General features: G+C 69.1%; 57 protein-coding genes (1 of these 57 cut by a window edge). 23 read left to right on the top strand and 34 right to left on the bottom strand.

Going from position 1 to position 55891, the window contains the following annotated elements; translation table 11 throughout:
- The 3 genes from KLK06_RS32055 to KLK06_RS32045 all read left to right on the top strand — a co-directional run.
- Positions 1-677: the 3' portion of an ATP-binding cassette domain-containing protein gene (locus KLK06_RS32055; RefSeq protein ID WP_214639413.1), read on the top strand. Its footprint begins 304 nt before the window's first position; only the last 677 of its 981 coding nucleotides appear in the window; the start codon falls outside the window, past its left edge; it ends in the stop codon at positions 675-677.
- A 2-nt stretch (positions 678-679) separates the two neighbouring features.
- Positions 680-1534, top strand: a complete 855-nt coding sequence (locus tag KLK06_RS32050) for an ABC transporter permease (protein ID WP_214639412.1) — start codon at positions 680-682, stop codon at positions 1532-1534.
- A gap of 113 nt (positions 1535-1647) precedes the next feature.
- Positions 1648-2157: a hypothetical protein gene (locus KLK06_RS32045; RefSeq protein WP_214639411.1), complete on the top strand. Its 510-nt coding sequence runs from the start codon at positions 1648-1650 to the stop codon at positions 2155-2157.
- Positions 2158-2220: 63 nt separating this feature from the next.
- Here KLK06_RS32045 and KLK06_RS32040 read toward each other — a convergent pair whose 3' ends face one another.
- Positions 2221-3573, bottom strand: coding sequence for a hypothetical protein (locus KLK06_RS32040; RefSeq protein WP_214639410.1), 1353 nt, complete (start codon positions 3571-3573; stop codon positions 2221-2223).
- Between the two features lie 196 nt (positions 3574-3769).
- Between KLK06_RS32040 and KLK06_RS32035 the strand changes: the two genes are divergently transcribed.
- Positions 3770-5989 (top strand): thiamine pyrophosphate-dependent enzyme, encoded by a 2220-nt coding sequence (locus KLK06_RS32035; protein WP_214639409.1) that lies wholly within the window; start codon positions 3770-3772, stop codon positions 5987-5989.
- 268 nt (positions 5990-6257) lie between these two features.
- On the opposite strand, the gene KLK06_RS32030 is transcribed toward KLK06_RS32035, so the two are convergent.
- Positions 6258-7919 (bottom strand): LLM class flavin-dependent oxidoreductase, encoded by a 1662-nt coding sequence (locus KLK06_RS32030; protein ID WP_214639408.1) that lies wholly within the window; start codon positions 7917-7919, stop codon positions 6258-6260.
- 140 nt (positions 7920-8059) lie between these two features.
- On the opposite strand from KLK06_RS32030, the gene KLK06_RS32025 reads away from it, so the two are divergent.
- Positions 8060-8809, top strand: a complete 750-nt coding sequence (locus KLK06_RS32025; RefSeq protein ID WP_214639407.1) for a GNAT family N-acetyltransferase — start codon at positions 8060-8062, stop codon at positions 8807-8809.
- 173 nt (positions 8810-8982) lie between these two features.
- Here KLK06_RS32025 and KLK06_RS32020 read toward each other — a convergent pair whose 3' ends face one another.
- Complete coding sequence (locus KLK06_RS32020; RefSeq protein WP_214639406.1) at positions 8983-10200, bottom strand: MFS transporter; 1218 nt, start codon at positions 10198-10200, stop codon at positions 8983-8985.
- 60 nt (positions 10201-10260) lie between these two features.
- On the opposite strand from KLK06_RS32020, the gene KLK06_RS32015 reads away from it, so the two are divergent.
- The 4 genes from KLK06_RS32015 to KLK06_RS32000 all read left to right on the top strand — a co-directional run bounded on the left by KLK06_RS32015 (position 10261) and on the right by KLK06_RS32000 (position 14661).
- A complete protein-coding gene (locus KLK06_RS32015; RefSeq protein WP_250906346.1) occupies positions 10261-11292 on the top strand; it encodes a DUF5937 family protein in 1032 nt (343 codons plus the stop codon).
- A gap of 52 nt (positions 11293-11344) precedes the next feature.
- Positions 11345-11962, top strand: a complete 618-nt coding sequence (locus KLK06_RS32010; protein WP_308168539.1) for an RNA polymerase sigma factor — start codon at positions 11345-11347, stop codon at positions 11960-11962.
- Complete coding sequence (locus KLK06_RS32005) at positions 11955-12833, top strand: CU044_5270 family protein (protein ID WP_214639405.1); 879 nt, start codon at positions 11955-11957, stop codon at positions 12831-12833. The genes KLK06_RS32010 and KLK06_RS32005 overlap by 8 nt, the downstream gene beginning before the upstream one ends.
- A gap of 244 nt (positions 12834-13077) precedes the next feature.
- Positions 13078-14661, top strand: coding sequence for a heparinase II/III family protein (locus KLK06_RS32000; RefSeq protein WP_214639404.1), 1584 nt, complete (start codon positions 13078-13080; stop codon positions 14659-14661).
- Here the strand turns inward: KLK06_RS32000 and KLK06_RS31995 are convergent.
- Positions 14630-15286, bottom strand: a complete 657-nt coding sequence (locus KLK06_RS31995; protein WP_214639403.1) for a TetR/AcrR family transcriptional regulator — start codon at positions 15284-15286, stop codon at positions 14630-14632. The two genes, KLK06_RS32000 and KLK06_RS31995, sit on opposite strands and share 32 nt — an antisense overlap.
- Positions 15287-15400: 114 nt before the next feature.
- Here KLK06_RS31995 and KLK06_RS31990 point away from each other — a divergent pair, with 114 nt between their 5' ends.
- Genes KLK06_RS31990 through KLK06_RS31980 form a run of 3 tightly spaced genes read left to right on the top strand, consistent with a single transcriptional unit; the run spans position 15401 to position 18685 of the window.
- Positions 15401-16765, top strand: a complete 1365-nt coding sequence (locus KLK06_RS31990; protein WP_308168538.1) for a DHA2 family efflux MFS transporter permease subunit — start codon at positions 15401-15403, stop codon at positions 16763-16765.
- Positions 16762-17541, top strand: coding sequence for an SDR family NAD(P)-dependent oxidoreductase (locus KLK06_RS31985; RefSeq protein ID WP_214639401.1), 780 nt, complete (start codon positions 16762-16764; stop codon positions 17539-17541). Before KLK06_RS31990 ends, KLK06_RS31985 begins: the two co-directional genes overlap by 4 nt.
- Before the next feature lie 4 nt (positions 17542-17545).
- Positions 17546-18685, top strand: coding sequence for a GDSL-type esterase/lipase family protein (locus KLK06_RS31980; RefSeq protein WP_214639400.1), 1140 nt, complete (start codon positions 17546-17548; stop codon positions 18683-18685).
- A gap of 14 nt (positions 18686-18699) precedes the next feature.
- Here KLK06_RS31980 and KLK06_RS31975 read toward each other — a convergent pair whose 3' ends face one another.
- From KLK06_RS31975 to KLK06_RS31965, 3 genes are read right to left on the bottom strand one after another with little or no spacing between them, the layout of a single operon-like run.
- Positions 18700-19395, bottom strand: a complete 696-nt coding sequence (locus KLK06_RS31975) for a maleylpyruvate isomerase family mycothiol-dependent enzyme (RefSeq protein WP_214639399.1) — start codon at positions 19393-19395, stop codon at positions 18700-18702.
- On the bottom strand, positions 19385-20206 hold the full coding sequence (locus KLK06_RS31970; RefSeq protein ID WP_214639398.1) for a fumarylacetoacetate hydrolase family protein: 822 nt from the start codon (positions 20204-20206) through the stop codon (positions 19385-19387). The genes KLK06_RS31975 and KLK06_RS31970 overlap by 11 nt, the downstream gene beginning before the upstream one ends.
- Positions 20207-20234: 28 nt before the next feature.
- Entirely contained in the window at positions 20235-21275 is a 1041-nt protein-coding gene (locus KLK06_RS31965; RefSeq protein ID WP_214639397.1) for a cupin domain-containing protein, read from the bottom strand.
- A 48-nt stretch (positions 21276-21323) separates the two neighbouring features.
- On the opposite strand from KLK06_RS31965, the gene KLK06_RS31960 reads away from it, so the two are divergent.
- Together KLK06_RS31960 and KLK06_RS31955 are read left to right on the top strand one after the other, a co-directional pair.
- Positions 21324-22076 (top strand): IclR family transcriptional regulator, encoded by a 753-nt coding sequence (locus tag KLK06_RS31960; RefSeq protein WP_214639396.1) that lies wholly within the window; start codon positions 21324-21326, stop codon positions 22074-22076.
- 115 nt (positions 22077-22191) lie between these two features.
- On the top strand, positions 22192-23154 hold the full coding sequence (locus tag KLK06_RS31955; protein ID WP_214639395.1) for an endonuclease/exonuclease/phosphatase family protein: 963 nt from the start codon (positions 22192-22194) through the stop codon (positions 23152-23154).
- Between the two features lie 37 nt (positions 23155-23191).
- Here the strand turns inward: KLK06_RS31955 and KLK06_RS31950 are convergent, their stop codons facing one another.
- The 8 genes from KLK06_RS31950 to KLK06_RS31915 all read right to left on the bottom strand — a co-directional run bounded on the left by KLK06_RS31950 (position 23192) and on the right by KLK06_RS31915 (position 32479).
- Positions 23192-24709 (bottom strand): carboxyl transferase domain-containing protein, encoded by a 1518-nt coding sequence (locus KLK06_RS31950; RefSeq protein WP_214639555.1) that lies wholly within the window; start codon positions 24707-24709, stop codon positions 23192-23194.
- Entirely contained in the window at positions 24709-25899 is a 1191-nt protein-coding gene (locus tag KLK06_RS31945) for a CaiB/BaiF CoA-transferase family protein (RefSeq protein WP_214639394.1), read from the bottom strand. The genes KLK06_RS31950 and KLK06_RS31945 overlap by 1 nt, the downstream gene beginning before the upstream one ends.
- Complete coding sequence (locus KLK06_RS31940; protein WP_214639393.1) at positions 25896-26774, bottom strand: fumarylacetoacetate hydrolase family protein; 879 nt, start codon at positions 26772-26774, stop codon at positions 25896-25898. Before KLK06_RS31940 ends, KLK06_RS31945 begins: the two co-directional genes overlap by 4 nt.
- Complete coding sequence (locus tag KLK06_RS31935) at positions 26771-27622, bottom strand: dioxygenase (RefSeq protein ID WP_214639392.1); 852 nt, start codon at positions 27620-27622, stop codon at positions 26771-26773. The genes KLK06_RS31940 and KLK06_RS31935 overlap by 4 nt, the downstream gene beginning before the upstream one ends.
- Positions 27619-28440 (bottom strand): alpha/beta hydrolase, encoded by an 822-nt coding sequence (locus KLK06_RS31930; RefSeq protein ID WP_214639391.1) that lies wholly within the window; start codon positions 28438-28440, stop codon positions 27619-27621. Before KLK06_RS31930 ends, KLK06_RS31935 begins: the two co-directional genes overlap by 4 nt.
- Complete coding sequence (locus KLK06_RS31925; protein WP_214639390.1) at positions 28437-30008, bottom strand: bifunctional 3-(3-hydroxy-phenyl)propionate/3-hydroxycinnamic acid hydroxylase; 1572 nt, start codon at positions 30006-30008, stop codon at positions 28437-28439. The genes KLK06_RS31930 and KLK06_RS31925 overlap by 4 nt, the downstream gene beginning before the upstream one ends.
- 138 nt (positions 30009-30146) lie before the next feature.
- Positions 30147-31100 (bottom strand): cyclase family protein, encoded by a 954-nt coding sequence (locus KLK06_RS31920; RefSeq protein WP_214639389.1) that lies wholly within the window; start codon positions 31098-31100, stop codon positions 30147-30149.
- Positions 31101-31105: 5 nt separating this feature from the next.
- Positions 31106-32479: an amidohydrolase family protein gene (locus KLK06_RS31915; protein ID WP_214639388.1), complete on the bottom strand. Its 1374-nt coding sequence runs from the start codon at positions 32477-32479 to the stop codon at positions 31106-31108.
- A gap of 136 nt (positions 32480-32615) precedes the next feature.
- Here KLK06_RS31915 and KLK06_RS31910 point away from each other — a divergent pair, with 136 nt between their 5' ends.
- A complete protein-coding gene (locus KLK06_RS31910) occupies positions 32616-33305 on the top strand; it encodes an FCD domain-containing protein (RefSeq protein ID WP_308168537.1) in 690 nt (229 codons plus the stop codon).
- A gap of 3 nt (positions 33306-33308) precedes the next feature.
- On the opposite strand, the gene KLK06_RS31905 is transcribed toward KLK06_RS31910, so the two are convergent.
- Together KLK06_RS31905 and KLK06_RS31900 are read right to left on the bottom strand one after the other, a co-directional pair.
- The gene (locus KLK06_RS31905) at positions 33309-34031 is read right to left on the bottom strand and encodes a MerR family transcriptional regulator (RefSeq protein WP_214639387.1); all 723 of its coding nucleotides are present in this window, start codon (positions 34029-34031) and stop codon (positions 33309-33311) included.
- A gap of 42 nt (positions 34032-34073) precedes the next feature.
- Positions 34074-35498 (bottom strand): serine hydrolase, encoded by a 1425-nt coding sequence (locus tag KLK06_RS31900; RefSeq protein WP_214639386.1) that lies wholly within the window; start codon positions 35496-35498, stop codon positions 34074-34076.
- A gap of 174 nt (positions 35499-35672) precedes the next feature.
- Between KLK06_RS31900 and KLK06_RS31895 the strand changes: the two genes are divergently transcribed.
- Both KLK06_RS31895 and KLK06_RS31890 read left to right on the top strand, forming a co-directional pair.
- A complete protein-coding gene (locus KLK06_RS31895) occupies positions 35673-36365 on the top strand; it encodes a hypothetical protein (protein ID WP_214639385.1) in 693 nt (230 codons plus the stop codon).
- Between the two features lie 13 nt (positions 36366-36378).
- Positions 36379-36957, top strand: a complete 579-nt coding sequence (locus KLK06_RS31890) for a hypothetical protein (protein ID WP_214639384.1) — start codon at positions 36379-36381, stop codon at positions 36955-36957.
- 286 nt (positions 36958-37243) lie between these two features.
- Here the strand turns inward: KLK06_RS31890 and KLK06_RS31885 are convergent, their stop codons facing one another.
- From KLK06_RS31885 to KLK06_RS31870, 4 genes are all read right to left on the bottom strand, one after another.
- Positions 37244-38086 carry a patatin-like phospholipase family protein gene (locus KLK06_RS31885; protein ID WP_214639383.1) on the bottom strand — a complete coding sequence of 281 codons (843 nt, stop codon included), beginning with the start codon at positions 38084-38086 and terminating at the stop codon, positions 37244-37246.
- 87 nt (positions 38087-38173) lie between these two features.
- On the bottom strand, positions 38174-38677 hold the full coding sequence (locus tag KLK06_RS31880) for a GNAT family N-acetyltransferase (protein WP_250906345.1): 504 nt from the start codon (positions 38675-38677) through the stop codon (positions 38174-38176).
- Positions 38674-39030 (bottom strand): arsenate reductase ArsC, encoded by a 357-nt coding sequence (locus KLK06_RS31875; protein ID WP_250906362.1) that lies wholly within the window; start codon positions 39028-39030, stop codon positions 38674-38676. Before KLK06_RS31875 ends, KLK06_RS31880 begins: the two co-directional genes overlap by 4 nt.
- A 107-nt stretch (positions 39031-39137) precedes the next feature.
- Entirely contained in the window at positions 39138-39521 is a 384-nt protein-coding gene (locus KLK06_RS31870) for a helix-turn-helix transcriptional regulator (RefSeq protein WP_214639382.1), read from the bottom strand.
- Between the two features lie 83 nt (positions 39522-39604).
- Between KLK06_RS31870 and KLK06_RS31865 the strand changes: the two genes are divergently transcribed.
- On the top strand, positions 39605-40111 hold the full coding sequence (locus KLK06_RS31865) for an ArsI/CadI family heavy metal resistance metalloenzyme (RefSeq protein WP_214639381.1): 507 nt from the start codon (positions 39605-39607) through the stop codon (positions 40109-40111).
- Positions 40112-40161: 50 nt separating this feature from the next.
- Here KLK06_RS31865 and KLK06_RS31860 read toward each other — a convergent pair whose 3' ends face one another.
- Both KLK06_RS31860 and KLK06_RS31855 read right to left on the bottom strand, forming a co-directional pair.
- Positions 40162-40473: a MerR family transcriptional regulator gene (locus KLK06_RS31860; RefSeq protein ID WP_308168536.1), complete on the bottom strand. Its 312-nt coding sequence runs from the start codon at positions 40471-40473 to the stop codon at positions 40162-40164.
- 20 nt (positions 40474-40493) lie between these two features.
- The gene (locus KLK06_RS31855; RefSeq protein WP_214639380.1) at positions 40494-40832 is read right to left on the bottom strand and encodes a hypothetical protein; all 339 of its coding nucleotides are present in this window, start codon (positions 40830-40832) and stop codon (positions 40494-40496) included.
- On the opposite strand from KLK06_RS31855, the gene KLK06_RS31850 reads away from it, so the two are divergent.
- Positions 40825-41229 (top strand): hypothetical protein, encoded by a 405-nt coding sequence (locus KLK06_RS31850; protein WP_214639379.1) that lies wholly within the window; start codon positions 40825-40827, stop codon positions 41227-41229. The genes KLK06_RS31855 and KLK06_RS31850 overlap by 8 nt on opposite strands.
- Before the next feature lie 89 nt (positions 41230-41318).
- A complete protein-coding gene (locus tag KLK06_RS31845; protein ID WP_214639378.1) occupies positions 41319-42434 on the top strand; it encodes a serine hydrolase in 1116 nt (371 codons plus the stop codon).
- Positions 42435-42468: 34 nt separating this feature from the next.
- On the opposite strand, the gene KLK06_RS31840 is transcribed toward KLK06_RS31845, so the two are convergent.
- Positions 42469-42999 (bottom strand): ATP-binding protein, encoded by a 531-nt coding sequence (locus tag KLK06_RS31840; protein ID WP_214639377.1) that lies wholly within the window; start codon positions 42997-42999, stop codon positions 42469-42471.
- A 425-nt stretch (positions 43000-43424) separates the two neighbouring features.
- On the opposite strand from KLK06_RS31840, the gene KLK06_RS31835 reads away from it, so the two are divergent.
- Entirely contained in the window at positions 43425-45005 is a 1581-nt protein-coding gene (locus tag KLK06_RS31835) for a hypothetical protein (protein ID WP_214639376.1), read from the top strand.
- On the opposite strand, the gene KLK06_RS31830 is transcribed toward KLK06_RS31835, so the two are convergent.
- The 6 genes from KLK06_RS31830 to KLK06_RS31805 all read right to left on the bottom strand — a co-directional run bounded on the left by KLK06_RS31830 (position 44974) and on the right by KLK06_RS31805 (position 50468).
- Positions 44974-45507, bottom strand: coding sequence for a hypothetical protein (locus tag KLK06_RS31830; protein WP_214639375.1), 534 nt, complete (start codon positions 45505-45507; stop codon positions 44974-44976). The two genes, KLK06_RS31835 and KLK06_RS31830, sit on opposite strands and share 32 nt — an antisense overlap.
- 14 nt (positions 45508-45521) lie before the next feature.
- On the bottom strand, positions 45522-47588 hold the full coding sequence (locus tag KLK06_RS31825) for a hypothetical protein (RefSeq protein WP_214639374.1): 2067 nt from the start codon (positions 47586-47588) through the stop codon (positions 45522-45524).
- On the bottom strand, positions 47585-47830 hold the full coding sequence (locus tag KLK06_RS31820) for a hypothetical protein (protein ID WP_214639373.1): 246 nt from the start codon (positions 47828-47830) through the stop codon (positions 47585-47587). The genes KLK06_RS31825 and KLK06_RS31820 overlap by 4 nt, the downstream gene beginning before the upstream one ends.
- A gap of 131 nt (positions 47831-47961) precedes the next feature.
- Positions 47962-49086, bottom strand: a complete 1125-nt coding sequence (gene corA / locus KLK06_RS31815) for a magnesium/cobalt transporter CorA (RefSeq protein ID WP_214639372.1) — start codon at positions 49084-49086, stop codon at positions 47962-47964.
- Between the two features lie 9 nt (positions 49087-49095).
- Positions 49096-49575, bottom strand: coding sequence for a nuclear transport factor 2 family protein (locus KLK06_RS31810; protein WP_308168535.1), 480 nt, complete (start codon positions 49573-49575; stop codon positions 49096-49098).
- 8 nt (positions 49576-49583) lie between these two features.
- Positions 49584-50468, bottom strand: a complete 885-nt coding sequence (locus KLK06_RS31805; RefSeq protein WP_308168534.1) for an amidohydrolase family protein — start codon at positions 50466-50468, stop codon at positions 49584-49586.
- A gap of 34 nt (positions 50469-50502) precedes the next feature.
- Between KLK06_RS31805 and KLK06_RS31800 the strand changes: the two genes are divergently transcribed.
- Together KLK06_RS31800 and KLK06_RS31795 are read left to right on the top strand one after the other, a co-directional pair.
- Positions 50503-51201 carry a M50 family metallopeptidase gene (locus KLK06_RS31800; RefSeq protein ID WP_214639371.1) on the top strand — a complete coding sequence of 233 codons (699 nt, stop codon included), beginning with the start codon at positions 50503-50505 and terminating at the stop codon, positions 51199-51201.
- A gap of 60 nt (positions 51202-51261) precedes the next feature.
- A complete protein-coding gene (locus tag KLK06_RS31795; protein WP_214639370.1) occupies positions 51262-53451 on the top strand; it encodes a protein kinase in 2190 nt (729 codons plus the stop codon).
- A 99-nt stretch (positions 53452-53550) separates the two neighbouring features.
- On the opposite strand, the gene KLK06_RS31790 is transcribed toward KLK06_RS31795, so the two are convergent.
- The 4 genes from KLK06_RS31790 to KLK06_RS31775 form a co-directional block, all read right to left on the bottom strand.
- The gene (locus tag KLK06_RS31790) at positions 53551-53910 is read right to left on the bottom strand and encodes a DUF6247 family protein (protein WP_214639369.1); all 360 of its coding nucleotides are present in this window, start codon (positions 53908-53910) and stop codon (positions 53551-53553) included.
- A 48-nt stretch (positions 53911-53958) separates the two neighbouring features.
- Positions 53959-54756, bottom strand: a complete 798-nt coding sequence (locus KLK06_RS31785; RefSeq protein ID WP_214639368.1) for a sensor histidine kinase KdpD — start codon at positions 54754-54756, stop codon at positions 53959-53961.
- Positions 54757-54913: 157 nt separating this feature from the next.
- Positions 54914-55072 carry a hypothetical protein gene (locus KLK06_RS31780; RefSeq protein WP_214639367.1) on the bottom strand — a complete coding sequence of 53 codons (159 nt, stop codon included), beginning with the start codon at positions 55070-55072 and terminating at the stop codon, positions 54914-54916.
- Positions 55069-55575, bottom strand: a complete 507-nt coding sequence (locus KLK06_RS31775; RefSeq protein ID WP_214639366.1) for a cytochrome P450 — start codon at positions 55573-55575, stop codon at positions 55069-55071. The genes KLK06_RS31780 and KLK06_RS31775 overlap by 4 nt, the downstream gene beginning before the upstream one ends.
- Positions 55576-55891 lie beyond the last annotated feature (316 nt).

Below are 55891 nucleotides of genomic sequence, written 5' to 3'. Positions count from 1 at the left end.
ACGCCGAGCTGTACGGCGTGCCGAAGAGCATCGTCGGCGACCGGATCAAGCAGGTCATGGAGATGGTCGCGCTCTGGGACCGCAAGGACGCCAAGGTCATGACGTTCTCCGGCGGCATGAAGCGGCGGCTGGAGATCGCCCGCGGGCTCCTGCACTCGCCCCGGGTGCTGTTCCTGGACGAGCCCACGGTCGGCCTCGACCCGCAGACCCGCTCGGCCATCTGGGGATACATCAACCAGCTCCGGCATCTGGAGGACATCACCATCTTCATGACCACCCACTACATGGACGAGGCCGAGTACTGCGACCGGATCGCGATCATCGACCACGGCGAGATCGTCGTCATCGACTCGCCGGAGGCGCTGAAGGCCAGCATCGGCAAGGACCGGGTGCAGATCCAGACCGGCGACGACGACGCCGCGATCAAGGCGTTACGCGAGAAGTTCGACCTGGACGCGGCCGTGCGCGAGGGCGCGGTGACGTTCGCCGTCGCGTCGGGCGAGGAGTTCGTGCCCCGGCTGTTCGCCGAGCTCGGCATGCCGATCAAGTCGGTGAGCGTCTCACGGCCCTCACTCGACGACGTGTTCATGAACTACACCGGTTCCACGATCCGCGACGCCGAGGAAGGCGCCGAGGCGGGCGGCAGGGCGTGGATGAGAGCGATGGCGAGGCGATAGTCATGGCGACAGAGGCGATCAGCGTCCGGGTACCGGTGCACAGCGCCGGGCACGACCTCCGGGCGGTCAAGGTGGTGCTGCACCGGGAGCTGCTGCGGTTCGTCAACGACCGCACCCGCATGCTGTCGATGCTGCTGCAGCCGGTGCTGTGGCTGTTCGTGATGGGCACCGGGCTGGGCTCGCTGGTGCGCGGCACCATCCCGGGCATCGACTACCGCACCTTCATGTATCCCGGCATGATCTCGATGACCGTGATCATGACCGGTATGTTCTCGGCCGGGTCCATCGTGTGGGACCGCGAGTTCGGCTTCCTGCGCGAGATGCTCGTCGCCCCGGTCTCACGCGGGGCGATCGTGGTCGGCAAGTGCCTGGGCGGGGCCCTGGTGGCCACCGGGCAGGGCGTCGTCATCCTGGCGATGGCCGGGTTGGTCGGCGTACCGTACTCGCCGGCCCTGATCGTCACGCTGCTGGCGGAGATGTTCCTCGCGGCGTTCACGATCACGGCGTTCGGGGTGATGCTGGCGGCGCGGATGCGCAACATGCAGACCTTCTTCGGGCTGATGCAGATGGCGATCATGCCGATGATGTTCCTGTCGGGGGCGATGTTCCCGCTGGCGAACCTGCCGTCGTGGCTGCACCTGCTGACGGTGATCAACCCGATGACGTACGCGGTGGACCCGATGCGGCAGGCGGTCTTCTCCCACCTCGACGTTCCCGCGCAAGTGAACGCGGTGCTCAACCCCGGAGTTCGGTGGTTCGACTTCCAGGTGCCGGTGGGGCTGGAGCTGGGGGTGGTGGCACTTCTGGGGGCTGTTCTGCTGGGGGTGGGGATCGCGCAGTTCAGGCGGGCGGAGTAGGTCGCACGGGGTTTCGCATCCGCCTGCAACGATCTCCTCACGGAGGGTAACTTTCCTGATGGGTCCGCGCCCCATCCCCCTTCGTCAAAGGAGAACCAGCGTTGGATTTGCACTTGGCAGTCATCGACTTGCAGGACAAGGTCTCTGCCCTCCAGACCGATACGGTGAGTGGCGTGCCTGGTATCTCGATCGAACAACGGTTCACCGGCCTGCACGACCGCGTGGACATCGTCGGGAAGAACGTCCTCGACAGGATCGACAAGCGGACGAAAGAGCTCGACGAGAAGATCGCGACGCGAGCGGATCAACTCGAACAGAGGATCGACGCACGAGCCGATCTGCTCTTCGAGAAGGTCTTTCTGCTCAGGAAGGACACGGAAGATGGCTTCGACCGGGTAAATCGGGATATAGCCAGCGTCGAGCTGCGAATCGGCAAGGTCAACGAAAGGATCGACGGCCTTGAGTCGACCGTTGACCAGCGGTTCGAAAAGGTCGACAAGGACATAGCCGAGCTCAAGACCGAAGTCGGTGAGCTCAAGACCGGAGTGGGTGAGCTCAAGACCGGGTTCGGCGAGCTCAAGTCGATGCTCATCAGCCTCGGCGCGAAGGCCCCCGAGTCGTAGCACCGACAGCTGAGGCCCGGGGCAACCGCGCCCCCGGGCCTCAACCATGCCGTTCCGAACCGGTTACCGCTTCACGCGGACATAGTCCCTACGGCTGCTGTCGCCGTAGAAATCGTCGTCCCCGCCGAACACGAACTTCCACGAGCCCGACTTCCACGCCTTGACCCTGGCATACAACTTGCCGCTGTCACCGGACGACGTGGTCTTCACGTACTGCCACTTGTGCGAGCCGACCGGCTTGAAGTACAGCGCGACCTTGCCCGCGTACCCCTCCCAGGCGCCGCTGTCGTCGATCTGCAGCTTGCCCCTGAACTTCAGGTACTTGCCGCGCTTGACCGGCTCCGGGTAGGCGTTGAACTTGATCACGCGGCTGGCCGACTTCTCCGCCGTCGGCGGCGGGGTGGGCTCGACGACCGTGACCTGGTCGGCGTCGCTGACCGAGCCCCTGACGCCTCTGGTGCCGTCGAACTCGGCCCGCCACCAGCCCGAGGACTCAGCGGTCGCGCCGGCCCAGAAGCGGCCGTCGCGGTTGGTCACGTCGCTGGTGACGTACTCCCACCGGCGCGACCCATCGGCCCTGAAGAAGATCGAGATCCGCTGGCCGGGCAGTGCCCGCCAGCCCTCGGCCTGCAGGGTGCCGGTGAAGTTCAGCCGGGCGCCCTTGTCGACGGGCTCGGGTGCGGCGTCGAAGCCGGCGATCCTGCTGTCGCGATCGCGCCTGACCTGGACGTCGACCCGGTCGCTGTCGCTGACCGATGCCCTGGCTTCCTTGTTCCCGCCGAACTCTGCCCGCCAATAGCCGGTGGCCCTGGCCCGCACCTTGGTGACGAACCAGCCGTCGCGGCCGGTGGTGACCGTGGTGACGCCGCGGTAGGCGTCGGCGCCCTTCTCACGGAAGGTGATCGCCACGGACTGCCCGGTGTATCCCTTGCCGTCGGCCTGGAGCCGGCCGGAGACCTTGATCAGGTCGCCGCGGTCCACCTGGCCGGGGCTGGCGCCGAAGTCCACGATCTTGGTGACGAGGGCCTTCTGGATGTCGAAGGTGCCGCTGACGGACTTCTCGCCGTCGCCGTGGGCGATGGCGAGGAAGCTCCACTTGCCGGCGTCCTTCGCCTCGAAGCTCTTCGTACCGGTCCACTTGGTCCGGAAGCCGAACGGCGCCGGCTTGAGCTCGATGGGCGTACCGACGCTCAGGCCGGGCGGCTTGAGCTGGAGCTCGGCCGTCTTCGCGTCCCCGGTGGTGAACGTGAACGTCACCGCTACCGGCTTGTCGAAGACCACGACCGGGGAGCCCGGGCTGAGGTCCACGTTGGAGATGGAGGGGGCCTTGGCCGCGGCCGACGCCGACGGCGCCAGGGCGAGAACCCCGGCGGCCGTCGCGAGCGCGACGGCGGCGACACGGATGCGTTGTAACATGCGGGTTCCTTTCTGGATCCCTGTGTTCAACGCGGCATTGAGGGTGCCACGCTTTTCGTTCCCAGTAAACATTCAGGTTGGCCAGAAAGTTGCCCAATCTGACAAGCTGTTATAGATCGGGGTCAATCGGACCGGTCCACAACATGTCACTCCCGACGGGCAGACGAACCCGGTATCGGGACGACATAATCGCCTTGTGGCGCGCGACTCTGTTGAGACCCATTTCACCCAGGCGGTAACGACGCTGAGGGCGGGCGCGGCCCGTGATCCCGGCCGGCCCGTACGCGAGGGCACGTCCCTGACCGGCGAGCAGTGCCAGACTCTCTTCCAGCGCCAGCTCGACAGCCGCCTGCTCGACATCGCGGCTCGCTGGCTGCGGGAGCAGAACGAGAGCTTCTACACGATCGGCTCGGCCGGCCACGAAGGCAACGCGGCGGTCGCCGCGGCGCTGCGGGCCGGCGACCCCGCGCTGCTGCACTACCGCTCCGGCGCCTTCTACCTGACCAGGTCCGAGCAGGCCGGACGGCTGCCCGAGCAGGGCATCCGCGACGTGCTCATGGGGCTGACCGCCTCGGCGGAGGAGCCGATCGCGGGCGGCCGGCACAAGGTGTTCGGCCATCCCGACCTGGCGATCATCCCGCAGACCTCGACGATCGCCAGCCACCTGCCGCGCGCGGTGGGCGTCGCCTTCGCGATCGAGCGGGCCCGCGCGCTGGACGTCCCCTCGCCGTGGGCGCGTGACGCGATCACCGTGTGCAGCTTCGGCGACGCCTCCGTCAACCACGCCACGGCGCTGACGGGGTTCAACACCGCCGCCTATGCCACGCATCAGGGGCAGGCGCTGCCGATCCTGTTCGTGTGCGAGGACAACGGCATCGGCATCAGCGTCCGCACGCCCAAGGGCTGGGTGGCGGCGAGCGCGCGGCGTCCCGGCATCGAATACTTCGCCGCCGACGGCTGTGACCTGGCCGACGCCTACGACGCGGCCACGCGGGCGGTCCAGCACGTACGGGCCAACCGCTCCCCCGCGTTCCTGCACCTGAGCACGGTCCGGCTCATGGGTCACGCCGGGTCCGACGTCGAGTCCGCCTACCGCACCCAGCGGGAGATCCGCGCCGACATGGAGCGCGACCCGCTCCTCACCACCGCCCGGCTGCTGGTCGAGGCGGGGCTGATGACGCCCGAGGAACTGCTCACGCACTACGAGTCGTCCCGCGAGCACGTGCTGCGGATCGCCCTGGAGACCAGCCGCGGCCCGCGCCTCGGCTCGGCCAAGGAGATCATGGAGCCGCTCGCGCCGCGCCGCGCCGAGATGATCGCCAGGATCAGCCCGGTGGCGGCCGAGGCCTCGGTCAGGGAACGGGCCTTCGCCGGCTCGCTGCCCGAGGCCGAGAAGCCGCTGACGCTCTCCCAGGCCATCAACCGCACGCTGACCGACGCGCTGGCCGTCCACCCGGAGATGATGGTCTTCGGCGAGGACGTCGCCAAGAAGGGCGGCGTCTACGGCGTCACCCGGGGGCTGCAGAAGCGGTTCGGCGCCGGGCGGGTGTTCGACACGCACCTCGACGAGCAGTCCATCCTGGGGCTCGCGCTCGGGTCGGGGGTGTCGAAGCTGCTGCCCGTCCCCGAGATCCAGTATCTGGCGTACCTGCACAACGCGCTCGACCAGCTCAGGGGCGAGGCGTCCACGCTGTCGTTCTTCTCGCGGGGCGCCTACCTCAACCCGATGGTGGTGCGGGTGGCGGGTTACGCGTACCAGAAGGGGTTCGGCGGCCACTTCCACAACGACAACGCGGTCGGCGCCCTGCGCGACATCCCCGGCCTGGTCATCGCCTCGCCGTCGCGTCCTGACGACGCGTCGGCCATGCTGCGCACCTGCCTCGCGGCCGCGCGCACGGAGGGGTCCGTGTGCGTGTTCCTGGAGCCGATCGCGCTCTATCACACGCGCGACCTGTTCGAGGAGGGTGACGGGGGCTGGCTCGCGCCGTACGCGCCGCCGTCGCGCTGGCCCGAGACGCACGTGCCGATCGGGCGGGCGCGGTCCTATGGGGATGGGCGCGATCTCACGATCGTCACGTTCGGCAACGGGCTGCGGATGAGTCTGCGGGCCGCCGTCCGTCTCACGCAGGAGGGTTATGGCTGCCGAGTGCTGGACCTGCGGTGGCTGGCGCCGCTGCCGGTGGAGGACCTGGTACGGGCGGCGGAGCTGACGGGCAAGGTGCTGATCGCCGACGAGACCCGGCACACGGGCGGGGTGTCCGAGGGGATCGTGGCCGAGCTGGTGGACGCGGGGTTCTCGGGGCAGGTGGGGCGGGTGACGTCGGCGGACAGCTTCATTCCGCTGGGAGATGCGGCCAGCCATGTGCTGATGTCCGAGGAGGAAATCGAACAGGCGGCGCGAAAGCTGCTTGGCTGATTTCTCTGTACGGTTGAGCGCAGTGAGCTCCACTGCTTTTTTCGGTTTTTTGTACGGCTAAGCACGGTGAGCCCCAATCATCGACCGGGGCTGGGGACTGTCCAGGGGCACGCTTCTCCGGTGGAGGTGGCTGGGCGCCGTGACGTGCGCATGATTGGCCGTGTTCTTCGGGCCTGGGCTGGGCGACGTTGACAGGCGCCGGATTCCGCCGTACCAGCTCTCACCGACGCGGCGCTCGGATGGCCCTCGCGGGCTTTTGGGCCCCCCGCTAGTACGGCGAAGGGCCGCCGAACATCTCCGCCACTCGGGAAGCCAGTGTCACGTCGCCCGTTATCTTCAGGCGGCCGGACATCAGCAAGGCGGCCGGGTTGGCGGTGCCCGCGAGGATGCGGAGGAGGTCTGCGGCCGGGAGGGTGAGCGAGAGGGACGGGGTGCGGGCGGGGCCGGGGAAGGCGCGGGCTCGGGGGCCTCGGATGGCGATGGTCCAGGTGGAGCGGGGTTGGAGGCGGAATTCGAGGGTGCCGTTGAAGCCGAACGCCTTGTCCGGCTGGAAGGAGCGGGCCATGAGGGTGAACAGGAGGCGCTGGCGGCCGGGAGTCAGCCAGCGGGTCAGGTCCTCCTCCGAGCGGGCCGCGACGAACCGGGACAGCAGGTGCCGGCCCGTGAGGCGGGCTCGTTTGCGGGCCGCGGCGAACAGGTCCGCCGGGGTGGGGGCCGGGCGGTGGGTGACGCGGGACAGTTCCGCGTCCTCGTCGATCACGTACGGCTGGGACAGCGTCCTGGCCGGGGACCGCCTGGAGAGGGCGGCTTCAATGGCCGGGGCGAGTCGCAAGGATTTGTCTCGCTCGCGATCATCACGACCTTCGGTGAATGCGGGAAGGACCTTTTTCCCGAACAATTCAAGGCTTTCGCAAATATGCTCGTGGCGATTCGGCCCAGCCTGGAGCACGAAGATCATTTGATCTACGCCGACCGCCTCGTACCGGGTAATGAGGTCGATGAGTTGCTGCGGGCTGCCCAAGGCACCCGCGAGCGGATCCGTCCCTTGCGGCCCCACTTTGGGGCCGTCTTTCGTGAAATTTCCCCAAATGCTGCTGTGGCCGGGAGTGTGTTTCGACGGACCGTAATAATGCGCCAAAGCATAGGCGAAGAACGCGGCCCCGAGAGCGCCCCGGCGCCGGGCCTCGGCGGGATCCTCGTGGCACATCATCGGCAGCACGATCGCCAGATTGGCGTTGACCGCGAACCCCGCCGGCACGCACTCCTCCGACTCCAGCAGCCGGTAGTAGTCCCGCGACCACTTCCCCGCGTCCTCCGGATGCACGAACGCGAACGACAGCGCCCCGATCCCGTTCCGCGCCGCCAGGTGGATCGTCTCCCGCCGCGAGCAGGCCACCCACAGCGGCGGGTGCGGCTTCTGCACGGTCTTCGGGATCACGTTGCGCGGCGGCATCCGCAGGTACGGCGAGTGCCACCCGGCGAACGGCTCCTCGACGAACATCCGGGTGATCGCGTCCAGCGAGTCCTGCCACATGGCCCGCTTACGCTCCCGGTCCACGCCGAACCCGCCCAGCTCGGCCGCCGAGCTCGCCTCCCCGGTGCCGAAGTCGACCCGGCCACCTGAGACGAGGTCGAGCGTGGCGATCCGTTCGGCGACCCTGGCAGGGTGGTTGACCGGCGGCGGCACCTGGACGATGCCGTGGCCGAGCCGGATGTTCCTGGTGCGCTGTGAGGCGGCGGCGAGGAACACCTCGGGTGCCGCCGAGTGCGAGTACTCCTCCAAGAAGTGGTGCTCGACCTCCCACACGTAGTCGAACCCCACCCGGTCGGCGATCTCGACCTGCTCCAGTGCGTCGGCGTACAGGCGCTGCTCGCTGTCCGGCTCCCAGGGGCGGGGCAGCTGATGCTCGTAGAAGATTCCGAACCGCACCTCAAGCCTCCGGTCTAGCTGGCCTTATAGATGACCGTCTCCCGAACTGGACGTAACGTCAACAGCGCCCAAACCAGTTGTCCGGCGGACCCGCCGGGACCTAGCTTGTAGTGATCATCGTTTCGCGGAGGGGGCGTTACGTGCTGGATGCCGCCGTGCATGCCTATCTCAGGTCGGTGGCCGGGACCCGGGCGCATCGGGCCGGGCCGTTCGTGATCCGGTTCGATGAGCATGACGACGCGCTCCCCTTCAACTACGCCGTACCCGACGACCACAGCGCCCCCACGGCGGATGAGGTCGCCGCGCTGGTGGCGGCGTTCCGTGCGCGGGCGCGGACACCACGGGTGGAGTACCTGCCGCAGGCGGCGCCGAAGGTGGAGGACGCGCTGCTCGTGGCCGGGTTCAGCGCGGAAGGCCGCTACCCGGTCCTGGTGTGTTCGCCGGACGAGGCGGTGGACGCGCCCGTCGACTCAGGCGTCCGGCTCGCGCTCGTGACCGATGAGCCCGGCCTCTGGCGCGTCGCTCGGGTGATGAACGAGGTGTTCGAGGCGCCGGAGGCCAACGAGCACGACGTCGCGCGGCTTCGGCGGGTCCTGAACGGTGGCGGGTTCGTGGCCGCCGCCGTGGACATCACCACCGGGGACGTGGTCGGCGCCGGGCAGATCGGCGGCCCGCATCAAGGCGTCGCCGAGGTCGCGGGTATCGCGGTGCGTCCCTCGCATCGGCGGCGGGGCATCGCGGGAGCGGTCACGGCGCTGCTGACCCGCGCGGGCATCGAAGCCGGGATCACGACACCGTTCCTCACACCCGCCGACGACGGCGCCGCGCGGGTCTACGCCCGCGTCGGCTACCGGAAGGTGGGCGAGGCCCTGCACATCTCGCTCCGCTAGAGCACCTGCCAAGCGGCTCAGCCCGCTCCGCTGGAGCGCCCGCCAAGCGGCTCAACCCGCTCCGCTGGAGCGCCCGCCAAGCGGCCAGTTCGCTCCGCAAAGCGCCTGGTCACTGGCTCAGCCAGGGCCGCATGTCTGCGTATTGGCTGGCCGCGCTCCGTACCCGGGCTGGGTCAGGTTTCGCGGCGGAGTGGGCTGAGCCAGATCGGGATCCAGCTGAGCGCCATGATCGACGCGCCCGCCCACATGGCGGTCCCGGTGCCCCAGACCTCGCCGAGGAGGCCCGCCAGCAGACCGCCGACGCCGACCGCGCCCATCAGGATCAGGCGCATGGTGGCGTTCACCCGGCCGAGCATCGGGTCGGGCGTGACCTGCTGCCTGAAGCTGACGAGCAGTACGTTGTTCACCCCTGTCCGGAAGCACAGGAGGCTCCACGCGGCCGCCGAGACCCAGACGCTCCAGCCGACGAGCGGCACCAGGCCCGCGAACGGCGCGGTGGCCAGACCGACGACGCACACGCCACGCCCACGGCCGAGCCGTCGGCCGATCAGGTGAGCGGTCGAGGAGCCGGCCAGCGAACCCAGCCCACCGACGGCGAGGTAGGCCCCGAGCACCCAGGCGGGCTGCCCGAGCTCATTCACGAGGAGCACGGGCAGCAGCGTCGAGCAGAGCGGGAACCCGAGGTTCGACAGACCGCCCTGTGCCGCGATGGCGACGAGGATCCGGTTGCCGAACAGGTACCGCACCCCCTCCCCGATCTGCCGTCCGAACCGCTCTCCGGGGACGAGGGCCGGCCGGGGTTCCGGCTTGCTGATCCGGCGCAGCCACACGGCCGACCACAGGTAGGTGAGAGCGTCGAGCAGGATCGCCACCGGCGCGCCCGCGAGGGTCACCAGCACACCGGCGGCGCTTCTGCCGCCCACGTCCATCGCCGCGTTCGTGCCCACGAGCACCGAGTTGGCGGCGGTGAGCCGGTCGCGGCCGACCAGGTGCGGGACCGTGCTCTGGGAGGCGACGTCGAAGAAGAGCGTGCCGACCCCCGTCACGATGGCGACGCCGTACAACTGGGCCATCGTGAGCGCGCCCAGCCACCACGCGACCGGCACCGACGCCAGGAGCACAGCGCGAACGAGGTCCGTCGCGATCATCACGGGGCGGCGCCTGACCCGGTCCACCCAGGCCCCGGCGGGCAGGCCCAGCACGAGCACGGTGATCGTGGTGAGGGCGCTGAGCAGGCCCACTTCGCCGGGTCCCGCGTTGAGGGCGGTCACCGCGAGCAGCGGCATCGCCACATAGCCGACCTGGGTGCCGAACTGGCTGACCGCCGACGCCAGGTAGAGGTTTCTGAAGGAGGGTTCACGCAGGAGCGGGATCTCGGCAACAGCTGTCATGCCCCATAGATGATGCGATAGTGGATCTGGCGGCCACTGATTAAGCAGAGGGTTAATCGAATGAGCCTTGAACTGACATTCACCGCGCAGGATGCGGCCAATGTCCGTTTCGCCGTTTCTCCTCTGTGGGAGGTCGTCGCCAGCGTCCGGGTGGTGAAGAACCCGGCCGCGCATGCCGTACTCAAACCCTGGGTGGAGCGGGTACGACGGCCGCTCGCCGATGTCGACTGGCGGTTGCTGTCCGACCTGGTGCCGGTGCCGACGACCTCGATCGTCTGCTTCGTCTGCCCGCCGCCCTCGACCTCCGTACCCGACCTGGAGGTGGAGCTTGCCACGATGGCGGCGCTGGCGCCCCTGGTCCAGGAGGGGCTCGACGTCTGGGACGGTCCGCGCACCAGAGCGCTCCAAGCGCTCCACGACGACCCCGTGGGCGGCCTCGAGCGGCTGGCCGGGGAGATCCGCGGCTACTGGGAAGCGGCCATCGCGCCGTACTGGCCCCGGATCAGCACCCTGCTCGAAGGCGACGTGCTCTACCGGGCCAGGGCACTGGCCGAGGGTGGACTGCGGCGCATGCTCAGCGACCTCGACGCGGCCGTGACCTGGGAGGGAGAGACGCTCCGCCTGCCGAAGACGGTCAGCGAAGGAGTGCGCCCGCTGCGCGGGCTGGGGCTGTTGCTCGTGCCGTCGGTGTTCACCTGGCCGCGTGTCTTCTCGGTCACGACCCCGCCCTGGCAGCCCACGATCCGCTACCCGCCGCGTGGCGTCGCAACGCTCTGGGAGCACCGCGAGAGCGACCCGCCGCAGGCGCTGGCCGCCGTACTCGGCCGGACCCGCGCCCGGCTGCTGGCCGAACTCGACCAGCCCGCCTCGACCAGGGAACTGGCCACCCGCCTCGACCTGTCCGAGCCAGGCGCGAACCAGCACCTCACCGCGCTCCGCAAAGCCGGACTGGCCAGTGCGCACCGTACGGGAAGATACGTGCTCTATGCCCGTACGGCTGTCGCCGAGGCACTTCTTGCCGGAGACGCGAGGTCTGCCGACAGCGTGCGTGAAAGCGATCGGGCGGTTCGGGGGATAAGAGGTATCCGCTGATCGTTCGAAGGGTGGCACATGACGGGGCAAGCATCGTGAAAGGGCGGCCGTGGTGACGGCGCTGCCCTGGATCTCCGGCCGCGCCGCTCAGGGGCCGGTCGACCGGGGCGAGGTCATTCCGGGGTCACTTGTCGACGCCGAGGTGTTCGGGGCGGTGTTCGACGCCTACTTCGGCGACATTCACGGCTATGTCGCCCAGCGGCTCGGCGTGGACCATGCCGAGGACGTCGTCTCCGACACGTTCCTCATCGCGTTCAGGAAGCGCGCGCAGTACGACCCGGCGCGCGCGACTGTGCGGTCCTGGCTGTTCGGCATCGCGACCAAACTCATCGGCAAGCATCGCCGCCTGGAGGCGCGGACGCTGCGCGCGCTGGGACGGTACGGTCCCGACGGCGACGCGCCTGGTCACGAGGACCGGGTGTCCGCGCGGGTCAGCGCCCAGAGCCTGCAGCCGAGCCTGGCGTCCGCGCTGGCGGGGCTGGAGCAGCGGGATCGCGACGTCATCCTGCTCGTCGCGCTGGCCGGGCTGAGCCATGAGGAGATCGCCACGGCGCTCGGCATCCCGTACGGCACGGTCGGCTCCCGGCTGAGCCGGGCCAGGAAGAAGCTGCGCGGCTCCCTGGGCGGTACCAATCCGATGCTCGTCCCCGAGGAGGCCGACCATGGATGAGCTGTCCTCGATCCGCGAACTGTACGGCGAGCCGCCGACCGACCCGGCGCTCAAGGCCAGGGTCCGCGAGCGGCTGGAGGCCGAGCGGCGGCGCTCCTCGCGTACCTCGTGGTTCTCCTGGCGGGCGGCCGTGGGCGGTCTCGCGGCGGCGGCGGTCGCCGTGGCGGCTGTGGTGGCGTTCGCTTCGCCTCCTACAGCGGTTGAAACCGTCTCCGGGCGGTCGATCCTGCTGGCCGCCGCGACCACGGCGGCGTCGGGCCCGGCGGGCAAGGGGACGTACTGGCACATCGAGAAGCTCCACGACGGCACGAAGGTCACCGACCTCTGGGCCACCCGCGACGGGAAGGCGTGGACGGGCGAGCGGATGGCGGGCCGGGCCGCGAAGGTCGTCGTGTTCTCGGGCAAGAGGGCGCCGTTCAGCATGGCCGGGAAGGATCTGACGTTCGAGCAGATCCAGCGGCTGCCGACCGACCCGGCCGCGCTGAAGGAATGGGTGATCGGGATGTTGCCCGCCGGGTCCGGCGACGGTGTCCTTGCGGACGCGGTCAGCGGGCTGCTGTGGAGCAAGCCGTCGCCGCCGGGCGTCCGGGCGGCGGCCTACCGGCTGCTCGGGGATCTGCCGAACGTCCGTTACCTGGGCCGGAGCACCGACCAGCGGGGCCGGACCGGTGACGCGTTCGCGTTCAAGCTGGACGGCGATCCGGCTGTCGAGCGGACGCTGATCATCGACGCGGCCAGCTCGCAGGTGCTGTCCTGCATCGACAGCGCGGGGGTGTACGGCAGGGGTACGCAGCGGTCCGAGGTGGTCCTGGGTGCCGGTTGGACCGACAAGGGCCCGGCCGTATCCGAGACCGCAGGCACACGGCCGTAACCCCATAAGTCAGGGCACGTCCATGCCCTGACCTCGCCGCCCCCGCGCGGATCCACCTGAGGGATCCGCGCCACACCCCCCGTCCAGCGCGGGCCTCCGTCCCGCACCCACCGTTCAGCGCGGACCGCCGCCCCGCACGCACCGCCGCGCGCGGAACTCGCGCGCCTTCCATCGCACGTGAACCTCGCGCCTCGCCGACTGCGCCGCGCGTGGGTTTCGCGCGCCCGAAATCAGGAGCCACCACATGTTCTGGCGTGCCCGTACGGCGCTCGGCCGGGCGATCTGCCTGGCCGACCAGTTCCCCACGATCAAGGTGCCGGAGGTGATGGCCGGCCGGGTGACCTTCGTCGGGCTCCCCCCGGTCGACCTCGGCCAGGACATCGACTGGCGGCTGAACCCGCACGGCAACCGCTCCTGGGCACTGAACCTGCACACCCTGCGCTGGATGGGCCGCCTGGTCGCCGAGTACGAGCGTTCGGGCGACCGAGCCTGCCTCGACCGGGCCGAAACGCTGGCCGACGACTGGATGCGCAAGAACCCGCGCGGCGACGCCGGCGTCAGCCCCTGGGCCTGGGCCGAGCACGCCGTCGCGCTGCGCGCCCCCGCGCTGGTGTGCCTCAGCGCCCACGTGGACAGCGCCCACCTGCTGGACAGCCTCGCCGAGCACGGCGAGATCCTGGCCGACCCGGCGCTCTACCGCCAAGGCCACAACCACGGCCTGGACCAGGACATCGCGCTACTGGTGGTGGGCTGCCGCCTGGGCCGGGACGGCTGGCGTGACCTGGCGATCCGCCGGATGCTCGCCTCGGCCGAACTCGCCATCGACGAGCAGGGCGTGCTGCACGAGCAGGCGCCGAGGTACGGGCTGTACGTGCACCGGCGGCTCGGGGTGGCCCTACGGGCGATCGAGGAGAGCGGGGCCGGGATCCCGAAACGGCTGGCGGCGCGCCGGACCGCCCTCGAAGCGTACATAGCCCATGCCACGCAGCCCGACGGCTTCCTGGCGCCGCTCGGGGACAGCCCGGCTGACACGCGGGCGGCCGGGTTCGCGCACGACGGGGTGGCGGTGCGCGTCTTCGACGGCGGGTACGTCTTCGGCAGGACCGCGTGGGGCGATCCGGAGTCGGCGTTCTACTCGATCAGGTTCGGGCCGGGGCGGCGGCTGCACGGGCACGAGGACCACCTCGGCGTCACCTACCACGGGCAGGGTCGTCCGGTGCTGGTCGAGGCCGGTTTCCACTCCTACGAGAAGACGGACTACGTGGCGTGGACCAGGTCGCCCGAGGCGCACAACGTGCCCGCCGTGGTGGGCGCCGACTTCCGAACGGGTACGGCCACGCGTCTGGACGCCGTTGACGTCGGCGGGTCGCGACAGGCGTTCCGGCTCAGCGATGACGCCTATGGCGTGCGCCGTACGCGCGAGGTCCTGGTCAGCCATGGATCAGACCTGATGGCGGTGCTGGACTCGGTGCCGGAGGGGTACGCGGTGCGCGGCCTGTGGCACTTCGACCCGTCGCTCCGGCTGGTCGATCAGCGTGACGGGGTCGTGGTGCTGGGTGACGGCGCCCGTCGCGTGACGCTCCTGCAGCTCACGACCGACGGCAGGCCGGTGGGCGGTCAGACGGTACAGCGGGGCACGATCTCACCGGGCTACCTCCGGACGGCGGAGACCGTGACGGTGTCGTCGCCGGAGGCTTCCCGGCTGCTCACCGTGATCGTCCCGGGCAGCGAGGACCCGGCGGTCTCGATGCAGGGCGACCTGATCACGGTGCGTACGCCAGGCGGACCGGTCACTTTCAGGGGGTCGACGCTGTGCCGGCTGCAGTGATCCGGTCGGCGGCGCCGTAAGCCTGGAGGAACGTGTCGACGGCGGCACGGGTCACCTCCCACAGCTCATCGTCATCGATGAGGCGGGTGCCCATACGGGAGCGGGCCTCCAAGGGGCCGACGAGCAGGGCGAGTAGCTGCTCGGCTGCCCGCTCGGGGTCGGTGGCGCGCAGGCGGCCGGAGAGGGTGAGACGGGCCAGCCGATCGGCCAGTGCCTGGGTGAGCCGGTGCGGACCGGACTCGATGACGACGTCGAGGATGTCAGGAAAGCGGGTGATCTCCGAGTAGAGGAGTCGTCGCAGCGCGCAGGAGTGCTCGTCGCAGTGGAGGCGCAGCAGTTCGTGGCCGACACCCTCGATCGTGGCGCGCAGGTCGTCACCGGGTACGGCGAGCGGCTCCAGCGCGGTCAGTCGCTGTTGTAGAGCGACCTGCGCCGCCTCCTGGACGGCGTGCTTGAACAGGGTGGCCTTGTCGGTGAGGTGGTTGTAGACCGTCGGCTTGGCCACTCCCGCCTCGTTGGCGATCTCCTGGACGCAGGCCTGGGCGTAGCCCTGCCGGGCGAACACCGCGAACGCGCCCCGCAAGATCGCCTGCCGCTTGTCGATCCGCCCGTGCGATGTGGTCATGCGTGGACTATACCAGCGGGTTCAACGGCATGAACTGGCCGGTTGCGAATGAACTTGCTAGATAACTATGTTGAACCAATGAGTTCAAAAGAATTGGATAAACGGTTGTTGGCGGTGATCGCCGTGATCCTGCTCGGCGGGCTGCTGGGCATTCTCAACAGCACGATGGCGGCCGTGGCCACCGGCACGCTGGCCACCGCGTTCGGCACCTCGCTCAGCACCGTCGGCTGGGCCTCGACCGGCTTCCTGCTGGCCGTCACCGCCACCATCCCGTTCACCACCTGGGCGGTCGACCGGTTCGGCGGCAAACGGCTCTGGCTGGCGGGCCTGATGGTGTTCGTGGCGGGCTCGCTGGCCGCCGGGCTGGCCTGGAACGTCGGCAGCCTGATCGTCTTCCGCGCCACCCAGGGGGTCGGCGCCGGGATCCTCGACCCATTGGTGCTGATCCTGCTGGCCCGCGCCGCGGGACCGCGCCATGCGGGACGGGTGATGGGGTTGATGGGAGTGGTGCTGTCGCTCGGACCCGTCCTCGGGCCGGTCGCGGGCGGCGCGGTGCTCAACGCCCTTGGCTGGCGCTGGATGTTCCTGCTCAGCGTGCCCGTCGGCGTGCTCGCCTACCTGCTCGCGCGGCGCGTGGTGCCCGCCGACCAGCCGGCGGACCAGACAAGGGCCCGGCTGGACGTCCTGGGCCTGGCCCTGCTCGCGCCCGGTTTCGCGGCTCTGGTGCTCGCGTTGTCGCAGTCGGCCGAGCAGGGCGGCCACATCGTCCTGCCGCTGGTCTCAGGCGCGGCGCTGCTCGCCGGCTATGCCGGGCACGCACTGCGGGTCCGCGACACGCCGCCCCTGATCGAACTCAGGCTGTTCGCCAGTCGCGGCTTCGTCGCCGGCGTCACCATCATGGGGCTCGGCGGCCTGGCCAACTTCGCGACGTTGTTCGCCCTGCCGCTGTACTACCAGCAGGCGCACGGGCACGACGTGCTCGCCTCCGGACTGCTGATGGCGCCCGCGGGCCTGGGTGGGGCGATCGCCATGCCGCTGGCCGGACGGTTGTCGGACCGGTTCGGCGCTCGCGGTCTGGCGGCGGCGGGCGCGATCCTGGCCGGGCTCAGCGCGCTGGCCTTCACCCGGATCGGCGCCGGCACCGCGGAGGTCTGGCCGGTGCTGGCCGCGTTCGCGATCGGGCTCGGCATGGGCTGCTTCAGCGCCCCGACCATGGGGTCGCTCTATCGCAGCCTGCCCGGCCCGCTGGTGGCGCAGGGCAGCTCCGTGCTCTACATGCTCAACCAGCTCGGCGCCGCACTGGGCGTCGCCCTGGTCACGCTCGTCCTGCAGACCGCCGCTGACCCGATCACCGGCTTCCACGGCATCTTCTGGCTCGCCCTCGCCATGATCGCGATCGTCCTGGCCGTCATCCCCCTCCTGCCTGGCCGTCCTTCAACCGCTCCCGAACCCGCTCTGACCGGAAAGGCATCCCTTTGAAGACGTTGGTGATCACAGGTGGCACCGACGGGATGGGCAAAGAGCTCGCCCGCACCTACCTCCGCCGCGGCGACACCGTCGTCATCGTCGGCCGCGACAAGGACAAAGCCCTCCCCGGCGCCCGTCTCATCGCCGCCGATTTGAGCCTGGTCAGCGAGAACTGGCGGGTCATCGACGAGATCAACGCCGCCTACCCGGCCGTTGACGCACTCGTGCTGTGCGCCAGGTACTTCCGCTCCACGCGGTTCGTCACCGCCGAGGGATTCGAGGCCACCTTCGCGCTGGAGTACCTGAGCCGCTACCTGCTCAGCCACGGGCTGACCGATCCCGGAGTCATCATCAACGTGTCCGGCCCGGGCGTCCCCATGGGCCGCGTCCACTGGGACGATCTGATGCTGGCGCGCGGCTATGACGGGGTGGCGGCCCAGATGCAGGCCGGGCGGGCCAACGACCTGCTCGGCACCGCCTTCGCCGCCGAGCGGCCGAGCGCCGTTACCCGATATGTCCTGATCAACCCCGGGCCCGTGTCCACCGCCTTCCGCGGCGAGTACGACGCCGCGACCGCCGCCCACGTCGAGTCGCTCAAGAGGTACGGCGCGCCGGTCACCGAAGGCGTCAAACCCGTCATCGCCCGCGTCGACGACCCGCCTGCCGCCCCGCTCAGCGCCTTCATGCAGAGCAAACCGATCAGCCTGGACCACCCGTCATTCTCGTCCGATGCCGCCGCGAGGCTCAGCGACGTCACCCGCCACCTACTGCGCTCCCTGGAGGGCTGAACACATGACCACCACCTGGACGGCGGCCTTCAGGTCAGCCCCGGTCAGCGCGTACGAGTCGATGACGCTCATCCACCCCTCGCGTGCCTTTCGCGACCAGACGCTGCGTCAGGTCGTGCGCGTCCGCGGGGCCGGTGATCGTCTACGGATACGCCTCAGCAACCAGTACGGCAAGCAACCCCTCACCATCGCCCGGACCAGCGTGGCCGCGCACGACACCCGATCCTCGATCACCGCGGGCACCGACACCCCGGTCACCTTCGGGGGGACAGCTCAGGTGACGATCGACGCCGGGGCCGAAGCCGTGAGCGATCCGGTCGACTTTGTCACAGCGGGCGAGAGCGACCTGGCGGTCAGCACGTATCACGCCTCAGATGCCGGGCCGGCCACCTACCATCCCTTCGCCCTGCAGACCGGTTACGTGGTAGCGGGTGACGCCGTCTCCCGGACGCACCTGGCGGGTGCCGAAGAGGTGGAATCCCGGTTTCACCTGGGTGGCATCGACATCGGGGCGCCCGAGGGACGCCAGGTGGTCGCGGCCTTCGGCGACTCACTCACCGACGGAGTGGGCACCGCCCACGGCAACCACCATCGTTATCCCGACCTGTTGGCCGGCAAACTCTCGGACACCTCCGTGCTCAACCTCGGCATCGCCGGCAACAGGCTGCTCAGTGACGTCTTCGGCGAACGCGGCATCGCCCGGTTCGAGCGTGACGTGCTCGCCGCGCCGGGGGTGACGCATGTCGTCGTGGAGCTGGGCCTCAACGACATCGGCATGCCGGGCATGCTGGGTCTGCCCGCTGTGCCGGCGGACGATCTCATCGACGGGCTCGGCTCGATCACCCGGCAAGCCGCGCGAGCGGGGCTGACGACGGTCGTCGCGACCCTGACACCCTTCGGCGGAGCGGACGGTGTCAGCCCCGGATTCGACACGCCCGAGGGGGAACGGACCCGGCAGCGCGTCAACAAGTGGATCCGGTCCCACTTCGACGTCGTCGCGGACTTGGATCGCGCGCTGCGCGACCCGGCCGCGCCGGCTGCCCTGAGGTCCGACTACGACAGCGGCGATCACATCCATCCCAACGACGCGGGAGCCGAGGCCATAGCCGACATCGTCGCCAGAGCCGTACTCGCTTCCGCCTGAAAGCGAAGGCCTTCCTAGAGCCAGCGGCCGAGCGTGGGTGCCTCATGGTCAGGGGCCGGGCCACGGCCGGTGACCCAGGCGGCCAGCTCGGCGGCCGTCCCGCTCACGTGGCGCGCGTTCGCCTCACCGGCCTCCGGCTCGGCGGTCACTCGCCAGAGCTGCTGCCTGTCGGTCGGGGCGAGCACCACGGCGGGGCCCTGCCCCCGCCGTACCCACAGCTCCGTCACGTCCGTGAGCAGGGCGTCCACGAACCCGGGCGGGAAGTCCTCGAACCGCCCGCCCGTCCCCAGGTCCACCGCGTGTATCCACATCTCGCGGGCCCGCATCCAGGGGATCTCCGAGGCGGGCACCATGCGACCCTGCGCGGTGCGTACCCTTGCGTCCCACTGCGGAGCGGACAGGTCCTCCAGCGCCGTCCGCAGCCGTGCGGCGCTCTCTTCGGACAGGACGACGAGATCGGCGGGCGAGAGCCGCGCCCGCTCCTCGATCTCGGCGTCCCGCGCCTCCGCGCTCGCGTACATCGGCGTCTCCTCGCCGGTCCGCACCCAATGGGCGAGCCGCCCGAGCGCCGACGCGTTGCAGGCGACGTGGGCCACCAGGTGCCGTCCGGTCCAACCGGGGAGGCGGCTGGGCCGGTTGAGGTCGGCTCCGTCGAGGCAGGCGGCGAAGTACGCGGTGCCGAAGTCGAGCCAGGCGAGGTCAGCCATCATGGCGCGCCACGTTGACCAGCTCGCCGATGCCCGCGATCCGGGTCACGATCTTGTCGCCGTCGGCGAGGTAGCGCGGCGGCTTGCGGGCGTGCCCCACCCCGCCGGGGGTGCCGGTCGCGATCACGTCGCCGGGGCGCAGGGTGAGGATCTGCGACAGGTACGCGATCAGCTCGGCCGGTGAGAACACCAGGTCGGCCGTGTCCGCCTGCTGCACCACCTCCCCGTCGATCTCGCACTGCATGGTCGGCGCGCCGTCGAGTTCGTCGGGCGTGACGAGATAGGGGCCGAACGGGGTGGTGGACTCGAACGTCTTGCCCTGGAGCCACTGCAGCGTGCGGTACTGGTAGTCGCGGGCCGTCACGTCGTTGAGCACCGAGTAGCCGGCGATGGCCGCCTGGGCCTGTTCGGGCGAGGCGTGCCGTACCTCTGTGCCGATGACGACGGCGAGCTCGGCCTCCCAGTCCATGGCCTCGGAGACGGCCGGGAGCACGATGTCGTCGTACGGCCCGATCAGGGCGTCGGCGAACTTGGCGAACAGCGTGGGATACGCGGGCAGCTCGCGGCCCATCTCCAGGATGTGGGTGCGGTAGTTGAGCCCGACACAAATGATCTTGCCGGGGTGCGGCACCACGGGAGCGAGGTCCGCGCCGGCGAGCGGGTGCCTCGGGCCGTCCGCGGCGGCGGCCCGCCCGTGCCAGCCGGGCTCGGCGAGCAGCGCCCCGACGTCGGATGCCCCGATCTCCACGGCGTACTCGCCGTCGACACGGGCGGCGCTGGTACGGCCGGGCAGTCGCAGGGTCGCGAGCTTCACGCGTTTTCCTCTCGGTGGAACGGGAGCTTCACAGAAGCTCCTCTCGATACTGGTGCAGGCCCTCGAAGACGGGCGTGTCGGCGAAGCGGAACAGGTCGAAGCGGCTGCCGGCCCGGAACGACCACGCGCACCAGGACGGCACCACGACGAGATCGCCCCGGGTCAGCGGACGCTCCACGCCGTCGAGCGCGACCGTACCCTCGCCGTCGAACACCTGGTAGACCGACGACCCCACCTCCCTGCGCGGAGCGGTGACGGCACCGGGACGCAGCCGGTGGAACTCGGCCCTGATCGTCGGCATGACGTCGCCGCCAGTGGTCGGGTTGGTGTAGCGGACGGCGGCGTGGCCCGGCTCGACCGGCCCGGGATGGCCCTCCTCCTCCAGCGCCAGTTGCTCGTCGAGCGCGCGGTCGGTGTGCTCCCAGCGGTAGGCGGCGATCGGCGAGCTGGGCGTGGCCCCCAGAGCCGAGAGCGGCCGCAGCCCCGGGTGCGCCCACAGCCGCTCCGAACGGGACACGTGCGGGGTGGAGGTGTCGGTGACCTGGTCGGGGCCGAACTCGAAGAACGAGGTGTCGGTGTGGTGGACGAGCGGGATGTCCAGCCCGTCGATCCACGCCATCGGCGCGTCCGTGGTGTTGTGGTGGCCGTGGAAGTGCCAGCCGGGGGTGAGGAGGAAGTCGCCGCGCCGCATCGCCACCGGGTCGCCGTTGACCACGGTCCACACGCCTTCGCCCTCGACGACGAAGCGGAAGGCGTTCTGGGTGTGCCGGTGCTCGGGGGCGACCTCGCGCGGGCCCAGGTACTGGATGGCCGCCCACAGGGTCGGCGTCGCGTACGGCAGGCCGTTCAGCCCGGGGTTGGCCAGCGCGATCGCGCGCCGCTCGCCGCCCCGGCCGACGGGCACGAGGTCGCCCGCCCGCTCGGCCAGCGGGTGCAGCGTCTTCCAGGCCCACACGTGCGGCCTGGCCTTCGGCTTGGGGTGGATCGGCATGAGATCGCCGACCTGGGTCCAGAGCGGGATCAGGTGCTCTGCCGTGAAGTCGGCGTACAGCCGCTCCTCTGGGGTCATGGGGACCACGTTAGGAGGGCGTTCTGCATAGCGCACTATGATTCTGCTGTGAAGAATCGTCCTCCGTACGCGCTCGGGTCGGTCGACAACGTGCTCCTCCTCCTGCACATGCTGCGCGACCAGGGACGGCTCAAGGTCGCCGACGTGGCGCGCGAGCTCGGCATCGCCCGGTCGACCGCGCACCGGCTGCTGGCGATGCTGGTCTATCGGGACTTCGCCGTACAGGACGAGCACCACACGTACCTGCCGGGCCCCTTCCTCGCCGCCGCGCCGGGCGCCGCGAGCGGCTCCGCGCTGCGCGAGTTGCGGGCCAGGGCCAGGCCGGCGATGGAGGCGCTGTGCGCGCGGGTGCGGGAGACCGTCAACCTCACGGTGCGGGTCGGCACGGAGGTGCGCTTCCTGCACAGCGCGGAGTCCGCGCAGATCCTGCACGTGGGCGACCGCCGGGGCACGATCCTGCCCGCCGACCGCACGTCCGGCGGCAAGGTGCTGCTGGCCGCGCTGCCTCGCGAGCGGCTGTGGGAGCTCTACCCCGACCTGCCGGACGCGGAGCGGGCCGCGTTGACGCGCGAGCTCGACGAGATCCGGGTACGCGGCTACGCGCTGAACATCGACGGCACCGAGCAAGGCGTGTCGGCCATCGGCTGCGCCGTGCGCGACGGCCGGGGATCGGCCGTGGCGGCGCTGTCGATCGCGGTGCCCTCCGCCAGGTTCGGCGGGGATCGGGTGGGGGTGTTCGTGGCGGAGCTGAGACGCGCGGTAGCCGAGGCCGAGCAGGCCCTGACCGACTTCCCCGACTGACCCGCGCGCGCCACATGATCATCACCACGTAGCCGCGTCGTTCCTCCCCGTTATCATCTGATTTTAAGAATGGCCGCCTAAGTTCGTGGCTGTGCTCTTGGACAAAGTCCCCCCTGTGACGGTGCCGGCTCGGCCACGACGACGCTGGAGAGCGTGGCTGGCCATCGGGGTCGCAGTGGTGTTCGCGCTGGGAACGACTGTGCGGCTGGGCGGCCTGGAGGCCGGAGCCGTGCTGGTGCCGCTGGTCTCCTTCACGCCCTATTTCACGGTCGCGGCGCTGGTCGTGCTGGGACTGGTGATCAGCACGCGGAGCAGGGTCGCGATCGCGATCATGCTGGCGGTGTGCCTCTGTCTTGCCTGGTGCGTGGTCCCGCGGGCGGTCAGCGGTACGGTCGCCGCCACGGGGCGGCCGTTTCGGGTGCTGACCGCGAACCTCAACGGCGGACGCGGGGACGCGGGGTCGATCGTCGACCTGGCGCGCAGGCTGAACGTGGACGTGCTCAGCCTGCAGGAGCTGACCTGGTCCGAACGTGACCGGCTGGAAGCGGCCGGGCTGGCGAAGCTGCTGCCGTACCAGGTGATCCAGCCGTCGGAGTGGGGGGCGGACGGCAGCGGCGTGTACGCCCGCCTCCCCTTGCGGGAGCAGACGGGGGTGTTCCAGCCGGTCGGGCACCACATGCCTGTGGTGGAGGTGGCGCTGCCGGGCGGGTCGGCGGTGCAGGTCGTGGTCGTACATCCGGTGGCGCCGGTGCCCTCCACGGTGCCGGAGTGGGAGGCCGGGATCGCGACGCTGCCGCCCGCTCCGGCCACTGGCATGCCACGGATCCTGGCGGGCGACTTCAACGCCACGTTGGACCATGCGGTGTTCCGGCGATTGCTGGCCACCGGCTACACGGACGCGGCGGCGGCCACCGGGCAGGGCCTGGTGCCCACCTGGGGGGGTCGCAGGTTGCCGCCGCTGGTGACCATCGACCACGTGCTGACCGACAGCCGTGCGGGGGCGGCCGGCGTACAGGTGTACGACGTTCCCGGATCGGACCACCGGGCCCTCTTCGCCGACCTGCGGGTCCAGCCGTAGGGATCTGAGGTCGCGGCCGGTTTGCCGACCTCGGCCATCAGCGGCGCTGATGAAGCCCGATGGTGCGGTAGCGGTGCCATCGCTCGTGCATGCGGGTGGCCGGATCCATGGCGCCGAGCTGCGCGAGCCCTTCTTGGATGGCTTGTGCTGCTCTGTGGCAGAAGGTCGTGGTATCGCCGTGTTCGGCGATGACGGCATCGACCAGGCCGGCCTCGATCAGGTCCGTGGCCTGGATTCGCTGGGCGTCCGCGAGGTCGGGGGCGCGGTCCGGTGTTCGGTGCACGATGGCGCTCGCGCCTTCGAGCGGTAGCGGGGACAGCCAGCCGTGTTGAGTGGCCAGGACGCGGTCGGCGGGCAGGATGGCCAGTGCGGCGCCGCCCGCGCCCTGGCCCAGCAGCAGGGACACCGTTGGTGAGGGCAGCGTGACGAGTTCGGTCAGGCATTGGGCGATCTCGTGGGCCAGGCCGCCTTCCTCTGCGGCTCTGGACAGTTCCGCGCCCGGCGTGTCGATCACGGTGACCAGGGGCAGCCGTAGGTCCGCGGCGAGCCGAATGCCCCGGCGGGCCAGGCGGATGGCGGCGGGGCCGATGGGGCGCTCGGTGCGTTCTTGGCCGAGGAACACGCAGGGTGTCGGGCCGAAGCGGGCCAGGGCAAGGATGATCTCGCCGTGGGGGCGACCGAGTTGGAGCACGTCTGTGGCGGTGTTGTGGAGGAGGTGGTGCGAACCCGGACGGTTGGGCATGCGCGTGGCCAGGACCGATTCCCAGGCGGAGGCATCGGACGCCGATCCGGTCGCTCGGTGCGGCCGGTCTTCGCCGCCGCCGTGGGAGCCGCTGTGGCAGTCGCCGTGGGAGCCGCTGCGGGAGTCATTGTGCGAGTCGCGGGGAGAGGTGAGGGCGGCGAGGGCGCGGTCGAGGGTGGCGGCCAGTGAGGTGGGTGCGGTCACCAGGTCGATGAGCCCGTGCGCGTGCAGGTTCTCGGCTGTCTGCACGCCTTGAGGGAAGGGAGTGCCGTGGAGTGCCTCGTACACGCGTGGTCCGAGGAAGCCGATCAGCGCGCCGGGCTCGGCCAGGGTGAGGTGTCCCAGGGAGCCCCAGGAGGCGAGTACACCGCCCGTTGTGGGGTGGCGCAGGTAGACGACGTAGGGCAGAGCGGCGGCCTTGTGCGCGGCCACCGCCGTGGCGATCTTGATCATCTGCAGGAAGGCGACGGTCCCTTCCTGCATACGCGTGCCGCCGGAGGCCGGGGCCGCGAGGAGCGGCAGGCGTTCCGTGGTGGCACGTTCCACGGCCGAGGCGAGGCGCTCGGCCGCGGCCACGCCAATGGACCCGCCCAGGAAGCCGAACTCCCCGGCGACGACCGCGACAGGGCGTCCGCGCAGCAGGCCGCGGCCGGTGATGACCGACTCGTCGAGGCCCGTCTTCTCCCGCGCCGCGGCCAGGTCGGCGGCGTAGGCCGGATCGGGGCGTACGTCCAGGGGCTCGGCATCCCACGATTGGTAGGTGCCGTCGTCGAGCAGGGCCGCGAGAAGTTCGCGAGCGGTCGGACGGGCCATCACGCGCCCGCCCGCGGGGCTGGCTCGTCGGCGAGCCCGGTGAGCCAGGTGCGGATCGACGCGGAGTCGGCTCCGAGGACCGGTGGCGCGGTGTGCCCGGTGAATGTTGTCTCCGCGCCGCCGGGGTCGAAGAACCGCAGCGGCGGCCCCGGCAGCGTGACCTGGCCCAAGGTGGAGTGCGGCAGATCGAGCAGCAGGCCCTGGCTGCGGGTCTGCGCCCAGTCGTAGACCTCGCGAAGGTCACGGACCTTTCCCGCTGGTATGCCCGCCTCGTCGAGCAACGCCAGCAGCGGGACGGTGTCGTGTCCGGCGAACAGCTCCTCGACGAGCTGGATGACCGCGTCCCGGTTGGTGACCCGGTCGGGGTTGGTGGCCATGCCGGGACGCTCCGCCTCGATCGCGAACGCGGCGCAGAAACGCCGCCACAGTCCCTCGCTGCCGACGGCGATCTGGACGGCGCCGTCGCGGGTGCGGAACAGCCCGTACGGGCAGATCGAGGGATGGTGGTTGCCTTGCGCCTGACCGACCTCGCCGGCCACCGTCCACTTCGTACCCTGGAAGGCATGCACGCCCACCACCGCGGCGAGCAGGGAGGTGCGCACGACCTGGCCGGTGCCGGTGCGTTCTCGCTCGATGAGGGCGGCGAGCACGCCGTGGGCGCCGTACATGCCGGCCAGCAGGTCGGCGATCGGGACCCCGACGCGCTGCGGATCCTCCGGCCCGGAGCCGGTCAGCGACATCAGCCCGGCCTCGCCCTGGGCGATCTGGTCGTAGCCGGGCCGGCCGCCCTCGGGACCGTCGTGGCCGAAGCCGCTGATGCTGAGTACCACCAGCCGCGGATTGAGTTCGGCCAGTCGCTGCTCGGAGAAGCCGAGCCGGTCGAGGACGCCGGTGCGGAAGTTCTCCACGAGCACGTCCGCTCGGCGGACGAGGGCTTCGAGGGTCTGCCTGCCGTCGTCGGACTTGAGGTCCAGTTCGATCGAGCGCTTGTTGCGATTGGCGGACAGGAAGTACGTCGACTCACCGTCGGCGAAAGGCGGTCCCCAGCCGCGGGTGTCGTCGCCGGTCTCAGGCGTCTCCACCTTGATGACGGTGGCGCCCAGATCGCCGAGCATCATCGTGGCGTGCGGGCCGGCCAGCGCCCTTGTCAGGTCGGCCACCACGATTCCGGCGAGCGGTCCGTGAGTCACGTCTTCTCCGGAGAGCCGACGGCCTCCTGCGGCGTCAGGGCGCGGCCCTGCGCGCCGACGACGGGCGTGCGCAGGGTGCCGAGCCGGTCGATCTCGACCTCGACGACGTCGCCGGGGGTGAGGAGCCACGGCGGGGTACGCACGTAACCGACGCCGTCGGGGGTGCCGGTGGCGATGACGTCGCCCGGGTTGAGGGTGAAGGTACGGCTGATCAGGGACAGCACGTCGCCGACGCCGAAGATCATGTCGCGGGTGTTGCCGTCCTGGACGACGGCGTCGTTGACCCGGGTCCGGACGCGAAGCCCGTCGCGCAGGTCCCCCACCTCGTCGGCGGTGACGATCGGGCCCATCGGGCCGCTGCGGTCGCCGTTCTTGCCGAGGGTCCACTGCGTGGTGAGCTTCTGGGCACGGCGGGCGGTCAGGTCGTTGAAGGTGGAGTAGCCGAGGACGGCCGCCCGCGCGGTGCCGGCGTCGGCGTCGCACAGAGGTTCGGCCACGTACGCGGCCACCTCGCCCTCCCAGTCCAGGCCCGCCTCCCCCACCGGAACCGGCACGGGCACGCCGCCCACGCTGAGCGAGGCCGTCCACCGGCCGAACAGCGTCGGGTGTTCGGGCACCTCGAAGGAGCCCTCGGCGGCGTGGGCGCGATAGTTCAGCCCGACACAGATCACCCGGGCCGACGGCGGCACCGGCGGCACGAACGTCACCGACCCGGCGGGCACGCCCGCGCCGGTGAGCTGCGCGGCCTTCGCCGTCCAGCCGCGGGCGTCGGCCCAGAACCGCGTCACGTCGGTCACGACCCGCACGGTGTCGCCGTCCAGCTGGGCGACGTGCACGGTGTCGTCCCCTGGGAGCCTTACTCCGGCGAGCTTCACTGTCCGTCCTTCCAGTCGAGCGGTACGAGCTTGAGATCGAATTCGATCTCCTCGTACGGGCCGCCCATGTCCCATCCGCCGGTGCGCGGCCGGGGATGGCAGACGAGTTCGTCCTTGACCGCGTAGGCGGCGTCGGAGCCGAGGTAGGGGTCGCCGGCCAGGAACACATGGGTGGTCAGCGGCCGGTGGCCGGCGGCGGCGACCCGGTAGTGCAGGTGCGCGGGCCGCATCGGATGGCGGCCGATGGCGTGCAGCAGCTTGCCGCCGGTGCCGTCGGTGGGCACCGGGTAGCTGCTGGGCCGGACGGTGCGGAACCAGTAGCGGCCGTCGCCGTCGGCGGTGAACAGGCCGCGCAGGTTGCCGGCGTCCTGGGTGTCGTCCTGGGTGTCGTACAGGCCGGTGTCGTTGGCCTGCCACAGGTCCACCAGGGCGCCGGGCAACGGGGTGCCGTCGCAGTCCAGGACCCGGCCGTGCACGACGGTCGGGACCGCCCGGTCCCGCTCGGGCCCGAAGCTGATCCAGGCGCCGAGGTCGCGCGCGGGCGCCGGGGAGTGGAAGGGGCCTTCGACCGAGGACGGCGTCATGCCTTCCGGGCCGACGTGGTTGACGTCGTCGACGGCGGTGGTCAGGCCGAGCATGTCGGACAGCAGGATGAACTCGTTGCGGTCGGGGGTGCACATCTGCCCGGTCTGGATGAGGAAGTCGAGGCCGGCGATCCACTCCCGCTCGGTCGGGCGTACTTCTTCGACGAAGGCATGCAGGTGGGTGACCAGGGCGGAGACGATCTCGTTGAGGCGCGGGTCCGGGCCGTCGACCTGGCTGAGCACCTGCCGCAGCAGCGGGGTCATGCGGCGCTCCCGAGGTGACTGAGCAGGAACGCGGCGGTCAGGCGTAGGTGGTCGGGGCGGTCGAACTCCTCGCCCTCGTGCCCGGCGCCGCCGAGCAGGATCATCGTGGACTCCGCTCCGGCGCGGACGAGGGCGTCGTGCAGGGCCAGGCTCTCGGAGGAGGGCGTGATCCGGTCCCGGTCGCCGTGGGCGATCAGGAACGGCGGCGCGTCGGCGCCGACCCAGGTGAGCGGGCTGGCGGCGCGGGCCGCGGCCGGGTTCTGGGACACGTCGGCCAGGCCGAGCAGGGGGCCCTCGAACGGCGGGTTGAGGATCTCCTTCTCCAGCCAGGTGCGGCGGGAGTTGGCGAGCAGGTCGCTCTGGCCGAACCAGTGCACCACCGCGTCCACGTGGCTGGACTGGTCCAGGTCGTCACCGACCGTCCCCTCCAGCTCGGCGTTCTTGGCGGTCAGTCCGGCCATGGTCGCCAGGTACGCCCCGGCGGACGCGCCCCAGACGCCGATCTTCTCGGTGGCCAGGCCGTACGCGGCGCCGTGAGCGCGTAGCCAGCGGACGGCGGCCTTCACGTCGTGCACCTGCGCGGGATAGGTGGCCTGGGTGGCGAAGCGGTAGTTGGCCGAGGCGACGGCGATGCCGTAGGAGGCGATGCGCTCCAGTCGCTCGGTGGCGCCGTCGCGCTTGTCGCCCACCTGCCAGCCGCCGCCGTGCAGGTAGAGCACGACGGGGACCGGGTCCCCGGTCTCCGGTAGGTAGAGGTCGAGTGCGAGCGAGGTGCCGTCCACCGTCGCGTACTCGATGTCGGGCTGGATGCGGGTCACGCGGGCTGCCTTTCGTCGGTCAGGTGGAGGCGGGCGGCCAGTTCGTCGACCAGCGCCGGGAGGCCGTCCGCCGTGGCGGTGCCGAAGACGTACCAGTCGGGCCGGGTGATATAGGCGTCGGCGTCGTGGTCCTTCAGGAAGCGGGTGTAGACGCCGTCGAGGTCGGTGACCGCGTCCGGGTCGGCCTGGTCCTCCAGGACGGCGATGGAGCAGCCGATCGCCTCCAGCGTGCCGCGCTGCGTCTCGGTGAGTCGCGGGGTGTGTCGCGTGATGAGCTGGAAACCGTGGCCGAGCAGGTCGTCGCCGCGGCCTTCCGCGCCGCCCTTGCGCAGGCGGCCCTGCGGGGACAGCGACCCGGTCACCGCGGCGACCGAGCTGTCCGCCTCGCGGTGCAGCACGCCGTGCTCCAGTTTGGGGAACGGCGGCGGTGGCGGGTTGAGGTTGTTGCGCATCGCGTGGTTGCGCTGCTCGGCCTCGTCCGGGTCGACGATGTTGACCAGCCGCGACAGGCCGTCGCTGGCGAACACGATCGCGGACACGTGCGGCTCGCGTTCGGCCTGGTAGGCGTCCAGCAGGTCCTCGCCGGCGGCGCCGGACAGGACGAGCGAGAGCTTCCAGCCGATGTTGCGGCCGTCGCGGATGGCCGAGCAGCCGCCCTGTCCCATGTACGGCGTCATGGTGTGCGCGGCGTCACCGGCGATGAAGACCCGGCCGGTGCGCCACCGCTCGGCCACCCGGGTGTAGAAGTGGTAGACCACCTGGCGGCAGATCGACATCTCCTGCTCGCCGAGACCGTGCTCGTCGCGCAGGAAGTCCCAGGCGACCTGCGGGTCGTACATCCGCTCCTCGTCCTCGTCCTCGTGCAGGCGGATCTCGAAGCGCTGGCGCATGGCGCCGAGCGGCATGTACATGTGCGGCCGCTTCGGGTCCATGATCATGATAAGCCGGTTGAACCGCTCGGGCAGGTCCGTCAGCTTGTTCATGTCGAAGTTGAGCCAGCGCTCGTGCAGCCCGTAGTCGCGCATCGTGATGCCGGCCGCCTGGCGGACGAAGCTCGCGGTGCCGTCGGCGCCGATCACGTAGCGGGCCCGGATCGTGCGTTCCTCGGCGGGGTCGGTGGAGTGCTTGGGGCGGACGGTGAGCTCGACGTGGTCGTCGTGCTGGGTCAGCCCGAAGGCCTCCGTGCCGCGGTACACCGCCACGTTCGGCAGGGCGTCGACCTTCTCCCGTACGACGGCCTCCACGTCGGGCTGGACGATGGAGGAGTGTGCGGGGAATCCGCACTGCTGCCCGCTCCAGTCCAGGCTGAGCAGCGGCTCGGCGGCGGCGTCACCGAAATGGCAGGCGGTCAGCGTCACGGCGGTGCTGAGCGCCTTGTCGACGGACGAGCCGGTGGCCTGTACGGTCCGGCAGGCCTCCCCGTCGAAAGTGACCATGCGCGGCAGCGGATAGAGCTTGTGCTGGCGTTCGAAGACCACCACTCGATGTCCGGCGGCGCCGAGGGTGGCCGCCGCCACCTCGCCCGCGGGGCCGTAACCGACGATCGCTACGTCGTAGATGTCAGGCACGTGTGTCTCCCAGAAGATGCGGCGCGCTCGGTCGCCGGACGGCTGGCCCGCCTTCAAGTCCCGCAAACTGTCTAAAGGTTCGGGGGTTTTATGTGAGTGTGCCGCCTCGTTACCAGCAGGTCAAGGCTGCATTACAGGCTATTTCAGGAATGTTGCGTTCGGTGCGGACGCGATCCCGCCCGGGGCCCGGGTGGGCACGCTGACGAGCATCCCCTCGTATACGCCGTCCCGCGCGCAGTCCTCGGCCAGGTCGCGCAGCCACCACAACTCGCCCAGCGCCATGCCGAAGCTGCCGATCAGCATCTGGTGGATGAAACCGAACGGCGCCGCCCGCGGGCTCGTGTCCGCGGGCCACGCCTCCACCGCGAAGGTGTCGGAGGCCACCGCCGCGCAGTGGGCGTTCCACAGATATCGGCAGACGTCCTCGGAATGGGCCAGCCCGGGAGCGCGCAGGTCGCGTGGCAGCCGCTTGCGCACGTCGTCGGGCTGGTCGGCGTACCAGCCGGTAAAGCCGGTGTGGAGCAGCAGGATGTCGCCCGTCTGGTAGTCGAGGCCGGCGATCTTCCTGGCCGCCTCGAGTTCGCCGGGCCCGAACTCGACCGTCGTTCCCGGATCATAGGGGCGGCCGAGGGCCCGCATCGCCGCGGGCATGTCCAGCAGGACGCCGCGGCCCGTCATGCCGTGCTCGGCCCAGCGCTCGACGGTGTTGCGGCGGCCCGACAGGATGTCGGCCGCGCTCGCCCCGTTGTAGTACACCTCGCGGCTGTAGCCGATGTGCGCCAGCGAATCCCACTGGCTGCCGGCCTGCGGGTACACGTTGTCCCACACGTCGTCGAAGCCGATGCCGCCCGGCTGGGCGATCACGTGGTGGCGCGGGTTGCCCCGGTTGCTGTTGAGCGGCGGGGAGAACATCCCCAGCGGCGCGTCCAGCGGGAAGCCGGCCCCTCTGCGTACCAGTTTCGCGGCGGCGGCCACGCGTTCGGGAGTGAGCAGGTTCACCAGGCCGAGCTGGTCCTGCTCGCCGAACAGGCCCCAGGCGCTGCGCCCGCCGTCCGGCGCCGGCGGCAGGTCATCGTAGTCAGGAAGCTGCATTTCGCCTACCAGGGCAGGTAAAGAGGAGGATCGGGGAAGAACCCGCCGTTCTTCTCCACGGTCGCGGCGACGTACTCCTTCGACTCCGCCAGCCGCTCACGCACCGGCGCCCAGTCGGCGGTCAGCACGCCGGCGCGCTTGCGCACCTGGCCGGCGATGATGACGGTGTCGATGTTGCCGGGGTGCGCCTGGGTGATCACGGTGGCGTACGGGTCGTGCATGGGCGCGGTGTTGACCGCGTCCGCGCGTACCAGGATCAGGTCGGCCTGCTTGCCGGCCCGCAGGCTGCCGATACGGGAGGACTGCCCCAGAGCTTCCGCGCCCCAGAGGGTGGCGGCCTTGAGCATCGTCTCGCACGACGGCGGCACCGACTCCGGCGCTCGTCCCGCGGCCATGCCCTCATCCGCGGCCAGCAGCCGTCCCACCTGCATGGCTGTACGGGCCTGCTGCAGCAGGCTGCCGGAGACGGAGGTGGTGACGTCGCAGCCGAACGTGCAGTGACCGCCGGCCGCCAGCACCCGCTCGGTGGCCGGGCGCCCCATGCCCATGGCCATCTCGGCCTCCGTGCACGTCGCCACGGAGCCGCCCGAGTCGGCCACCATGCGCAGTTGGCCGGCGGTGGCGTAGTTGAGGTGCACCCACACCAGGTCGGGGCCGAGCAGCCCGGCCTCCTCGAACACGGCCAGGTCGTCCACCGGCTCGTGGAACAGGATCGCCAGCCCGTTGGTGGTGCTGCGCAGTCCCAGTCGCCGCGCGCCCGCCAGTTCCGTACGGATGCGGTCGATGCCGACCTCGGGCAGGTCCGACAGCGCGATCCCGAGCGTGACGAGCGCGTCGTCGGAGGCCAGGCGCCCCTCCCGCAGCCTGGTCGCGAGCGCGAGCCGGCCTTCCGCGGTCGCCAGCGACTCGTCCTGACCGGGCACATCGCTGAACCCCAGCGCGAACTGCGTGCGGATCCCGGACTCGGCGCTGCCCTCGATCGCGGCATCGGCGTGGTCCGGCGTGCTGACGGCGTGGCAGAAGTCGAGCACGGTGGTGACGCCGGCGTCGATCGCCTCCAGCATGCCCGCCAGGTTGCCCACCCGGATGTCCTCCGGCCGGTACACCGCCGAGGCCTGGAACCGGATGCTGCGGAAATAGTCCTTCAGCACCGAGTCGCCGGTGAGCCCGCGCAGGCCCGCCTGCCAGACGTGCCGGTGCGTGTCCACGAGCCCGGGCAGCACGATGGTCCCGGTCGCGTCGATCACTTCGGCGTCCGCCGCGAGCCCCGGGCCGATCGCGGCGATCACGTCGTCCTCTATCAGTACGTCGGCCGCGAGCGGCCGTTCGCCCGGCTCCATGGTGAGTACGGTCCCACCCTTGACAAGCACACGATTCATGGCAACCCTCCTAGATACCCGCTGGCCAGCAGGCTAGTCGATGAACATAACCACCCGGATGTTTAGGGTGTTATGTTCTCGCCGGAGCGTACCCTCCGGCCGGTGGATTGACTAGGAATCTGGTAGAATCGTTCGGGTGGTTAACGCTGAATCCCTGACACGCGCGGAGGCGCTGGCCGCGGACATCGAGTCGATGATCCACGATCGCGAGCTCGGCCCCGGCGACCTGATCGGCACGATGGACGAGTTCCGCGACCAGTCGGGTTACGGGCGGGCGACGATCAGCGAAGCCGCGCGCCTGCTCAACGACCGCGGCACCGTCGAGATCCGTCCCGGCCGTGGCGGCGGCCTGTTCGTGGCCCGGCCGAACGTGATCGTGCGCCTACGGCACACCCTGCTGACCGTCCGCAAGATGCCCGCCACCGTGGCCGACGCCATCGCGGTGCGCGAGGCACTGGAGCCGCTGATCGCCGTCGACGCGGCCCAGCACCGTACCAAGCAGGACATCTCCGACCTGCGCAAGCTCATGACGGCCCTCAAGCGCGCCACGACCAGCACCGACCGGTTCATGCGAGCCAACTGGGCGCTGCACGAGCGCATCGCGGAGATCACCCACAACCATCTGGCCAAGGCCGTCTACCTCAGCATGACCCGGTGCATCACCGACCTGTCCGAGCACGCCGACCCCGACGACGACAGCCGCACCGAGGACTACCTGCGTTTCCGGGTGGAGGTGCACGCCGAGCTGGTGGAGGCCATCATCGCGGGCGACGTCGCACGGACCGCCGCGGCCGTCGACCGCCACCACGCCCCCGCACAGATCTGAGGGTCACTGGCCTTTGAGGAGTTGGGTCAGGCGGTCCCAAGCTGGGGATGAGGCTCCGGGCTGGGATTGCGCCGCCAACCGGGCGATGGCCGGGTTGTGGACGGGACGGGTCTCGGACCGGCTGTCGTGATGGGCGAACCAGTTCCGGGTACGGTCCGCGAGGGCGGGGAGGCGGGGATCGCTCGGCGACCACTCGTAGGCGGCGTCATGTTCGAGGTAGAGGACGCGAAACTCCGGATCGGCCATCAGCTCGCGTTTTTCGGCGAGCCACAGGGAGGCGTCCTCGGGTGAAGCTGTCTGCATGAGGATCCAGCCGTCGCGTTCCAGGCACCGCTGGCGCTCGCTGACGCCGAGTTCGCGCAGATCGTCGAGATAGTCGGCGACCTCCGGGGAAACGAAGAGCCGCTCACCGCCGCGCAACTGGGCGAGCTGATCGCGGATCCGCCCCAGTTGCGCCATACGGTCTTGGAGGTTGTGGTCGATCTCGGCGATGGCCGCCGTGAGCGCGTCCGAGTCGGCGTCAAGGAGGTCTTTGATGCGGGCCAGTGGTACGCCCGCATTGGCCAGAGTCCTGATCTTGACGAGGTCGACGGCATCTTTGGCGGTGTAGCGCCGGTAGCCGGACGAGTCGCGGCCGGGCTCGGGGAGCAGACCGCGCTCGTGGTAGTGGCGGATGGCTTTGCTGGTCACTCCGGCGTAGTCCGCGAGCTGGCCAATCGTGAGCATGCTGGACATCCTTCCACTCGGCGTTCAGGTCGTTCGCAACGGTCAGACTCGTCGAGTCAGGCGGCCGCCGCCGTTGCGGAAGCGCGCTTGGCCGTCGCGGACGTCGTGGTAGGAGACGAGCAGCAGTCGCAGGTATCCGTCAAACGTCTCCAGCGGGTATCCGGCGGGCGCGAAAAGGCCGGGCCGGATCGGCACGTAGCGCTGCGGCGGAGCGGAGGTCATACCGCCGGCGAACTCAGTGAAGATCTGCTTTTGCGATTCGTCCGTCGGTTCGTAGGTCATCCGCTCCTCGAGCTGGCCTTCGACGATGCTGACGTCGATGCGGAGCTGGTTGGAGCGGTAGGTGCCGACGTAGGGGGTGAGGTCGACGTCGTGCGCCATTTCGGTGACCAGAGTGGGGATCTGGACGCCGAGATGTTCGCTCAGGAGCCGCTGCAGGATCTGGTCCTGCAGCATGATCGCCCCCGAGGCATTGCCGAAGGCGGTGAAGACCAGGTCGTGTTCGGGAACGACGCACAGGATGGACACGCCGCCGGGCGACGCGCCCGACATGGCCAGGACGGTCGTGTCGCCGAACGGGTACAGCACCCAGCCCATACCCATCGGCGGGACGTTCGGGGTCGCCATGTCGTGCGAGACCTGCCGCATCAACGCGGTGGACTCGGCCGACAGGACGCGCGTACCGGACGGGGACACACCGCCCGCGAGGTGGGTGCGTCCGAAGGCGAGCAGGTCGGCGATGGTGCCGATCGGCGTGCCACCGGCCGGCCCCCAGGTGTCGGGCAGCATGAACATGCCGGTGGGCTTGGCCGCCATGGTCTCGGGGTCCAGGAAGTGGCCGACAGCCGTGCTCCGCAGGATGGCCTGCTCGGCTGAGGTGCTGGAGCCCGCCATGCCGACGGGTGCGTAGATATCGCGCTCGAGCAGGTCGGGGAAGGGCACGCCGGTCACCACTTCCAGCAGGCGGCCTGCGACGATCATGCCGCCGTTGGAGTAGCTGAGCTGCTCGCCCGGTTCGAACAGGGTGCCGCAGTTGCTCGCGAGGCCGTTGACGTAGGCCTTCAGGGCGTCGCGGCCCTTGGCATCGGGGAAGAACAGGTCCGCGTCGATGCCGTTGGTGTGGGAGATCAGGTGCCGGACCAGGATCTTGTCCGCCGCACCCGGCGCGGTCAGGGCGAATTCGGGAAGGTACTTCACCACCGGCGTGTCGAGGTCCAACAGGCCACGGTCGACCTGCCTCAGGACCAGCGTGGTGGTCAGGACCTTGGTGACGGAGCCGAAGAGGAATCCGGTGTCTTCGAGCATCGGTGCGCCGGTGGCGACGTTCGCGGTGCCGTGGGCGACGACGATCTGCTCGCCGGCGTGGTAGACGCCGGCGACGAACCCGGGAACGTGGTTGGACGCGCAGTAGGCGGCGGCCTGCTCGCGGATCTGGGCCTCGACGGTGTGCAGTGCGTTGTTGTTCATGTGAAGCATCGTCGGACCTTGACCTAGGGGCAAGGTCAAGCCCGATGCGCAGCCTTGCGTGAAGTCTCTGGTTAACGCCGCGTTGCAAGATCCGGCATTGCTCCGACCAGGCCGTACTGACAACCATGATCCAGGACAAAACAGGTGAATAACGGGCAGCACCGGACATCCAACGTGACCATCGAGGTCAGGACTGCCGCCAAGGACAGCTCCAAGCGCCTGTGGTCCGATGTCGTGAATGATGTAGCGACGGGCACGGTGGCGCGCCTGCGGATCCCGCCCGGCAAGATCGCCGGCAAGCAGGTGAACTGGCGGGCTCGCGCTACGACGGGCCGTGCCACCGGCGCATGGTCCAAATGGCAGTCCGCCGCCGTCCCCGCGGACGACGTCACGACTGCGGAGACCAGTTCCCACGCCGCAGCGCCCCCTGCCGACGCCTTCACTCTGCTGACCTACTGGGAGAGCACAGACAACAAGCTGATCAACTATCGCCAGGGCTACTGGGACAGAACCAAAGACGAGGGCTTCGGCAACGTCAAGATCAAGCAAAAGCACGACCTGGATGCCCTATCCGCGCACCAGATGACGAAGCACCCGCTTCGAGGTATCGTCCCCGACCCCCTCATCATGACGCGCTATCACTATCTGGCGACGTCCTACCGCCACAAATGCGACGGTTTTCTCTGGTGGAAGGAGTGCTATGTGGCAGAGAGCCGGAACACCCGGACAATCATGGACTTCAATCGCGAGTCGAGCAAATACGAGGGCACCCTTGGGGTTCTCACCGCATACTGTGAGGGCATGACCGTGTGTCCCTCCTGGATGAGAGCCTCTTTCGGGGCGGTTCTCCTGCCGGTCCCCGGCTAGCCGAGGAGTACACATGCGGATCGACGCTCTGAACGAAGATCGGCCCGAGTTGGTCGCAGGTCTCCGTCTGTTGTACAACGTGGCGGCGACGCAGCGGGTTAATGCCGCCGAGGGCCTTACCTTCGCGTCGATCCGACTCAACGGCGACAGAGGCCGCTGCACGGTCATTCCGGCGGGAAACACCGCCCTTGAGTGTCATGTGGATTACTCGATCTCATCGCGGGACGCCTTGCGTGACACGCTCGCCGCGCAAGGCGTCCCGCTCCGCACGGCCGCTGCGGATGACGGTGTGCTCGGCATGCCTAAGGACGACGACTCACCCCTGATCCAACATGCCTGGATCATCAAAATGATCGCCTACGGGGTGGACCCATGGACTGTTTATGGACGTTCCTGGAGCGGGGACCTTCTGGAGATCCGGTTGTCACACGGGTCGACGGAGGCGATTTTCCGGATAGACGGCGTGACGCCTTTGGTCACCGTCGACATCAGCCACGCTGAACCAGCTCGGCGCCTTGGCCTGAACTACACCATCGTGGATCGGATAAGCCGCCTCGTTGGCGAGGAAGGCGAGTACACCATCCAATTGTGACACGCGAATCACTTCAACACCGCCAACTCAAGCCACCTCGCCCTTACCCATTACAAGGCGGAGGTACCAGCTCAGATGGCGTCTGAAGTCCCCAGGCGGGCGCCGTGTTCGACGGCGGCGTTTTGAAGCCGGTGTCCACCCAGCCTTGCCGCCAAATGGGACGCCGACGGCGTCCGCGACGATGTCCGCGGCTACCTGATGGCGCACCTAGGCGAACCCGATGGAGTGCTGGTTGGTGACGACCGGCGCTGGGTGGGCTGGATCTGGCCGATCCCCGGTACTTCGGCTACGTGTGCGACTGCCAGCCACTGCGCGCCAAGTCCGCGGCGGCCGCGGCCTGGGCGTGACCTGCGCGGGCGGCAGGTGCGCGGCGGGAGGGGTCCAGCAGGCCGGTGCCGATCGCCTTTCTGGTGGCCTCCTCCGGTGTGATGATCACCACCTGGGCGGCGCCGAGCCTGGAGCGCTGCTGCTCGACAGTCTCCACCGGGCCGCCGGCGCGCGTCACCGGGGCCAGAGCCACCACATGGCTGCAGCCCTTGGCCAGGTCCAGGTTCAGCGGTGAGCGGATCCCGCCGTCCGTGTAGCGGCGCCCACCGATGGTGATCGGCGGGCGCACGCCGGGGCTGGAGCAACTGGCCGCGACCGCCCTGACCAGGTCGGCTCCCGAGGCGGCGTCGAACACGGCAAACTCGCCGGAAGCGGTGTCCACGGCGGTGATCAGCAGCTCGCGAGCGGGCCACTCCGTCGCCTCCCCGAGCCATCGCGCCACGGTGCGCAGCCGTTCCTCCTCCGATGGGGTCTTGGCATTCAGCGCCGTCCGGCCCATGCGCTCTCGGAACGCCTGCGCGTCCGTACCCGCGCGCATCGACGCCCAGATGAGCTTGAGCAGGGCTTTCGTGGCGCCTGGGGGAGCTGTCTCGCCCGCGATGGGCGCGAGCTGGGCCTCGTAGCGTTGCCGTAAATCGAGCCCGCACGCCAGCTGCGCACCGACGACCGCGCCCGCCGAGGTGCAGATCACCACGTCGGCGGAGGAGAGATCGACGCCGTGCTCGGCCAGGCCGGCCAGCATGCCTAGTTCCCAGGCGATCCCCGTGACACCGCCTCCGCCGAGTACCAATGCCCGCCGCATGCCTCCATTCTTCATGACCACCGCCGTGCCGATCATCTCTGCACGGTTACTCGTACGTGGCTCCACAGTTGAGCCCGTACGCCGACATCAGGCGATGACCGGGCTGCGACGCTCGATGAGTACGACGTCGCGCCAGAGGCCGTGATGGCGGCCGACTCGCTCCCGGGTGCCGATCACCCGGAACCCGGCCTGAGCGTGCAAGGCGAGACTGGCGGTGTTCTGCGGGAAGATCCCGGATTGGATCGTCCAGATGCCGGCAGCTTCGGTGGAGGCGATCAGGGCGGCCAGCAAGATGGAGCCGACGCCGTGACGGCGAGCGCCGGGATGGACATAGACCGAGTGCTCCACCACCCCGGCGTAGACACACCGGTCGGAGACCGCGGTGGCCGCCACCCAGCCGAGCACCTGGCCGGTGTCGTCCAGGGCGACGTGCCGGTGCGTGGGCAGCTTGGCCGTGTCGAAGTGCGACCAGGTGGGGGCGGTGGTCTCGAAGGTCGCCTGTCCCTCGTCGATGCCGAGCTGGTAGATGGCCAGCACCTGGGCGGCATGCTCGGGTGTCATTGCGGCGACCTTCACGGTCGTGCTGTTCATCCCCGTTCCCCGGGCAGGAGGTCGTCGATCAGCACGCGGACGCGGGCCTCGATCTGATCGCGAATGGGGCGCACTGCGTCGACACCCCGGTCTGCGGGGTCGTCGAGCTGCCAGTCCTCGTAGCGCTTGCCGGGGAAGATCGGGCAGGTATCACCGCAGCCCATGGTGATGACCACGTCGCTGGCTTGAACGGCGTCGCCGGTGAGCACCTTGGGGATTTCGGCGGAGATGTCGATGCCGGCCTCGGCCATCGCCTCCACTACGGCAGGGTTCACTTGGTCGGCGGGCGCCGATCCGGCCGAGCGGACCAGGACGCGATCGCCTGCCAGGTGGGTGAGGAAGGCGGCGGCCATCTGGGAGCGGTCGGCGTTGTGCACGCAGACGAACAACACCTGCGGCTTGTCGGGCTGGTCGGACACTGTGGCCAGCGCCCGGCGCGCCAGGCTCACCCGGGCCGGGCTCACCGGGCGTCCGCGGTGAGCGTCTCGGGGAGGGCGAGCACGCCTGTCAGGCGCTTGAGCGTGGCCGGGATGATCCAGTAGTAGACCCAGGTGCCGCGTCGCTGGCTGTCGATCAGGCCAGCCTCGCGCAGCACTTTGAGATGATGCGAGATGGTCGGCGCGGTCACCGCGAACGCGCCGGTCAGCTCGCAGACGCACACGCCCTCGCCGGCCTCGCGGCCGCCTTCGTGCGCGCCGATCAGCGACAGCAGCCGCAACCGGATCGGATCGCCCAGGGCCTTGAACACCCGCGCCAGCTCGGCCGCTTCGTCCTGGCCGATCGGCTCGGCGACCAGCGGCGCGCAGCACCCGGAGGCGAGCACCGGCAACTCCTGCTTCGACATATCTCTAATTTGACAGAATCCTAAGCAAGAGCGCAAACTCGGAGCTGTTTAGACATTCATCGAAACAACGATCGGAGATCGTCATGTCCCGTGTCCAGCTCGCCCTCCGCGTCGCCGACCTGGAAGGCTCGATCACCTTTTACTCCAAGCTGTTCGGCGCCGAACCGGCCAAGCGCCGCCCCGGCTATGCCAACTTCGCCATTGCCGAGCCCCCGCTCAAGCTGGTGCTCATCGAGGGCGAGCAGGGCCAGGACACCCGCATGGATCACCTGGGCGTCGAGGTCGAGGACACCGCGCAGGTCGACGCCGCGACTCAGCGGCTCAAGGACGCCGGGCTGGCCACGTTCACCGAGAACGACACCTCCTGCTGCTATGCCCTGCAGGACAAGGTCTGGGTCCATGGCCCTGGCAACGAGCCCTGGGAGGTCTATGTGGTCAAGGCCGACGCCGACACGCTCGGCAAGTCGGCCACCGCCCAGGACGCGACGGCCCACGATGGGGCAACCGCGCCGTGCGTGTGCGGTCAGGCCACGGAGCAGCCTGGCGGGCAGGACGTCCCCGCCGCCGGGGCGAGGGCCGGCTGCTGCTGACCGGCGTGCGGCCCCGCCGCATTTCGCGGCGGGGCCGGCACGCCGGGCGGTCAAGCCAGTGCGAGTTCTACCTCGGCGATCTTGTCTTGGGCGCGGGCACGCAGATCCGGGGTGGGATGGCCGCGCCGCCCGGTGTCGATCAGCTCGGCCACCTCCTCCAAGGTGAAGCCGAGCCGCTGGGCGGCTTTGATCACCGTGAGCAGGGTGACGGTCTCCGGCGGGTAGGCGCGATGCCCGCCGGGGCTGCGTCGCGGTTCGGCGATCAGCCCGCGCCGCTCGTAGTAGCGCAGCGTCTGCGGGTTGACCCCGGCCCGATCGGCCACCTGCCCGCTGCGCAGGAACGGCCCTCCGATGTGGTCCACCGCTGGTCAGCGCGGCCTGTTCACGCCGACGCCGCGCTGGCGCGGGCCTGCAGCGCGTCCAGCACCGCGACCTGCTCCGGCGGCACCGCCGCCTCCAGCGTCATGCCGCCGTCGGCGATGGTCAGGGTGAAGGTGAAGAACGAGCAGCAGCCGTTCTCCCGCGCGCTGAGCTCGGCGGCCCGCGTCGCGTGCTCCGGGCGGCCATCCCGGCGTTGGCTGATCTCGCCCGGTGTCGTGTCAGCAGCCGCGTCAGGACGGCAACGGCCCGGTATCAGAGCGATCGGCGATCGTAAATGCCATGAACGGTTCAGCGATTGCGGCTGAATTTCACATTTGAAGGAGTACACCACTATGTCCATCACCCTTACCGACCAGGACAAGCTCACCCTGCGTACCGCCGCGTGGGGCGCAGTCTCACTGATGTCCGCCGCTGGTGCCGCCGGCTCGGCCCACAAGGTCGCCACCCACGGCTCCATCGCCCTGACCTCCGCGACCGGCCTGGTCGGGCACGTGCTCACCAAGGCGCCCAAGGGCGTGAAGTACGGCAAATCCGTAGCCGAACTCGCCGACCAGGTACTGCCCGCCCTGACCGCGGCCATCAGCCTGCTCAAGCAGCAGGACCCGGCCGAGGCCGACAACTTCCGCAGCACCGTCATCGTCGCCATCGAAGCCGCCGCTCACACCAGCCAGGGCCGGCCCAGCCCCACCCTGGCCGACATGGCCCGCAAGATCACCGAGGCCCTCGACGCCGCTTGACGGACGTCGACCCGCGCAGCCACAGCTCATCACGGGGTCCTCTCCGGACCCCGTGACCATGAATTTCACATGTGAAGGAGTACACCACCATGTCCATCACCCTTACCGGCCAGGACGAGCTGGACCGCCCGGAGCTGCAGAAGGCCATCCAGGAGATCGTCGATTCCGGTTTCACCGGGGTGTCGCTGCGCGTACACGATGAGCGGGGCGAGTGGGTCGGCAGCGCCGGGGCGGCCGAGCTGGGCGAGACCGCCAAGCCGCCGACGAACGGGCACGTCCGGATCGGCAGCAACACCAAGACCTTCACCGCGACCGTGGTGCTGCAACTGGTGGCCGAGGGCAAGATCGGGCTGGACACTCCGGCGGATGACTACCTGCCCGAGTTCGGGCTGGACCGGCGGATCACGGTGCGGATGCTGCTGCAGCACACCAGCGGGGTGTTCAACTTCACCGGCGATTACTACCCCGAGTTCGTGCCGGGGATCGTCTGGTCGGGCCAGGAGTGGGTCGACAACCGGTTCAAGACCTACCGGCCGGAGGAGCTGGTGGAGCTGGCGTTGTCCAAGCCGGCGCGGTTCGAGCCGGGGACGGCCTGGAGCTACTCCAACACCAACTACGTGCTGGCCAGGCTGCTGATCGAGAAGGTCACCGGCCGCTCGCTCGCCGAGGAGATGCGGCGGCTGATCCTGGAGCCGCTCGGGCTGTCGGACACCATAGTGCCCGACACCTCGCCGGAGATCCCCGAGCCGTACGCCCACGCCTACTACCGCTACGAGGACGCCGGGCAGCAGAAGACGGTCGACGTCACCCGCCAGAACCCCTCCTGGATCTCCACCGGCGGCGACATGATCTCGACCACCCAGGACCTCCACACGTTCATCTCCGCGCTGGTGGGCGGCAAGCTCCTGCCGGCCCCGCTGCTGGCCGAGATGTGCACCCCGCACCCGACGGGCATCCCGAACATGGACTACGGCCTGGGAGTGTTCGTGGTGAACACGGACGGCGGCACCGTCATCTCCCACAACGGCGGCATCGCGGGCCACGGGGCGCTGATGTACAGCACGCCCGACGGCAGTAAGACCCTGACCGCCGCGGTGAACTATGTGGACGACGTCGCGATGTCCCTGGCAGGGGCGTTCCAGAAGGCGACGCAGAGGCTCGTCAAGGAGGTGTTCGGCGGCGGGCAGGCCGGGTCGGCTCAGTAGACAAGGCTGACCCGAACGCCTTGACTGCTTAGATCTACAGGTCGGGACGGGTGTGGATCGTCGCCCACACCTTGTGGCCCACCTCCTCGTCACCTTCGCACCCGACCTCGTCGGCGAGCGCGGCGACGAGAGCCAGCCCTCGGCCACACTCCGCATCGGTCCGGAAGTCCGCACCGAAGCGGGGGCGACCGCCCCAGCCGCAGTCATAGACCGCGACAGTGGTCGTGGCGGTCGTGCGGGTGATCTCGACGATGAAGGTCCCGTCGGAGCGGCCGCTGCTGGTGTGCCGCAGGGCGTTCGCGGCCAACTCGGCGACGATCTGCTCCGCGTCGTCCTGGCAAGGGGCATCAGCCAGGAGATAGCGGGTGAAGTGGCGAGCGTGCGGGATCCGGTCGGGGGTGCCGGGGAAGGTACGCCGCCAGATAAGGCCGCCGGGGTGCAGGTCGATCATGGCGTCGATGTGTTCACGCAGGACCGGACGGGATGGCCCGGCGCTCGGGTCCTGCTCACGTTGCCGGGGAATGAGCAGGTGAGCAGGTACGTCCACCGTTTCGGTGATGGGCACTGGGATCCTCCGTGGACACGTGAAGTGTTCGGCTCGTCATCCATACGGTGCCCCGTCGGGCGTGCCGCGTGGATCCCCATCACGTCTTCATTGATTACCCACGCGACAGTTACGCTGACCTGCGCGAGTCTGTCGGCGTCGAGGATCGGTGCTCCGATGCGGTCTTGATTGATCTCTCACGCACGACACAAGGAAGCTGGCGACCTGGCGACCACATGGCGCCAGAAAAGAGCTTGCCCCCGTCGCATGCAGAGCAGTGGCGAGATCCCGGGGCTTACAGGGGTACCGTAGCTCACTCTCCGACTGGTTGTCCGAGCTTGAGGTCGTCATCCCACTGCGGCCTCGATCGACCCTTCCATCCTCTCGCACGGAATGTGATCGTCGCTTTACAATAAGTACGCGATTCCAGGCCAGAGGAGGCGCGGATGTCCGGCGATGGCTACCGGGTGCTGCTACAGGCTCGTTCTTGGAGTCAGCACCTCAGGAAGAAGAGCTTCACGTGGGATCAGATCGCCGACGTGCTCGCGCTCACCCACCAGGTGAGCCCACTGCGGCTCTATCGGCTGGCACACGGCCGCACCGCGGCCGACGTGGTGGCCATGGTCAACGACGCCGACCCGGCGGGCACGGCGGCACTGCGCGAGTCGCGGCTGTACGACTTCGAGTCCTGGCCGGAGGCGGGGCGTCGGCCGCCCGTCCGTCTGCTCACTGTGCTGGCCAAGATCTACCAAACCGCCGCGCGCAACCTGGCGCGAGCGGAGGACCTGGTGGCGTACGGGGCTGCTGATCGTGAGCTGATCGATGGTGCTGATTTCCGCGACCTGGACGCCAATCGGGCCTCTGGAGCGCGTGTCACCATGGAGGTGAACGCGGCAGCCCGACCCGCTGACACGTTGCTCTTGGACGCCTCAGCGTGCGTGCAGTTGCTGCGTGCCACCGGCGTCGAGGAGACCGATGTGAAGCGACGGGAACTGCTCTTCGAACTGGCTCTGGTGCTCGGCGGCAGTCGGGCGCTTGACCTGCTGAGAGTCCTCACCTCGGAAGAGGAGGAGCGCTTGGCAGGGGTACTGCGTAGCACTGGGCGGGTGGACGAGGCCACGGTACGCACGTTCGAGAAGCTGACTCTGCACGTGCGACGGGCGGACGACGTGTCCGGGCCCGCGACGCTGCTGCCGGTGGTCAATGGGCAGCGGGCAGCGGTCGGAAGGCTCCTTGCCCGCGAGTCGATGCCGCCGAGCCTGCGCGATCGGCTCCTCGATACGTATGCGCAGTTGTCGCAACTGGCCGGCTATCTCGCCTACGACCTGCGTGATTACGCAGCGGCCGAGCAACTGTTGCATGACGGGCTACGAGCGGCACTCGACCACGGCGATCCGACGTTGGTCGGCTACGTGCACTACTGGCTAGGCAGGATGGCCGCCGACCAGGACCGGACGGCCGCGGTCTTCGACCATGCCTTCGCCGTTCAGAGCTGGGCCGCCCGATCTCCGAGCAAGCTGCTGGCGCCACTACACGAATCGCTGTTCTCACTCGCCCACGCCGCCGAGGGTGACGCTGCGGCGAGCGCCCGCGCGCATGAGAGCGCGCTCGCGTCGGCAGGAGCGTCGAAGGACAATGAACCGGCGTTCCTGTACTGGATCACGCCGGCGGTGGTGGAATCCAGGAGGACCGCTTTGCTGGTCCGGCTGAATCGACCCGGAGACGTCATTAGGGCGGCCGAGCAATATCTGGCTGGGCATGGGGCGGGGTTCAAGAAGGGGCGGGGGTTGGTGCTTGCCCGGTATGCCAGAGGCTTGACGCAGGCCAGGGAGATTCCCGAGGCGGCGGCCAAACTGACAGAGGCCGCCGTCATCACCAGGCAGCACAGCTCGGCTCGGCTCACCGACGAGATCGCCCAAGCGCGAGCCCGGCTGGAGCCCTGGGTGAACACCGCTTACGTTCGTCGGCTGGACGAGACCCTGCGATCGTGCGGGCTCACTTCGGCTTGTCCAGCAGGAGGGGCTTGAGCTGGCGGAAGAATTCGGTCGCGTCCGCCAGAGAATCCCGACCCGGTGCATGCTCAATGATGTTGACAGTGAGAAGGCGCTTGTAGTCGGGCGTCCATCCGTATACGAAGGCGATGGTTTTGTCTTTGGCGTTCTTCCGTCGCGCTGCGAAGCCCAGCCCTAATTCGTCGAGAAGGTCCTTCCCATGGGTGGACAGCTTGGTGTTCTCCAGGTCTTCCGCATCGTTTGGGGACGGGTCGAAGACTTCGATCATGAGTCCCAAGCTGCTATCAGACCCCCCTTTCTCGCGCACCGAGCATGACGCAAATTTCCGACCCATGTCCATCTTGGTGCCATAGGCCCTGTAGTCGTTGAGACCGGTCGCGATCTTGATAGCGTTCGCCGAGATCAGGTCGCATTCTCGTGGGGTGGCGGTCACGTTACCCAACGGCCGGGTGTCGGGCGGCGGATCGGGTGGAGACGAGCATGCCGCCAGGACGAGAACCACGAGGATGAGGACCACTGACGGTTGGATTCTCATGAGCCATGGCCGGAGTAGTAATTCCCGACATCGTTGAAACCGTCCTCGATGGCGTCACCCGGTCGGCCGAGGACACGGCCAGTGTCGCTCAGTTTCAGCCAATTCTTGTAGTCATCGAGTTGGTCGGCATCCATCTCCGCGCGTGGCAGGATTTTCCCGTTGTCCATAAAGTGGCCGTCCGCACCTGGAGAGTAGTCCTTGTGATGGTATGGGTGCGTGCTGGCAGGCACGGATCCGTCCCCGAACAGGCCGTGGCGCATCATGGTGGCCGCCGCGAGATCTGTGAACATATCCTTGGCCACTTCCAACGCGGTGTCCGCGCCTTCGCGAGCCTGGTCTTCATGGTTGGACTTGATCTTTCCGAAAATCGTCTCTTTAGCTTTGTCGACCATGAGTCCGATGAGCTTCCCCTGCGGTCCTGGAGCCAGTCCGACGACTTTCTCGGCCACCTCCTTGAAAGTGGCAAGGCGTGCATCATCGGCCTTCGCCGCTTCGATGGAGGAGATGTTGGCGGCATCGGTGATCACAAAGGTGGTCCTGCTGAGGCTTCCCGCTGCCCAGGCGAATGCGGCGCCACCGCTACGGCTCATGCGCTCTTCGAGTATGTCCTGTCGCTTGGCGTCCACTTGCTGCCGTGTGGCATCCGGGTGAGCCTTCCGCCATTCCGCGAAGTCGGCCCGGACCTCTGCCGCGATCTTGTCGGCCAGTTCGTCCAGCATCGTGGCGGCATACAACCCGTGCGCGGTCGCTACGGTCTTGAAGGCGTCCTCGTCTGCGAACGCCCACGTCATAGCTTTCTTGGTGTCTGCCGCGTTGAACTTGGCGCCAAAGGGTTCCACACCTTTCAGGTTCTTGTCGGCGTCCATGTCCGTCTCCACGCCTGGCATCTTCGTGCTGAAGGACTGCAAGTCACGGTGCACGTTCTCGGTGTACTGGGCGAAGACCGAGCCGAGATTGGCGCGCGTATGGGGAAGGTTGGCCTGAACCTTGGCATCGCTCCAGAAACGGACCGCCCATGAGGCGATCAGTGCGGACTTGTAACCGCGTGAGTTGCCCGGCGGCAAATCGTGGTCGCGGAACTCCGTGCTGGCCACTTCGATGGCCCAGCCGAGATCCGCGTCGGCATCGCCATCCCAGGGGTGCTGCCGCATCAGGTAAGCCAGGGGCTTGCGCTGCGGGTCAGTGAAGAAATCCTGGGCGACGGCGGGATGGTGAGCCAGCGCGACCAGCGCCGTACCCAAGGGGCTGAGGTCGCCCGGTGAGATGTCCTTGGCACCGGGCTTCGTCCAAGGATCTCGCTGGCGGGCCGGGTCAAGGGGATGGGCCACGTCTTTGTCGTAGAGCTTCCGGACCAGTGTGAGCAGGAACGTGTGGTCGAACTCGCCGTCCTGGAGCAGCTTTTTCACCGCGAACGCGTTCTGCGGGTCCTCGATGTGGTCGACCAGTTGGTCGGCGTAGTCGTCGGCCAGTTTCAGCCGGCCCACTCCGCGCGAGGCCGTGCCCAGAATCGTGCTGAGCATGGTGACGAGCCGTTCCTGTGTCGCGACGTCGTGTTGGAGCGGGCGTTCCGACTGCGGGAGATCGGACCCGTACGCCCTGGAGATCAGGGCTTTGAGCTCACGCGGCGATATTTCCTTGGCGAACGCCACGGCGAAGAACGGATCGTTCTTGTGCCGCTCGATTTCGGCCACCGTTTTGGCGTCGAGTGAATGGCTCTCGATCTGATCCCGTAGCTTTGTGGCCAGGGTCTTGGCGGATGCCGTGCCCTCGGCGGGAGACTTCGACAGCCAGTTGGATTCGTTGGCCCAGAGAATGCCGCCCTTGCCGGATTTGCGGTCCGGTTCGGCGAGGATCAGGTCGAGGCGGCCCTGGAGTGCGGGAATCTGGTCGCTCATCTGGCGGCCGATGGCAGGGAGCGGGGTCGGGCCCCACAGTTGGATGTTCAGGGAGGTCAGGGCTCGTTCCACCTCGAGGCCGACGTCCGGAATCGTAGTGCTGACCCGCTTCATGCCGTTGATCAGCTGTGTCATCAGCGTGGGGTTGATGCCGACCTGCGGACTCATCGGGTGGACGCCCCCGGATCGGACGGCTGGAGGGAGTCCAGCAGCGATAACGCCCGGGCGAACAGGTCCTTGAAGCCCTTGTCCCACGCGCGTAGATCGGCGGCGAGCCTGTCCCCCGCCGAGCCTTTGAGCGCGCCGTCATCGACCAGGCGGGCAAGCGCGATCACGTCATTCGCATGCTGATCGCGTAGCTGTTCGATCTGACGCCTGGCGGCGTCGATCTGTGCCTGCGTCGCCATCATGACCTGATCTCGCCCGATCTCGTGGAGGCGGGGTCGAAGGAATGGTAACCACGGAGAAGCAGACATAAAAGCGAAATGCGGCAATTCAGCGAAATGGCTATGTATAGGCCGGTGAATCCGGGTGAATGGCCTTAGAGCCAGTCGCGGCGCTTGAAGACCGTGTAGAGGACCAGGCAGACCACGCCCATCAGCAGCATCGCGAACGGGTAGCCGAGCACCCAGTGCGTCTCGGGCATGAAGTCGAAGTTCATCCCATAGATGGTGCCGACCAGCGTCGGGGCGAACAGGATGGCCGCCCAGGCGGAGATCTTCTTGACCTCCTCGCCCTGCTGGATGCTGGCCTGGGTCATCCTGGCGATCTCCTCGTTCTGCGCCTGGGTCACCAGCGTCGAGTTGACCAGCAGGATGTCCTGGAGCATCTGCCGGAAGGAGGCCACCCGCTCCATGACCGTGATGGCGTGGTCGGCCACGTCACGCAGGTAGCTCTGCAACTCGTCGTTGACGCCGTACTTGGCCGCCCCGGCGATGAACCCGTCGATCATCCGCACCAACGGCGTGGTGGCCCGCTGGAACTCGATGACCTCGCCCGACAGCTCATAGACGCGCCGCGAGACGGACGGGTCGCCGCCGAACACCTGGGCCTCGATCTCCTCGATGTCCTTCTGCAGCCCGGCGACCACCGGGGCGTAGCCGTCGACCACGGCGTCGAGGATGGCGTACAGCACCGCCTGCGGCCCCTGACGGAGCAGGTCGGGGTCCGACTCCATACGCTTGCGTACGGCCTGCAGGTCGGGCGCCTCCGCATGCCGTACGGTGATCACGAAGTTGGACCCGACGAAGACGTGCAGCTCGCCGAACGCGACCTCCTCGACGTCGTCGAGGTAGCGGGCGGCGCGCAGTACGACGAACAGCATGTCGCCGTAGCGGTCGGCCTTGGGGCGCTGGGAGCCGACGATGGCGTCCTCGATGGCCAGCGGGTGCAGCTGGAACTCCTCGGCGAGCTTGGCCAGCTCCCAGTCCTTCGGCCGGTAGAGGCCGATCCAGGCGAGGCTGTCGGGCAGCTCCTTGAGGCGTTCGAAGGCGTCGGCCAGCGAGCTGGGGTCGTCGACCCGCTTGCCGTCCTGGTAGATGGCGTTGTCGATGACGGTCGGCTGGTAGGGCGCCTGTTCACCGGCGCGCGGGTCCATCGAGTACTCGGGCGCCGCCTCGCGGGCAGCGCCACCGTTACCTCGTCCGAACCCCTTCAGCCGTGCCATGTGCGCCCCTTACTGAAAATCTGCCGCCAGCTCGTCGAGTGCCCGCGTCGCCCGGTCTCGGATGGACTTGCGCCACATCGGCGTCCAGCCGAACAGCAGCCCATACGGCCTGCCCAGCGCCATCCGCGACCAACGCTTGAAGTCGAAGTCGTCGTGATGCCTGACGATCACGCCGTCCTCGAACCTGAACAGCGCGTCGCTCTCGTTGACCACCTCGCGGCCCGTGCCGGAGAAGGTGTAGCGGGAGGACCAGTGCGCCGTGCCGGTGAAGTCGTCGGCCGTCACGCCGCTGAACTCCGACTTCAGGCCGTCGCGCACACCCAGTTGCAACCGCCACATCGCCATCACCCTGCGCCGGCCCTCCACCTCCTGGAAGACGGGGTCACCGAAGCTCACCTCGGGGTGATAGCACCTCTCCATTGCCGCGTAGTCAGCGCGGCCGAGTGCCTCGTAGAAAGCGCGGATCAGCGCCACGTGCTGGTCGTTCACCCTGCCTATCAGACCATGTTTATCCCGTTATGCCAGCATACGGCCCTCAACCAGTCTTCTCCCAGGTCGAGCCGGTGAAGAGCACGCAGCTGGTGTGCGTACGAATATGGAATTGTCGGGAAATCGGTGCCAAGCACCACCTTCCCCGCGAGACCAAGATCAAGCAGCGCGGGCCGCAATCTGTCCGGAAAAGGCATCCTGACCTGGGTAAAGTCGGTGAAGGCCATGGTCGTGTCGAGCGCCACCCGCTCGTAGCGGGCGGCCAGCTCGAAGAACGGGTCGTACTCGGGCATCCCCAGGTGCGCGATCACCACCCGCAGCCGGGGATGCCGGCGCAGCACCGCGCCGATCGGCTCAGCGCCCAGGAAGCCGCTGCCGACCGGCACCGAGCTGGCGTGCACGATCACCGGCACGCCCGCCTCGGCGAGCAGGCCCCAGATCTCATCCAGTTCGGGCGCCCTCGGGTCGAACCCGCCCACCTGGAGGTGCACCTTGAAGATCCGCGCGCCGCGCTCCAGCGCCCGCCGGACGTAGCCGGTCGCGCCCGGCTCCGGGTAGAAGGTCGCGGACGGCAGGCAGTCCGGGGTACGACGGGCGAAGTCGAGGGTCCAGTCATTGAGATCGGCGGCCATGTCCGGCTTGTGGGCATAGGCGAGGGCGGGAAAGGCCCGCACGCCCAGCTCGCGCAGCCGGGCGACCCGCTCCTCCACCGGCCACAGGTACTGGATCTTCCAGCCGTTCCCCATGAGGGGCCCGCCGTGGGTGAAGTGGTGCCAGACCCGGCGTTCCATGCGCTCAGGCAGGAAGTGCACATGCAAGTCGATCAGCCCGGGCAATCCCAGCTCTCGCCACCATTCCGGCACTTCGGCATCAGAATCTTGTTCTGTGAGCACGAGCGTGACTTTACCTGGATAGGGTCATACCTCGATGGACAAGCTCTGGGCTCACCTGATCGAGGTTCAGCCTGCCCCCGACCCTTGGGTCGTGGTGGTCTCGGCACTCGTCGCGCTCGCGATCGTCAGCTTCGGCATGTCCTGGCAACTGTCCAGGGGCCTGATCACGATCGCCCACGAAGGCGGCCACGCGCTGATGGCGCTGGTCACCCGGCGCAAGCTCGAAGGCATCCGGCTGCATTCGGATACCTCCGGCGTGACGCTGACCAGGGGCCGGCCCAACGGCCCCGGCATGGTGCTGACCGCGCTCGCGGGCTATCTGGCGCCGTCGATACTCGGGCTGGCCGCCGCGTGGCTGACCGAGCAGGGGCGCATCACGTTGCTGATGTGGACCGTGCTGCTGTTCCTGGTCTGCATGCTGCTGCTGATCCGCAACCTGTACGGCGCGCTGATCCTGCTGGCGACGGGCGGTGCGGTGTTCGCCCTGTCGATGTACGCCCCGGACAACGTGCAGCAGGTCGTGGCCCTGGTGGCGGTCTGGTTCCTGCTGTTCGGCGGGGTGCGGCCGATCATCGAGTTACAGCGCAAGCGGCGCAGGCGGCAGGCGCGTGACTCCGACGCCGACCAGCTCGCCAGGCTGACCATCCTGCCCGGCGGCTTCTACGTGTTCTTCTTCCTGCTCGTGGCGGGCGCCTCGGTGGTGGGCGGCGCCTATCTCATGAACCCGCTCTAGCGACAGTCCCTCCAGGTCCGGCAAATCACATTAAACTCGCCCGTGACAGGGGGGAGTACTGTGCTGCCAGTCGAGGACGCGCCCGGCTACCGGGTACTCGATCAGGCCGGCCAGGGCGGTTTCGCCATCGTCTACCGCGCCTACCAGGAGCGCCTCGACCGGATCGTGGCGCTGAAAGTCCTGTCCGTGGACCGGGTCGACCAGCGGACCATGCGCCGGTTCCAGCGCGAACTCCAGCTCACCGGCCGGCTCACCGGCCATCCGAACGTCGTGACCGTCTTCGACACCGGCGTGACGCGCTCCGGCAAGCCGTACATCGCCATGGACTTCTTCGAGAACGGCTCGCTGCGCGACAAGGTCCGCAACGAGGGCCCGCTGCGGGTGCCCGACGTGCTGCGCGCGGGCGTGAAGCTGGCCGGGGCGCTGGCCGCCGTACACGAGGCGGGGGTCCTGCACGGCGACATCAAACCGCAGAACATCCTCATCTCCCGGTACGGCGAGCCGGCCGTGGCCGACTTCGGCGTGGCCAGGGTCGTCGACTCGTCGGAGATCTCGGCCACGGCGCAGGCGTTCACGCCGTTGCACGCGGCGCCGGAGGTGCTGACCGGGCAGCCGCACTCCGCCTCGACCGACATCTACTCGCTCGGCTCGACGCTCTATCACTTGCTCGCCGGGCAGCCCGCCTTCCACAGCCCGTCGGACCCGTCGATCGCGCCGCTGATGTACCGGGTGCTGAGCGCGGAGCCGCCGCCGATCAACCGGGCCGACGTGCCGCGTGTGGTGTTCGAGACGGTGCTGCGGGCGATGGCGAAGCAGCCTGACGTGCGGTACGGGTCGGCGCGGGAGTTCGCGCAACGGCTGCGGGAGGTGCAGGCGGAGCTGGGACTGTCGGTGACGGACCTGGTCGGGCAGGATCCGGGTCCCGGGCCCGCCACGTCGCCGGCGCCCCGGCGACCGGACCCCGGCGAGTCTCCTGCGGCCGGTCCCTCGACGGGTGCGCACCTGGCCGGGCCGCCCGTGACTGGGCCGCCCGTGACTGGGCCGCCCGTGACTGGGGCGCCCGTGACGGGGGCGTACGCGCCTGGGGCGCCCGTGACTGGGGCGTACGACGCGCCTGGCCCGGTGGCCGCGCCGGGGGGCGGGCCGCAGGCGGCCGGATACAACCCGTTCGAGCCACAGCCGTCGGGTCCTCAAGCGTCGGGTCCGCAACAGGCGGGGCCTCAGCAGTCCGGATACAGCCCCTTCGAGCCGCGACCGTCCGGCGCGCAGCAGCCGGGGTACAGCCCTTTCGAGCCGCCGCCATCTGGTGCGCAGCAGTCCGGTTACCACCCCGCTGGGCTCCAGCCGTCGGGGCCGCAGTTCGGCGGGCCTCAATCGACCGGTTCCCAGCCGTTAGGGCCGCAGTTCGGCGGGCCTCAGCCGACTGGCTCGCAGCTCAGCATGGACGGGTCGGCCGCTCCCGCCACGGTCCCGCCCCCGCATCCAGCGCAGACCGGTTCCTCGTTCGGAGCCGCACACCCGTCGCAACCGGGCTATCCGCCCAGCGGTGCCTATCCCCCATCGGGCGGCCTCCCCCATCCCCCGCAAAGCCATCCCGAGCAGGGTTATCCCACCCAGAACCAGCTTGCGCAGGGCTATCCCACCCAGCATGGTCTCCTTGCGGGTGGTCTCCCAGCGGGCAATCCCTCGCGGGGCGGCCCGACTGCGGGCGGACCGACTGCGGGCGGTCCGGCGCACGCGTCGGCCGGACTCCCGCCGAGGCGTAGAGGAACCCGAGTGGCGGCGATCGGCGCCGCCGTCACGATCGTGGCGCTCGCAGGCGCCGGGTTCGCCGTCTACCTGTCGCGACAGAACGCCGCCCTCGTGGCCGACCCACAGACGTCCCGGCTCCCGTCGACCGCCCCCAAGTCGTCCGAGAACAAGGGCACCATCGACAAGGACGCTCTGGCCGCGCTGGCCCCGCGCAAGGTACAGGTGGTGGCCGACCGGAGCACGTTCGTGGAGCTGCGGTGGACACTGCCCAAGGAGTCCGCCCGCTACCCGGTCGTGGTCCAGCACTCCCCGGCCAAGCAGGGCGAGCAGGCGATCACCGCCCTCCAGCCCAGCACCACCTCAGCTCGCGTGCCGGGCCTGGACCCGGACACCGGCTACTGCTTCCTGGTGGGCGTCCCACTGCAGATCTCGAAGACCAGCAAGGTCGCCTGGTCCAAGCCGATCTGCATCAGAGGCGCGGTCGCCAAGAACGGCTAGATCGGGTGACGATCCACGCGCAGCACCGTCGATCTCCGGGTCGGACAGAGCGTCGATCTGGGCTTCGGCGATCGAGCTGCCCATCCTGATGCCGTACACCTAAAGCTGGACTCCCCGCCGAGCAAGGACCTCGGCCAGCGACGCGCCTGCCGAACGCTGACCGGAGCGGATCTGCTCAGCTTCGGCGTGCATGCGCTGCCAGTCCTCGGGGTCACCGGCCGCCCGGACGGCGATATGCCACCACCCGGTGAGAAAGTCATCCAGTGCGGCCAAGTCCACCACGTCCGCGTGACTGATCGCCGTGAGTTCAGCATCGAACGCGGCCACGTTAGCGGCCGGCAGCGACGCCCGCTGACCAACGACTCCGGCGTTCGGCCGACCACCGTGCATGCCGACACGCAAGGCCAGTCGTTCCCGGTCTTCGCGCCGCCGACCGTGTTCGGGCCTGATGCCACGCATCCGCGACTTCAAAGGCCTGATCTTCTTCCGGGCCGACTCCCACGTGGTCTACCCGCGTACTGCGGTCGCCATGTAGGCCGTTGTGCTGAGGGGAAGCCGCAGCACGAAGCAAGCGCCACCGGTTGCGGACTCTCTGGCGTGGAGGGTGCCCATGTGTGCCTGGGCGATTTCGCGGGCGATCGCCAGACCGAGGCCGGTGCCTTTGTGGTCGAGGCGGCGTGCGGCGCCCAGGCGGGTGAAGCGTTGGAAGATCCGTTCCCGATCGGACTCCGCGATTCCGTCTCCGTCGTCGGTTACCGTCATCTCGGCGCTGTCGCCCATGCGGCTCACCCGGACCTCGACCATTCGCTGGGCGTGTCGTTGGGCGTTGTCGAGCAGGTTGGTGAGCAGCCGGGCAATCCGGATCGGGACTGCCCGGACAGTCACGCCCCGTTGGAGCCAGAGCCGGACCGCGAGGCGATCGACCCGGCGGGAAATCTCGTCCCGGACCAGTTCTGCGAGGTCGACCTGCTGCGGCTCCACGGCCGGACCCGCCTCTATTTCGCCGAGGACTCGCAGGTCGGTGAGGACCGCATCCAACCGGTCGACGCCTCTCAGCGCCTTGGCGAGCAGGTCGTGGAGATCGGTCTGGTCGGGATACAGGCGGGCCGCCTCTAGCTCCGCGCGCAATCCCGCGACGGCCGTGCGCATCTCGTGCGAGGCGTCGGAGGCGAACTGCCGGTTCTTCTGAACCTCCTGCTCCAGCTCTCTCCGCATGTCGGGGACGATCGGGATCGTCGCCGCGGCTCGGCCCTCACAGAGCGGGTGTGGTTCCTCGCAGGAGTACCGGGCTTTCAGAGGCGTCATCGTGGACGATCCTTTCTCGATCAGATTCGGGGCTGCCTTTCCCCGGAAGACGTACAGGTCGGGTTATGTCCAGGCGCGAGTCGCGGCGGGTGATGGGAAAATCGAGGTGGGACATGTCGCTCTCGTTTCTCTTCGGCGCTCGGAAATGCGGCAAAGGTCAGGGCGCGCACAGGGTGTCCTCTGTGGCCTTGGCCGTTCGTCCTCGGTCGTCAGGAATGAGGATGAGGCGGATCGGGTCGCCGATCTTGTGCTCCAGCCGGTGGATCGCCTCGGCGGCGTCGGCGAGTGGGATGTGGTCGGTGCATGGTGATCTCACTTTCTTGGCAGGGTTGGGCGGTTGGTGTCGTGCGCCCGAGACCGTTCGACCTGGCTCGGGCCGCGGTGATGCCCCTGCTTGCGCTCCCACTTGCCCACAAGGTTCTGGGCGATCTCCAGCATCTGCCCGAAGTAGCTCTTCATGGCCCGCTGGCTGAAGGCCGGCATGAGGATCCGGTGCGCCATGCCCCAGGCCTCCTCATCGTCATAGGCGGTGAACAGGCCCGCGCCGGCGTAGTCCCGGACATGGCTCAGCGGCGGGAGGATCGGCTTGCCGAAACGGGTCTCGTCGCAGACCTCCGTCACCAGGTCGGGGTCGTAGACGAGGACGTTCTCCTGGCCGGCGATGTCCAGGCTGAAGATGCCCTCGGGGAACTGCTCGGCCGGCTCGCCGAAGTACGCGACCGGGTTGATGCCGGGAATCTGGGGTGTGTGGCCGAGGATCGGGATCCCGCGCGGGGACCGAATGGGACGAAGGCCGGTGACGGACTGCGTGGTGGTCATGAAATTCTCCGAATCTGACGATTTCGTCATTTATGGACAGTACCGTCAGTCGTGTAATGACTCGCCAAAGCAATAGTGATGATTCCGTCACTCTTGACGGAATCCACTACAGTGGAGGGCGCACCACAGCCCACAGGAGAGGGACAGATGACCGACGCCGCACCGAGCCGCCTGGACCGGCGCAAGGCACGCACCCGCGCCGCGCTCATCCACGCGGCCCAGACCTTCATCGCCGACGGCAACACCAACATGGCGATCCTGGACCTCACCCAGGCCGCCGACGTCGGCATGGGCTCGTTCTACAACCACTTCTCCA

It is taken from the genome of Nonomuraea sp. NEAU-A123 (assembly GCF_018603905.1).
GTDB lineage: Bacteria > Actinomycetota > Actinomycetes > Streptosporangiales > Streptosporangiaceae > Nonomuraea.
The sequence above is the reverse complement of the archived record's forward strand: the minus strand, read 5'-3'. Positions and strand labels throughout refer to the sequence as shown.

Coding starts and splice junctions, on each gene's coding strand:
- KLK06_RS32020 (WP_214639406.1), bottom strand. CDS start 10,200: ATGACAGCTGTTGCCGAGATCCCGCTCCTGCGTGAACCCTCCTTCAGA.
- KLK06_RS31855 (WP_214639380.1), bottom strand. CDS start 40,832: ATGGACATAGTGGTGTACTCCTTCAAATGTGAAATTCAGCCGCAATCG.
- KLK06_RS31975 (WP_214639399.1), bottom strand. CDS start 19,395: ATGATGGCTGACCTCGCCTGGCTCGACTTCGGCACCGCGTACTTCGCC.
- KLK06_RS32000 (WP_214639404.1), top strand. CDS start 13,078: ATGTTCTGGCGTGCCCGTACGGCGCTCGGCCGGGCGATCTGCCTGGCC.
- KLK06_RS31980 (WP_214639400.1), top strand. CDS start 17,546: ATGACCACCACCTGGACGGCGGCCTTCAGGTCAGCCCCGGTCAGCGCG.
- KLK06_RS31995 (WP_214639403.1), bottom strand. CDS start 15,286: ATGACCACATCGCACGGGCGGATCGACAAGCGGCAGGCGATCTTGCGG.
- KLK06_RS31885 (WP_214639383.1), bottom strand. CDS start 38,086: ATGCGGCGGGCATTGGTACTCGGCGGAGGCGGTGTCACGGGGATCGCC.
- KLK06_RS31820 (WP_214639373.1), bottom strand. CDS start 47,830: ATGATGGCGACGCAGGCACAGATCGACGCCGCCAGGCGTCAGATCGAA.
- KLK06_RS31965 (WP_214639397.1), bottom strand. CDS start 21,275: ATGACCCCAGAGGAGCGGCTGTACGCCGACTTCACGGCAGAGCACCTG.
- KLK06_RS31850 (WP_214639379.1), top strand. CDS start 40,825: ATGTCCATCACCCTTACCGACCAGGACAAGCTCACCCTGCGTACCGCC.
- KLK06_RS31870 (WP_214639382.1), bottom strand. CDS start 39,521: ATGTCGAAGCAGGAGTTGCCGGTGCTCGCCTCCGGGTGCTGCGCGCCG.
- KLK06_RS31825 (WP_214639374.1), bottom strand. CDS start 47,588: ATGAGTCCGCAGGTCGGCATCAACCCCACGCTGATGACACAGCTGATC.
- KLK06_RS31900 (WP_214639386.1), bottom strand. CDS start 35,498: ATGAACAACAACGCACTGCACACCGTCGAGGCCCAGATCCGCGAGCAG.
- KLK06_RS31785 (WP_214639368.1), bottom strand. CDS start 54,756: ATGACGCCTCTGAAAGCCCGGTACTCCTGCGAGGAACCACACCCGCTC.
- KLK06_RS31775 (WP_214639366.1), bottom strand. CDS start 55,575: ATGACCACCACGCAGTCCGTCACCGGCCTTCGTCCCATTCGGTCCCCG.
- KLK06_RS31950 (WP_214639555.1), bottom strand. CDS start 24,709: ATGGCCCGTCCGACCGCTCGCGAACTTCTCGCGGCCCTGCTCGACGAC.
- KLK06_RS31845 (WP_214639378.1), top strand. CDS start 41,319: ATGTCCATCACCCTTACCGGCCAGGACGAGCTGGACCGCCCGGAGCTG.
- corA (WP_214639372.1), bottom strand. CDS start 49,086: ATGGCACGGCTGAAGGGGTTCGGACGAGGTAACGGTGGCGCTGCCCGC.
- KLK06_RS31890 (WP_214639384.1), top strand. CDS start 36,379: ATGCGGATCGACGCTCTGAACGAAGATCGGCCCGAGTTGGTCGCAGGT.
- KLK06_RS31875 (WP_250906362.1), bottom strand. CDS start 39,030: ATGGCCGCCGCCTTCCTCACCCACCTGGCAGGCGATCGCGTCCTGGTC.
- KLK06_RS31865 (WP_214639381.1), top strand. CDS start 39,605: ATGTCCCGTGTCCAGCTCGCCCTCCGCGTCGCCGACCTGGAAGGCTCG.
- KLK06_RS31880 (WP_250906345.1), bottom strand. CDS start 38,677: ATGAACAGCACGACCGTGAAGGTCGCCGCAATGACACCCGAGCATGCC.
- KLK06_RS31915 (WP_214639388.1), bottom strand. CDS start 32,479: ATGAATCGTGTGCTTGTCAAGGGTGGGACCGTACTCACCATGGAGCCG.
- KLK06_RS32005 (WP_214639405.1), top strand. CDS start 11,955: ATGGATGAGCTGTCCTCGATCCGCGAACTGTACGGCGAGCCGCCGACC.
- KLK06_RS32050 (WP_214639412.1), top strand. CDS start 680: ATGGCGACAGAGGCGATCAGCGTCCGGGTACCGGTGCACAGCGCCGGG.
- KLK06_RS31800 (WP_214639371.1), top strand. CDS start 50,503: ATGGACAAGCTCTGGGCTCACCTGATCGAGGTTCAGCCTGCCCCCGAC.
- KLK06_RS32015 (WP_250906346.1), top strand. CDS start 10,261: ATGAGCCTTGAACTGACATTCACCGCGCAGGATGCGGCCAATGTCCGT.
- KLK06_RS31905 (WP_214639387.1), bottom strand. CDS start 34,031: ATGCTCACGATTGGCCAGCTCGCGGACTACGCCGGAGTGACCAGCAAA.
- KLK06_RS31935 (WP_214639392.1), bottom strand. CDS start 27,622: ATGACCCCGCTGCTGCGGCAGGTGCTCAGCCAGGTCGACGGCCCGGAC.
- KLK06_RS31835 (WP_214639376.1), top strand. CDS start 43,425: ATGTCCGGCGATGGCTACCGGGTGCTGCTACAGGCTCGTTCTTGGAGT.
- KLK06_RS31920 (WP_214639389.1), bottom strand. CDS start 31,100: ATGCAGCTTCCTGACTACGATGACCTGCCGCCGGCGCCGGACGGCGGG.
- KLK06_RS32040 (WP_214639410.1), bottom strand. CDS start 3,573: ATGTTACAACGCATCCGTGTCGCCGCCGTCGCGCTCGCGACGGCCGCC.
- KLK06_RS31790 (WP_214639369.1), bottom strand. CDS start 53,910: ATGCGTGGCATCAGGCCCGAACACGGTCGGCGGCGCGAAGACCGGGAA.